Annotated in this window: 47 protein-coding genes (2 of these 47 only partly in view); 35 read left to right on the top strand and 12 right to left on the bottom strand. The window is 65.2% G+C overall.

Annotation, left to right across the window (positions count from 1 at the left end; all coding sequences use genetic code 11):
- The 14 genes in view from tssE to EJ068_RS21935 are tightly spaced (at most 35 nt apart) and all read left to right on the top strand, a layout consistent with a single transcriptional unit that may run on beyond the window.
- Positions 1–210, top strand: partial view of a type VI secretion system baseplate subunit TssE gene (gene tssE / locus EJ068_RS22000; RefSeq protein ID WP_129554860.1) — the final stretch only. It extends 543 nt beyond the left edge of the window; the window shows 210 of its 753 coding nt (coding positions 544–753); its start codon lies beyond the left edge, outside the window; the stop codon is at positions 208–210.
- 1 nt (position 211) lies between these two features.
- Positions 212–2,086, top strand: coding sequence for a type VI secretion system baseplate subunit TssF (tssF, locus tag EJ068_RS21995; protein WP_128314977.1), 1,875 nt, complete (start codon positions 212–214; stop codon positions 2,084–2,086).
- Positions 2,050–3,117: a type VI secretion system baseplate subunit TssG gene (gene tssG / locus EJ068_RS21990; RefSeq protein ID WP_127250912.1), complete on the top strand. Its 1,068-nt coding sequence runs from the start codon at positions 2,050–2,052 to the stop codon at positions 3,115–3,117. The genes tssF and tssG overlap by 37 nt, the downstream gene beginning before the upstream one ends.
- Positions 3,114–4,568, top strand: coding sequence for a type VI secretion system-associated FHA domain protein TagH (tagH, locus tag EJ068_RS21985; RefSeq protein WP_129554859.1), 1,455 nt, complete (start codon positions 3,114–3,116; stop codon positions 4,566–4,568). Before tssG ends, tagH (EJ068_RS21985) begins: the two co-directional genes overlap by 4 nt.
- Positions 4,569–4,572: 4 nt before the next feature.
- A complete protein-coding gene (gene tssJ, locus EJ068_RS21980) occupies positions 4,573–5,025 on the top strand; it encodes a type VI secretion system lipoprotein TssJ (protein ID WP_040985738.1) in 453 nt (150 codons plus the stop codon).
- A 35-nt stretch (positions 5,026–5,060) separates the two neighbouring features.
- Positions 5,061–6,395, top strand: coding sequence for a type VI secretion system baseplate subunit TssK (gene tssK / locus EJ068_RS21975; RefSeq protein WP_127386073.1), 1,335 nt, complete (start codon positions 5,061–5,063; stop codon positions 6,393–6,395).
- A gap of 4 nt (positions 6,396–6,399) precedes the next feature.
- Positions 6,400–7,728, top strand: a complete 1,329-nt coding sequence (tssL, locus tag EJ068_RS21970) for a type VI secretion system protein TssL, long form (RefSeq protein WP_127251781.1) — start codon at positions 6,400–6,402, stop codon at positions 7,726–7,728.
- Position 7,729: 1 nt separating this feature from the next.
- Positions 7,730–11,272, top strand: a complete 3,543-nt coding sequence (gene tssM / locus EJ068_RS21965; protein WP_127251782.1) for a type VI secretion system membrane subunit TssM — start codon at positions 7,730–7,732, stop codon at positions 11,270–11,272.
- On the top strand, positions 11,254–11,793 hold the full coding sequence (tagF, locus tag EJ068_RS21960) for a type VI secretion system-associated protein TagF (RefSeq protein ID WP_127251783.1): 540 nt from the start codon (positions 11,254–11,256) through the stop codon (positions 11,791–11,793). The genes tssM (EJ068_RS21965) and tagF overlap by 19 nt, the downstream gene beginning before the upstream one ends.
- A 3-nt stretch (positions 11,794–11,796) precedes the next feature.
- Complete coding sequence (locus EJ068_RS21955; RefSeq protein ID WP_127251784.1) at positions 11,797–12,696, top strand: DUF4150 domain-containing protein; 900 nt, start codon at positions 11,797–11,799, stop codon at positions 12,694–12,696.
- Positions 12,697–12,718: 22 nt separating this feature from the next.
- Positions 12,719–13,147: a hypothetical protein gene (locus EJ068_RS21950; RefSeq protein ID WP_127251785.1), complete on the top strand. Its 429-nt coding sequence runs from the start codon at positions 12,719–12,721 to the stop codon at positions 13,145–13,147.
- The gene (locus tag EJ068_RS21945; protein ID WP_127251786.1) at positions 13,148–13,639 is read left to right on the top strand and encodes a hypothetical protein; all 492 of its coding nucleotides are present in this window, start codon (positions 13,148–13,150) and stop codon (positions 13,637–13,639) included.
- A gap of 3 nt (positions 13,640–13,642) precedes the next feature.
- Entirely contained in the window at positions 13,643–14,734 is a 1,092-nt protein-coding gene (locus EJ068_RS21940; protein WP_127251787.1) for a DUF2169 domain-containing protein, read from the top strand.
- A complete protein-coding gene (locus tag EJ068_RS21935) occupies positions 14,731–15,774 on the top strand; it encodes a hypothetical protein (protein ID WP_127251788.1) in 1,044 nt (347 codons plus the stop codon). The genes EJ068_RS21940 and EJ068_RS21935 overlap by 4 nt, the downstream gene beginning before the upstream one ends.
- Before the next feature lie 5 nt (positions 15,775–15,779).
- On the opposite strand, the gene EJ068_RS21930 is transcribed toward EJ068_RS21935, so the two are convergent.
- The 3 genes from EJ068_RS21930 to tssI are packed head-to-tail and all read right to left on the bottom strand — an operon-like array spanning position 15,780 to position 19,711.
- Entirely contained in the window at positions 15,780–16,943 is a 1,164-nt protein-coding gene (locus EJ068_RS21930) for a hypothetical protein (protein WP_129554858.1), read from the bottom strand.
- A gap of 10 nt (positions 16,944–16,953) precedes the next feature.
- Entirely contained in the window at positions 16,954–17,379 is a 426-nt protein-coding gene (locus EJ068_RS21925; RefSeq protein WP_127251790.1) for a DUF6484 domain-containing protein, read from the bottom strand.
- Positions 17,380–17,386: 7 nt separating this feature from the next.
- Positions 17,387–19,711 carry a type VI secretion system tip protein TssI/VgrG gene (gene tssI / locus EJ068_RS21920; RefSeq protein ID WP_127251791.1) on the bottom strand — a complete coding sequence of 775 codons (2,325 nt, stop codon included), beginning with the start codon at positions 19,709–19,711 and terminating at the stop codon, positions 17,387–17,389.
- A 308-nt stretch (positions 19,712–20,019) separates the two neighbouring features.
- Between tssI and tagH (EJ068_RS21915) the strand changes: the two genes are divergently transcribed.
- From tagH (EJ068_RS21915) to EJ068_RS21880, 8 genes are all read left to right on the top strand, one after another.
- A complete protein-coding gene (tagH, locus tag EJ068_RS21915; protein WP_127251792.1) occupies positions 20,020–21,099 on the top strand; it encodes a type VI secretion system-associated FHA domain protein TagH in 1,080 nt (359 codons plus the stop codon).
- A gap of 396 nt (positions 21,100–21,495) precedes the next feature.
- Positions 21,496–23,028: a type VI secretion system protein TssL, long form gene (gene tssL / locus EJ068_RS21910; RefSeq protein WP_127251793.1), complete on the top strand. Its 1,533-nt coding sequence runs from the start codon at positions 21,496–21,498 to the stop codon at positions 23,026–23,028.
- Entirely contained in the window at positions 23,028–26,558 is a 3,531-nt protein-coding gene (gene tssM, locus EJ068_RS21905; RefSeq protein WP_189342595.1) for a type VI secretion system membrane subunit TssM, read from the top strand. Before tssL (EJ068_RS21910) ends, tssM (EJ068_RS21905) begins: the two co-directional genes overlap by 1 nt.
- Before the next feature lie 117 nt (positions 26,559–26,675).
- Entirely contained in the window at positions 26,676–27,449 is a 774-nt protein-coding gene (locus EJ068_RS21900; protein WP_127251795.1) for a PP2C family serine/threonine-protein phosphatase, read from the top strand.
- Positions 27,446–29,938 carry a protein kinase gene (locus EJ068_RS21895; protein WP_129554857.1) on the top strand — a complete coding sequence of 831 codons (2,493 nt, stop codon included), beginning with the start codon at positions 27,446–27,448 and terminating at the stop codon, positions 29,936–29,938. The genes EJ068_RS21900 and EJ068_RS21895 overlap by 4 nt, the downstream gene beginning before the upstream one ends.
- 68 nt (positions 29,939–30,006) lie before the next feature.
- Entirely contained in the window at positions 30,007–30,435 is a 429-nt protein-coding gene (locus EJ068_RS21890) for a DUF1036 domain-containing protein (RefSeq protein WP_245463185.1), read from the top strand.
- The gene (locus EJ068_RS21885) at positions 30,432–32,873 is read left to right on the top strand and encodes a M23 family metallopeptidase (protein ID WP_127252227.1); all 2,442 of its coding nucleotides are present in this window, start codon (positions 30,432–30,434) and stop codon (positions 32,871–32,873) included. Before EJ068_RS21890 ends, EJ068_RS21885 begins: the two co-directional genes overlap by 4 nt.
- Positions 32,874–33,316: 443 nt before the next feature.
- A complete protein-coding gene (locus tag EJ068_RS21880) occupies positions 33,317–34,936 on the top strand; it encodes a caspase family protein (protein ID WP_127252228.1) in 1,620 nt (539 codons plus the stop codon).
- A gap of 145 nt (positions 34,937–35,081) precedes the next feature.
- On the opposite strand, the gene EJ068_RS21875 is transcribed toward EJ068_RS21880, so the two are convergent.
- A complete protein-coding gene (locus EJ068_RS21875; RefSeq protein ID WP_189341908.1) occupies positions 35,082–35,618 on the bottom strand; it encodes an OmpA family protein in 537 nt (178 codons plus the stop codon).
- 188 nt (positions 35,619–35,806) lie between these two features.
- On the opposite strand from EJ068_RS21875, the gene EJ068_RS21870 reads away from it, so the two are divergent.
- On the top strand, positions 35,807–36,367 hold the full coding sequence (locus EJ068_RS21870; protein ID WP_245463184.1) for a hypothetical protein: 561 nt from the start codon (positions 35,807–35,809) through the stop codon (positions 36,365–36,367).
- 199 nt (positions 36,368–36,566) lie between these two features.
- Here EJ068_RS21870 and EJ068_RS21865 read toward each other — a convergent pair whose 3' ends face one another.
- The 5 genes from EJ068_RS21865 to EJ068_RS21845 all read right to left on the bottom strand — a co-directional run bounded on the left by EJ068_RS21865 (position 36,567) and on the right by EJ068_RS21845 (position 43,761).
- Entirely contained in the window at positions 36,567–36,836 is a 270-nt protein-coding gene (locus tag EJ068_RS21865) for a hypothetical protein (protein ID WP_127252230.1), read from the bottom strand.
- Positions 36,837–36,853: 17 nt separating this feature from the next.
- Positions 36,854–39,403, bottom strand: coding sequence for a caspase family protein (locus EJ068_RS21860; RefSeq protein ID WP_127252231.1), 2,550 nt, complete (start codon positions 39,401–39,403; stop codon positions 36,854–36,856).
- Between the two features lie 342 nt (positions 39,404–39,745).
- Positions 39,746–40,843, bottom strand: a complete 1,098-nt coding sequence (locus EJ068_RS21855) for an alcohol dehydrogenase family protein (protein WP_127252232.1) — start codon at positions 40,841–40,843, stop codon at positions 39,746–39,748.
- 8 nt (positions 40,844–40,851) lie between these two features.
- Positions 40,852–42,231 (bottom strand): aspartate aminotransferase family protein, encoded by a 1,380-nt coding sequence (locus tag EJ068_RS21850; RefSeq protein ID WP_127252233.1) that lies wholly within the window; start codon positions 42,229–42,231, stop codon positions 40,852–40,854.
- Positions 42,232–42,267: 36 nt separating this feature from the next.
- A complete protein-coding gene (locus tag EJ068_RS21845; protein WP_129554856.1) occupies positions 42,268–43,761 on the bottom strand; it encodes an NAD-dependent succinate-semialdehyde dehydrogenase in 1,494 nt (497 codons plus the stop codon).
- Between the two features lie 411 nt (positions 43,762–44,172).
- Here EJ068_RS21845 and EJ068_RS21840 point away from each other — a divergent pair, with 411 nt between their 5' ends.
- Positions 44,173–45,240 carry an IS4 family transposase gene (locus tag EJ068_RS21840; RefSeq protein WP_189341909.1) on the top strand — a complete coding sequence of 356 codons (1,068 nt, stop codon included), beginning with the start codon at positions 44,173–44,175 and terminating at the stop codon, positions 45,238–45,240.
- Complete coding sequence (locus EJ068_RS21835; RefSeq protein ID WP_127386128.1) at positions 45,188–45,493, top strand: hypothetical protein; 306 nt, start codon at positions 45,188–45,190, stop codon at positions 45,491–45,493. Before EJ068_RS21840 ends, EJ068_RS21835 begins: the two co-directional genes overlap by 53 nt.
- Positions 45,494–45,595: 102 nt before the next feature.
- Here the strand turns inward: EJ068_RS21835 and EJ068_RS21830 are convergent, their stop codons facing one another.
- A complete protein-coding gene (locus EJ068_RS21830; protein WP_127252236.1) occupies positions 45,596–46,087 on the bottom strand; it encodes an Lrp/AsnC family transcriptional regulator in 492 nt (163 codons plus the stop codon).
- An 83-nt stretch (positions 46,088–46,170) separates the two neighbouring features.
- Between EJ068_RS21830 and EJ068_RS21825 the strand changes: the two genes are divergently transcribed.
- From EJ068_RS21825 to doeB, 10 genes are all read left to right on the top strand, one after another.
- On the top strand, positions 46,171–47,556 hold the full coding sequence (locus EJ068_RS21825) for a PLP-dependent aminotransferase family protein (protein ID WP_127386127.1): 1,386 nt from the start codon (positions 46,171–46,173) through the stop codon (positions 47,554–47,556).
- Between the two features lie 137 nt (positions 47,557–47,693).
- On the top strand, positions 47,694–48,479 hold the full coding sequence (gene ehuA, locus EJ068_RS21820) for an ectoine/hydroxyectoine ABC transporter ATP-binding protein EhuA (RefSeq protein ID WP_127253340.1): 786 nt from the start codon (positions 47,694–47,696) through the stop codon (positions 48,477–48,479).
- A 94-nt stretch (positions 48,480–48,573) separates the two neighbouring features.
- Positions 48,574–49,425 (top strand): ectoine/hydroxyectoine ABC transporter substrate-binding protein EhuB, encoded by an 852-nt coding sequence (gene ehuB, locus EJ068_RS21815; RefSeq protein ID WP_126079298.1) that lies wholly within the window; start codon positions 48,574–48,576, stop codon positions 49,423–49,425.
- A gap of 220 nt (positions 49,426–49,645) precedes the next feature.
- Positions 49,646–50,305, top strand: a complete 660-nt coding sequence (ehuC, locus tag EJ068_RS21810; protein WP_127253344.1) for an ectoine/hydroxyectoine ABC transporter permease subunit EhuC — start codon at positions 49,646–49,648, stop codon at positions 50,303–50,305.
- A gap of 16 nt (positions 50,306–50,321) precedes the next feature.
- Complete coding sequence (gene ehuD, locus EJ068_RS21805) at positions 50,322–50,981, top strand: ectoine/hydroxyectoine ABC transporter permease subunit EhuD (RefSeq protein ID WP_127253346.1); 660 nt, start codon at positions 50,322–50,324, stop codon at positions 50,979–50,981.
- A gap of 5 nt (positions 50,982–50,986) precedes the next feature.
- Positions 50,987–51,763: an ectoine utilization protein EutA gene (eutA, locus tag EJ068_RS21800; protein WP_127253352.1), complete on the top strand. Its 777-nt coding sequence runs from the start codon at positions 50,987–50,989 to the stop codon at positions 51,761–51,763.
- Between the two features lie 20 nt (positions 51,764–51,783).
- Positions 51,784–52,770, top strand: a complete 987-nt coding sequence (gene eutB, locus EJ068_RS21795) for a hydroxyectoine utilization dehydratase EutB (RefSeq protein WP_189341910.1) — start codon at positions 51,784–51,786, stop codon at positions 52,768–52,770.
- On the top strand, positions 52,767–53,759 hold the full coding sequence (locus EJ068_RS21790) for a cyclodeaminase (protein WP_127253348.1): 993 nt from the start codon (positions 52,767–52,769) through the stop codon (positions 53,757–53,759). The genes eutB and EJ068_RS21790 overlap by 4 nt, the downstream gene beginning before the upstream one ends.
- A 39-nt stretch (positions 53,760–53,798) precedes the next feature.
- On the top strand, positions 53,799–54,977 hold the full coding sequence (gene doeA, locus EJ068_RS21785) for an ectoine hydrolase DoeA (protein WP_127253350.1): 1,179 nt from the start codon (positions 53,799–53,801) through the stop codon (positions 54,975–54,977).
- 5 nt (positions 54,978–54,982) lie between these two features.
- Entirely contained in the window at positions 54,983–55,984 is a 1,002-nt protein-coding gene (gene doeB / locus EJ068_RS21780; RefSeq protein ID WP_129554855.1) for a N(2)-acetyl-L-2,4-diaminobutanoate deacetylase DoeB, read from the top strand.
- On the opposite strand, the gene EJ068_RS21775 is transcribed toward doeB, so the two are convergent.
- Together EJ068_RS21775 and EJ068_RS21770 are read right to left on the bottom strand one after the other, a co-directional pair.
- Positions 55,985–56,518 (bottom strand): response regulator transcription factor, encoded by a 534-nt coding sequence (locus EJ068_RS21775; RefSeq protein ID WP_189341911.1) that lies wholly within the window; start codon positions 56,516–56,518, stop codon positions 55,985–55,987. It lies immediately after the preceding gene.
- Positions 56,508–57,671, bottom strand: partial view of an ATP-binding protein gene (locus EJ068_RS21770; RefSeq protein ID WP_127251955.1) — the 3' portion only. Its footprint extends 189 nt past the window's final position; the window shows 1,164 of its 1,353 coding nt (coding positions 190–1,353); its start codon lies off the right edge, out of view — the gene reads right to left on this strand; it ends in the stop codon at positions 56,508–56,510. Before EJ068_RS21770 ends, EJ068_RS21775 begins: the two co-directional genes overlap by 11 nt.

The following is a 57,671-nucleotide window of genomic DNA, read 5'->3' as shown; positions in this document are numbered from 1 at the left end:
CGCGAGATCCGCGCGGTGCTCGCCACCTTCGAGCCGCGTCTCAAGGAAAGCGCGACGACCGTCAATGTCACGCTCGGCGACAAAAGCGTCGGCCTCAAGATCGAGATCCACGCCGTGCTGATCATGACGCCGACGCCGGAACGCATGCGGCTGCGCACCACGATCAATCTCGACAACGGCCTGGCGCGAACCGAATTCCGGGAGACCTGAGATGGATCGGGTCTTCGTAGAGTATTACGAAGAGGAACTAACCCATATCCGGGCGCTGGCCGCGGAATTCGCCGACATGCATCCGGCGGTCGCGCGCAACCTTTCCCTCGATACCGTCCCCTGCCCCGACCCCTATGTCGAAAGGCTGCTCGACGGCGTTGCCTTCCTTGCGGCGCGCACGCGGCTCAAGGTCGACGCGGAGCGCTCGCGCTTCTCGCGAGCCGTGCTCGACGTGCTTTACCCGGACCTGGTGACGCCGGCGCCTGCGACGGCGATGGCCGTGCTGAAACCTGGACAGCAAGTGCAGTCGATGATCGCCGGCCATGCCGTCGCGCGCGGCACGCGGCTGGTCTCTGGCCTGCATCCGGGGCTCTCGACGCGCTCGACCTTCACCACCGCGCAGGAGGTCACGCTGTGGCCGGTCGCGATCAATTCGGTGGGCTATTTCCAGGACCGCAGCGCGCTTGCCGCCGCAGGTATCACGCCGGTCGGCGGCGTGCGCGGCGAGGCGGCGTTCCGCATCACGCTGGCGCGGACCGGAAAGGGCAAGCTCAGCGAGTTGTCGCTCGACCGCCTCGACCTCTATTTCGCCGGGCGCGCCAAGGCGCCGCTCATCTTCGACGCGATCTTCGGCGCCTGCTCGGCCGTCGGCGCGCGGGCGGAAGGCAAGACCAATCCGCTCACCGCCCTGCCCGAGCCCGAGATGATCGGCATCCACGACGACGAAGCGCTGATGCCGCGCACCCGCCCGACTTTCGAGGGGTACCGGCTGCTGCGCGAATATTTCATGATCCCGGAGCGCTTCCACTATGTGCGGGTCGCCGGCCTGCAGCCGGTGATCCGCAAGTGCGACGGGGGAATGGAGATCATCTTCCTGTTCCGGCGTCCGGTGCCGGAGCTCGCCGATGTGACGGCGGCCGATTTCGAGCTGTTCGCGACGCCGATCATCAATCTCTTCGAACGCGAATGCAACGTCATCGAGATCGATCCGCGCCGGACGCGCCAGGTGCTGCATGCCGACCGCACCCGGGCGCGCGACTTCGAGATCTTCCGCGTCACCCGGGTTGAGGACGCCGACGCCGAAGGTAGCGAAGCGGTCATTCCAGAACTGTTCAGCCTTGGGCAGAACCGTGGCAGCGGCTGGGTCTATTCGACCGAGCGGCGGCCGCGCCGGGCGACCGAGGACGAGCGGCGCGGAGGCCTGACCCGTACCTCCTATACCGGCGACGATGTCTTCATCGCGGTCTCGCGCCCGGCGGGAAGCCCGGCGAACCGGCCGCTCAAGCGGCTCGACGTGATGGCGCTCTGCACCAATCGCGACCTGCCGATCCTGGACGACACGCCGACGCTGACGCTGGAGACCGCCGATCCGGTGGAAGCGGTGCGGCTGCTCGGCGCGCTGCGGCCGCCGCAGCCGGCGATCCCGGCAGCGTTGCCGGCCGGCGCCGAAGGCGAATCCCGCGCTGACAATCTCGCCTGGCGGCTGGTGGCGCAGCTCTCGCTCAATTTCCTCAGCCTCGCCAAGGAGGGCCGCGGCGTCGACCCGTTGCACGCGCTGCTCGACCTCTACGCCGATCGCGGCGATCCGAGCCTTGCCCGCAACGTGCATTCGATCACCCGCATCGACTCGCGCCCGGTGATCGAGCGGCTGCAGATCGACGGGCCGATGTGTTTCGGCCGCGGCACCGAGGTGACGCTGCATGTCGACCAGTCGGTGCTGGCGGGTCAGAGCACATTGCTGCTTTCGGCCCTGCTGGCGCGGCTGTTCGCCCGCCATGCGGGGATAAATGGTTTCGTGCGGACCCGCACGCGGTTGCTGCAGAAGCAGGAGGATGTGCCATGGCCGATGACGCCCGGCAATCGCTACCTGATCTAGCGCGACCGGCCCCGACCGAAGCGGAGCCGCTGTCGGAGGGATACGACTTCTTCGAGCTGCTGCGCCGGCTGGAGCAGCGGCGCGGCCTATTCGGCCATTCCGGAACCGCGGAGCGCGAGCCGGCAAGGCTCGGCCAGCATGTGCGCCTGAGCTTCTCGGCCAGGGACGTGGTCAAATTCCAGGATGCGGGCGAAAAGGCTACGGCGCGGGTGACCCTCGCCAATCTCGGCCTGCTCGGGCCGGAAGGGCCGATGCCGCTGCATCTGACCCGCTGGGTGCTCGACCGGCTGTCGCAGCGCTGGTTCACCGGAGCCGACGCCGAGCAGACCAGCGACACGACCTTCGTCGACTTCGTCAACATCCTGCAGCACCGCATGATCGCGCTCTACTATCGCGCCTGGGCGGACGCGCATCCGGCGGTGCAGATCGAACGTTCGGTCGGCGGTCGTGTCCGCGCCATGCTGGAAGCCATGGCCGGCATCGGCCTTCCCGGCACGCAGGACCCCGAGCTCGACACGGTTCGGCTGCGCCAGGCCGGATCGCTGGCGAACCAGGTCGACGGCGCGGAGCGGCTGACGCTGTTCCTCGCCACCGCCTTCAAGGTGCCGGTTGAGATCAAGGAATTCGTCGCCGCCTGGATCGCCATTCCGAAGGCGCTGCAGAGCCAAGTCGGCAAGGCCTATGCGGCGCTGGGGCGCGGGGCCACGATCGGCCCGCGCGTCTTCAGCCGGCAGAGCCGCATCGAATTGCGCGTCGGCCCGCTCAGTCTCGACGATTTCAAGTCGTTCCTGCCTGGAGAACGGAGGCTTGTCCTGTTCAAGAAGGCGGTGCGCGACATGATCGGCGAAGCCCTTGATGTCGACCTCAGGATCGTGCTCGCGCGCGACGCCGTGCCGGCGCCGAAGATGGGAACCATTCAGCTCGGTCGAACCTCCTGGCTCTCACGTCCAGCCGAAAAGGGCGACGCCGACGATCTCAGGCTGCGCACCATTGTCGGCTGGCGGCCGGACATGGCGGAGGCAGCCGCATGAGCCTGCTTCTGACCCTGGAACAAGGTCCGCGCTCGCAGCTCGTCAGGCAGAGCCGGCTGGACGAGGGCGAGTTGGTGATCGGCCGCAGCGCCGATGCCGGCTGGCAGATCGACGACCCGGACATGTTCGTCTCACGCGCCCATTGCAAGATAAGCGGCGGCCGCGACGGCTATTTTGTCACCGACACGTCGAGCAGTGGATTGTTCATCGACGACTCCGACAGCCCGCTCGGAACCGGCAGGTCGACCCGCCTGCAAAGCGGCATGCGGCTGCGCATGGGCGACTATGTGCTCCATGTCGAGATCCAGCCGGGCGCCGGCCACACCTCGATCGGCCAGGCGCCGATCGCCAACGCCGCGCCGGCGTGGCCGTCGCCACAGGCGCGGACGCCTGCCAGCATCGGCGGCGACGATTTCTTCTCGGCCAAGGCCGAGGAGGAGCCGCAGCGGCCGCGCCCGGCCGGGCTGCCCGATCCGTTCGAGCAGCCTGTGCCCGGGGCTTACGATCGCGCTTCGAACCAGCGCAGCTCGCCGGCCTTCGACGATCCGTTCAGCCTCGATCCGGTGGCGACGCCGACCTCGAACGACGAGCCCGCCACCGGCCGAGCGGACCCGTTCGGCTTTGGCGACATGCCAGCGCGCAACGACATGCCCGAGCCCCCGCCCAAAGCCGCCGGCTTCGACGATTTCAGCTTCGGGCCAGCCGCGACGCCTGCTTCCGGCCACGGTGCCGATCCAGCCGATCGCAGCGAGCGGCCGGCCGAGAAGCCGAAGGCCGCCCGTCCCTGGGAAATACCGGCGAATGCACCCGAACCGCCTGCCCCGCCGCCTCGCGCTGCTCCCGCGCCGCGGCCGTCGCGTGCAGCGCAGCCTGCGCCGAGCGACATGGCGCTGCGCGCGGCTTTCCTGCGCGGCATGGGCGTCGAGGAGGCCGACTTTCCCGGGCGTGACGCGATCGCCGAAATGGAGAAATTCGGGCGCGAATACAGGCTGATGCTCGACGGCCTGATGCAGCTCTTGCGCAAGCGCGCCGAAGAGAAGGGGAGCGCGCGTGTCCCGCAGACGGTGGTCGGTTCTTCGGAAGTCAACCCGCTCAAATTCCTGCCGACGGTCGAGGATGTCATCGTCACCATCGTCGCCGAGCGCAGCCCTGGCTTTCTCTCCGGCGAGGCGGCGATCAGCGACGCCGTCAAGGATCTCGCTCAGCATCACGTGCGCGCCTGGCGCGGCGTTCAGGCCGCGCTTCGGCGCATGATCGACCGTTTCGATCCGGCCGCGATCGAGGAAGAGCTCAAGTCCAATTCCGCGATCGGCAATCTGCTCGCCGGCGGGCGCAATGCCAAGCTGTGGGAGCTTTACCAGAAACGCCATCGCGACATCGCCCAGAGCGCGGAATCGAGCTTCCTGGGCGAGATCGGCGCAGACTTCAGGGACGCTTACGAAGAGGAGTAGGGACATGATCGACAGACGCGAATTCATCGTTGCTCTCGGCGCGACGGGGCTGCTTGCGGCTTGCCAGAGCGGCCCGCCGAAACCATCGGTGATCTCGGTCAACGTGACCGGCGGCGCCGGCATGAATCCGGGACCGGGCGGCGGCGACCGGCCGGTGACGGTTCTGGTGATGCGGCTTGCCAGCACCGGCAAGTTCAACTCGGCCGATTACTTCGCGCTGCAAGGTGATGCCGGCTCGGCGCTGGGCGCCGACCTCATCGGCTCGGACGCGATCTCGGTCGCGCCCGGCAAGACGGCGGCCAAGACCATCACGGTCGAGCCGAACGCCACGGCGCTCGGCTTCGTCGCGCTGATCCGGGAACCCGGCGGACGCAACTGGCGCACGACCAAGTCGGTTTCGCCGGGGTCGAAATTCACCATCAATGTCAGCCTCGGCAAAGGCGGCATATCCGCCTAGCGAAGCGTCAACAGGGCAGTGCAGAGAGTGGCAGCATGAGCGACGCAAACAGGGTGCTGTGGTCCGAGGGACTCTTCTTGAGGACCCAGCATTTCCAGCAGCAGGACCGGTTCTTCGAGGGGTTGGTGCGCGGCGCCTTGCAGGCGGGCCAGCTCCATACGTTCGGCTTCCAGCAGCTGACGCTCGACCAGTCGCTGCTCGACGCCGGCCAAGTGTCGATCGTATCCGCCCGGGGCATCTTCCCGGACGGCACGCCCTTCTCCATCCCGGAGCTGATGGATGCGCCGAAGCCGCTGCCGGTCACGGCCGACACCGGCGCCGGGCCGGTGCTGGTGGCGCTGCCGCTGGAACCGCCCGGCGGCGTCGGCTTCGATCCGGCGCATGCTCAATCGACGGGCGCGCGCTACCACGGCAAGATCGTCCCGGTGCGCGACGCCGTGCAGGGCGGCGCCGATCCGGAAGAAATCGAGATCGCCCGGCCGCAAGCGGTGCTGCTGGCGCCCGGCAAATCGGTCGGCGGCTATACCGCCTTGCCGATCGCCGATATCACGGGCGTGCGCGCCGATGGCGGCGTCTCGCTCGACCAGTCCTTCCTGCCGCCGACGCTGATCACCGGCGCCGTGCACTGGTACCGGCAATTGCTGCAGGAGGTCGTCACCGGCCTCGACCAGATCGCCGAGGCGCATGGCAAGATGGTGATGGGCGGGGCCGGCCGCAGCGTCGAGGACCTTTTGATGCTGCACCTCGCCAATGCCGCGCGGCCGCGGCTGGCGCATATGCTGGCGCAGGACGTCTTCCATCCGGCCGAGCTCTATCTCGAACTTGCCGGCCTCGCCGGCGAGATGGCCACCTACGGCTCGAGCTCGCGGCGGCTCGGCGAGTTGCCGGCCTACGACCACATGGCGCCCGGCCCCGCCTATATGGCGCTGGCCGACGCCTTGCGTTCGCTGATCCTCAGCCTGCGCTACATCGAGCCGAAATCGCGCGCGCTTCCAGTCATGCGGCACGCGACCAATGTCTGGAAGGTGCGCATCGACAACCCGAAGCTGCTGGTCGCCAGCCGCATCGTCATCCGCGTCGGCTCCGAACTATCGGAAGACGCGCTGCGCAAGATCTTCGTCAACCAGGCGACGGTCGGCTCGGCCGACCAGTTCGAGGGCCTGTGGAAATCGCGCCTGCCCGGCATTCCGCTGAAACCGCTTCATTCGCAGCCGCGCGAGATCCCCTATGACGGCGACCGGCTGTGCCTGGAGCTGGACCAGAAGAGCGAGCATTGGGCCTCGCTGCTTGACGCTCCGGGCTTCGTCATCGGCGTTTCCGGCGTGCTGCCGAGCGAGCCGCAGGTCGACTGCTATTCGGTGAACAGGTGAGGCCATGAGCCGGGATGATCCCTTCGGACTGTCGGAGGATCGCGAGCGCACACGCATCCGGCTGACCGGTGCGGCGCCCCGGCCGATGGCGCCGCTGGCGCCGGGCGCGCCGGTCAAGCGGGCGCGCGCCCATCCCAACACGCTGATCAACATCTTCGCGCCGCTGCTCGAATTCGCGCCGGAGCTCGAAAGCGCGCTGGCGCCGGAGAACCCGGAAGTGATGCGCACGCGCCTGCTCGACGAGCTGGTGCGGGCGCGCGACGCCGCTGTTGCCTCGGGCTCCTCGCTGGAGCGCGCCGACCAAGCGGCCTGGGCCGTGGCGGCGCTGCTCGATGATCTCGCACTCAACACGCCATGGGGCGGCGCCAGCGCCTGGCCGCGCCAGCCGCTTGTGGTCATGCTGCGCGGCGACGTCGATGCCGGCACCCAGTTCTTCACGCGGCTCGACGAGCTGGAGCGGCATCCCAACCGCGACCGCGAGATGCTGGAGCTGCAATATTACTGCCTGGCGCTCGGCTTCCGCGGCAAGTACCGGGTGCCCGGCCGCGCCGGCGACCGTTCGCTCAACGCCGTGCGGGTAGCCGCGGCGCGCTTCTTGCGCAATGCGGATGCCGAGGATTCGCCGCTGTCGCCGAACTGGAAAGGCGTGATCGCGTCCGATGAGCCGCAGCGTTTCATCGTGCCGATCTGGGTGATGGCGCTTGCCGCGATTGTCGTCGCCGCTGCTGCCTATGTCGGCCTGTCGATGGGCTTGAGCAGCCAGGCGGTCGAGCTTTCCGCGCTGGTGCGCACGCTGCCGCCGGCCTCGCGCGGCGACGTCACCCGCGCCGCGCCCAAGCAGGATGCTCCCGAACCCGAAGCGCCGCAGCCGGTCGATTTCGCGCTGCTGCCCGAGTTCAAGGCCGAAGCGCCGGACGACCTCAAGGGCGCGCTCAGCGGCACCGAGAGCGTCTCGCTGGCCAAGCTCATCATCCAGTCCTCCAATCCCGAGCTGTTCCAGTCGTCGCGGCCGACGCTGACCGAGGGTTACGAGCCGCTGATTGCGTCGATCGCCAAGGTGATCCTCGACAACAAGGAGCTGATCGGAAAGATCACGGTCGTCGGCCATACCGACAATGTGCGCCTGCAGAAATCCAACCCGCTTGCCAGCAACCAGCGCCTTTCGGAAGCGCGCGCCGAGACCATAGCCAAGCTTCTGGCGCAGGCAGGCGTGCCGCCGGAAAGCATCTCGTCCGAAGGCCGCGCCGAAACCGATCCGGTGGCCGACAATTCCACTCGGGAAGGCCGCGCGCTCAACCGGCGCGTCGAGGTCCTGGTCGAGAAGAGGCTCTGAGATGTTCATCCTGCGCTTCCTCTGGGCTGTCATCACATCGCGTTTCTTGTGGACGCTGATCGGCATCGCGCTGCTTTCACTGCTGATCTGGGTGTTCGGGCCGATCGTGCAGGTCGGCCCTTACGCGCCGTTCGAGTCCGAGAATGTGCGCATCGCCATCATCGCCGGGCTGATCATCCTGTGGCTGATCTGGCTGATCATCGCGCAGCGCCGCGCGATCCGCGCCAACCGCATGTTCGTCGCCGAGATCGCGGCGCCTGTTCAGGAAAAGCAGCTCACGCCTGGAGAGGAGAGCGTCGCGGCCGTCGGCGCCAAGTTCGGCGAGGTGATGGCCGAGCTCAAGCGGCGCAAGCTCGGCGGCCGGAAATTTCTGCGCGAGATGCCCTGGTATGTGATCGTCGGTCCGCCGGCCACCGGCAAGACCACGGCCTTGCGCCAGTCGGGACTCAATTTCCCGATCGACCTCACCGACGATCTGCAGGGCGTCGGCGGCACGCGCAATTGCGACTGGTTCTTTTCCGAGAACGCGGTGCTGATCGACACCGCCGGCCGCTATGTCCAGCAGGAGAGCCAGCCGGATGTCGACGCGACGGAATGGCTGGGCTTCCTCGACCTGTTGAAGAAGCACCGGGGCCGCCGCGCGCTGAACGGCGTCATCGTCGCACTGTCGATCGACGCGCTGTCGGAGGGCGACGAGGCGATCAAGGCGCATGGCCGCAAAATCCGCCGCCGGCTGGCGGAGCTGAACGACCGGCTGGAGATCCGCCTGCCCGTCTACCTGATGCTGACCAAGGCCGACCTGATCAAAGGCTTCGAAGCCTTCTTCGGCGGTCTGTCGACGACGGCGCGCGAGCAGGTGTGGGGGACGACTTTTCCGCTCGACGCCCGCGTCAACGCTGGCACCATCCAGACGGAGCTCGCCAGGCTCGCCGCCGAGCTGGAGCGGCGGCTGGTGCCGCGGCTGGAAGACGAGGACAAGCTTGGCCAGCGCGCCGAGATCTTCCGTTTCCCGGCGCAGCTGGCGAGCCTGTCCGAGCCGATCCAGGTGCTGGTCGAGGCGATGTTCGGCGAGAGCCGCTACGAGGAAGCCGCCTGGCTGCGCGGCCTCTATCTGACCTCGGCGACACAGGAAGGCGCGCCGATCGACCGGTTGACCGCGGCGCTGTCGTCATCCTTCGGACTGCCGCCGCGTCGCGCCATGGCGGCGGCGCGCGTCGAGAAGCGCAGCTTCTTCCTGCGCAATCTGCTCACCGAAGTGATCTTCAAGGAGGCCGGCCTCGGCACGTTCGATCCGCTGGCGCAGCGTCGCCGCGCCTGGATCTGGCGCGGCGCGGCAGCGGCCTGCGCGCTCGCGGCGCTGCTCGCCGGCGGGCTGTTCACCTGGTCCTATCTCGACAACCGCAATGCGATCACCGAACAGGCGGGCCAGTTCGAGGCTTTGCAGCAGCCGCTGACCGACGTCGCCGCCATGCCGGCCGCGGTCGAGCAGCCGACCATGGACGGCGCGCTGGCGGCGATGGACGCGGTGGCGGCGGCGAGAGCCGCGCCGCCGGATGCCGTCCACAATCTGCTCGGCCCAACCGCTTCGGCTGAGCTGGTGCGGGCGCAGACCGACACTTACGACCATGCGCTGCGCAACGTGCTGGAGCCGCATATGGTCGCGCTGCTCGAAGCCACGATGTGGCGGCAGATCCGCGACCCGGATTTCATGCTCGGCGCGCTGAAGACCTACCGCATGATGACCGGCCTGTCGCAGATGGACACCGATTTCGTGCAGAACTGGTGGGTGAACAGCCTGCCGCAATTCGCGCCCGCGCCGCCCTTCCCCACCGCGGACGCCGAAGAGCACCAGCTTGCCGCGATCCGCCGCATGGCGGTCGACGACAGCTATATCGCCCCGGACAAGGAACTGGTCGCCGAGGCGCTGAAGACGGTGTGCACGATCTCGCTGCCGGAGCGCGCCTATAAGCAGCTTCTGGCCGACCCGGAAGTGGCGGCGGTCAAGGAATGGGTGCCGGCCAATTTCGCCGGACCGAACGGCGCCAAGGTGTTCGCGCGCCGCTCCGACAAGACGCTGCGCGTCGGCGTTCCAGGCCCCTATACCTATGCCGGTTTCCATGACGCCGTTCTCGACCGGGTCGAGGATGTCGCCGGCCAGGCAGCGCTCGACCGCGCCGTGTTTGCCGGCGGCTGTTCGGAGAATTCGGAGACGTCGGTGTCGGCGCTGTCGGAAGACATATTGAAGCTCTATTACGACGACTATATCGCGCAGTGGGATTCCTTCCTGCGCGACATGCGGCTTGCGCCGCTGACCGACCTCAATGTCGCCAGCGAGAACCTCAAGGATCTGTCCAGCGCCGACTCGGCATTGAAGCGCCTGTTGACGGCCGTGGTGCAGGAGACGGACCTCACCCGCTCCGACGACGCGGCGGCCGACGACAAGAGCGGCGGCGCCGCCAAGACCGGCTCGAAGCTTTTGAGCAAGCTCGGCAAACTGGGCAAGGTGGTGAAGACGGGAGCGAAACTGCTGCCGCGCGCGGGCTCGGCCGATCAGGTCGACATGACCGGCAGCCTGGTGGCCGAGCATTTCAAGCCGCTCAAGGGCACGATCGCGCAGGTCGACGGCCAGCCGCCGGCGCTCGACGCCGCCGTCGTGGCGCTGACGGCGCTGTCCAATGTGCTGCAGACCGTGACCGCCAACCCCGATCCGCAGGATGCGATCAAGAAGCAGGGCGGGCTGGCCGAACTGACGGGCGCGGTCGCGAGACAAGCGCAAATCCTGCCCTCGCCGATCAACGACTGGCTGGGCGGCATTGCCGGCGACACCAGCGGCCTGTCGCAGAAGGCCGTCACCAACGAGCTCAACGCCATCTGGCGCGCCGACATCCTGCCCTTCTGCCAGGCGGCGCTCAACAACCGCTATCCGTTCAGCCCGGAGAGCGCCGTCGACGTCAATGTGCGCGACTTCCAGCGCCTGTTCGGGCCGACCGGGCTGATCGACGCCTTCACCAACGACCATCTGATCAACTATGTCGACACCGCCAGCGAGCCGTGGAAATGGCGCGCCGATTTCGGCCTCTATCCGGCGGCGCTGGCAGCCTTCGAGCAGGCGCGTCACATCCGCGACGACCTGTTCCCCGGCGGCACCGGACCGGTAATGAATTTTACCCTCGAGCCGAAGGACCTGTCGCCAAACGTGGCGCGGGTGACGCTCAACCTCGATGGCCAGAACCTCGTCTACTACAACAACGCGACCAGGCCGCAGCCGATGACATGGCCGGGCAAGGACGGTACCGGCGTAATCTCGCTCGCCTTCCAGCCGGTCGACGGCTCGCCCGAAGTGATGCTTAACGAGACCGGCAGCTGGGCGTGGCTCAGAATGCTGCGCGGCGGCCGCTTCAACGCGACCAAGCTCACCGACGTCTACAGCCTGCGGCTCGGCACCAAGGGGATGTGGGCCGATTTCGAGCTCAAGGCGGCCAGCGTCGAGAACCCGTACACCCTCGAGATGTTCAAGAAGTTCACATGTCCGCCGCAGATCTGAACACTGGCTTCTTCGGCAAGATACCAGCGACGGGAGATTTCGTCTCCGCAAACCTGCCGCGGACGTTCATCGACCGCTGGGACCGGTGGATGTCGATGGAACTGCGCGCGCGGCCGGACGAGGGCGAGTTGGACTCGCGCGTCTGGCGCTTCATCGTCCAGGCAGCGATTTTCGGCGACCAGCCCTGTGCCGGGGTCTGGCGAATGAGCGAGGACCGCGTCGGCCGTCGCTATCCATTCACGATCGTTCGGCTCGGCCCGTTACCCGATCCCGGCGATGCGTGGTTCGATGCCATCGCCAACCTTGTCAACGGCAGCGTTGAGAAATTCTGGCCCCAGGCCCGTCTGATCGAGCGGCTTGCCGACGTGCCGCAGCCGCTCCCCGGGCTTAACACAAATGCGATCATGTTCTGGTGCGACGACTGGGAGGTCCATGAATTCAGGTTTACGGACATTCATGATCTGGCGTCGGCCGGGCTGCCCGCGATGCGTGCCCCCAGAGGCAGGGCGGAGGCGCTGTAGGCTATGGGCAACAGCGTCTATGCGGAGGGCATGGGATTTTTCCACAAAGGCAGTGGCGGCCAGGGCGTTGCGCCCGGAGATGTTTGCCTCAGCCCGCCACCGCCGCCAACCGGGCCTTTGCCCGTGCCCTATGTCAACATGCTCTCCGCAAGCGACCTGACCAAGGGAAGCAAGAGCGTCAAGATACAAGGCAACCCGACCGCTCTAGAGAATGCCTCGGAAGTTGCCACAAGCACGGGCGATGAGGCAGGCACTCAAGGTGGCGGGGTCGTCACACACAAAACGAAGGGCAAGGGTACATTCAAGCTCTGGTCGTTCACGGTGAAGGTGGAGGGCAAGGGTGTCGATCGTCACGGCGACCCCATGGGCCAGAACGAGATGAGCGATCCGCCGAATTGTATCGACGCCCAGGCGATGGTGGACTTCAAAAAGGTGCTCGGAGACAACGCCGGAAAGCCTTGCACGGTGCCCTATGACCAGGAAAAGCATCGCGCGCCGCTGAACAAGCCCCACTACGACAAGACCATGGGCGGACCCTGCTGGGAGTGCGCCAAACTTCCGAACGATCCAGGTGTCTGGGACACACTGATCTCGAAGGTAAATGGCCAGAACCAGTATTCCAACGGCACGTTGATTGTCGTTGACCGGAAGCGCGGCCGAGTACACCAGGAATCCAAACTCGCAGAGGACGGCAGCGTGGAGCAGGAAGCTTTCACGCCCGACCATCAACCTCCCTTGTCAGTCGCTTGGGCGATGGGAGGCTGCCATATGGAAAAATCGCCGGATGCGTTCCTGAAGTACATGGGCGACACAGACCGGGTCAAACCGCATTGCCGCAAACATGCGCAGAGCCAAGGCAGCCAAGCCGATGCTTATGCCAGGGCAAAGTATCCCGGCGCTTGAAGCTTGTTGAAGGAGAGGTGCCATGCGAACGTTCGAGGAAGTCCAGCAGGCTTACATCGACGAGTTACGACTTCTGCAGCCCGAACTTATCGCGTGGTGGAAGAACCTTGCCGGCCTCGACAAGCTGAGCGATCCGGTGCCGCCCGAAATAGCCAACCGGTGGCCGACCGGCTATTCGGGCCATCCGCGGGTCCTTGCGGTCTTTCGAAAATATTATCTGGAAATCGACGACCTGAACCAGGATGCGCTCGAAGCTGCGCAAAAACCGCCGCCTGACAAACATCCCGAAGAGCTCTGGGGCACAAACGACAATGGCGACCCAGTGGGCTATCGCCGCCCGATTGATCTATTGATCCTCGACATCAAAACGGCAGCTCCCGACCTGCACAAGTTGGTCGCGGGTATCGTGTACATCCCCATTGGCCTCAACCAGTTCGAGGAGGCTGTCTAGATGGCTCTGCTCACGCTCTACGACACCCAGGATGGCATCAAGCGCCTGCTCAACTGCATGTTCGACCTTGACGCATATTCCAGTTGGTACACCACGGACAAGCCGCGCAAAAAGGCAGCGGCCGACTACCAGCAGCTGTTCGACGCCTATGTTCAGCTGATCCAGCAAGCTTACAACGAGGCGGCTCCCTGGTGGGACGGCACGGTCGAGGCCGAACGGAACAAGGGGCTATCAGACAAAGACGCCCTGGAAGCGGCCTTCAACAATCGAATGGCGGGCCCCGCTTCCGACCCGCGTGTCGTCTGGATCGTCCGCGTCATCTGGCTGGAATGCGCCAACCGCAATGCGATGATGGCCGACTCGGAAAAAATTCGGCCTGAATATCTTCTGCTCCAATGGCTGATCGATGCAGAAGAGACCGAGCTTGTGCGTTTGATTGCCTGCATACCTTACTGGCCCGTTGGACTGGACGAGAATGGCAACTGGTGCTGAGCAATGGCGTTCGCTGTCGAGCTTGTTAACCGAACCCCTTTCGCCGCCGCCACCCACGTGCAACCCGACGCGGATGGCCAGGAGGTCTTGGTGGCCATGTTCTCGGCCAGCTTCGAAGCCCCCTCTCAAGACGCCGAGTTGAAACCCGCGGAGATACAGCTGCCGGTAAATTTTGGCGATGTGCCGTTCGGCAACCCGGTTTTGTCCTCCACCCGTTATGAGGCGGATATCGCCCCAGTCAAACCGTCCGCCGAAGTAATCGTCAACGGTACGGCATACGCCCCCAACGGCAAGCCGGTAAAGGAAATGCAGGTTGGTCTGCGGATTGGCGATACCCGCAAAGTTCTCAACGTCGTTGGCGATCGGGTATACGATTCCGGCAACTACAGCGCTCCGCATCCGTTCAGGACGATGCCGATCGTCTATGAGCGCGCCTATGGCGGCAGCGCACCCGACGGAAGTGTCGTCGATCGGCACAACCCGGTCGGGGTGGGCTTTCATCACTTTCCATCCGCTGACCATGCCGTGAAGACGCAGGCACCCAACATCACCTACCCGGGCGAGCCGTTTCTCAGCCCCTCCGACCGGCCAAGGCCTGCGGGGTTTGGCGCGCTCGGTCGGGGCTGGCAGCCGCGCATCGGCTATGCAGGCACCTACGATCAAGCCTGGATCGACACACAATGGCCATTGCCGCCGAAGGATTTTGATGCTCGGTACAATCTCTGCGCACCGGCAGACCAACAATTGCAGCGGTTCAGTGGGCGCGAGGACGTGTCCTTGATAGGCCTCACTTCAACCGGGCGCTGGGATTTTAGACTTCCGGCCGTCGTCGCGCCCCTGCGGCTGATCTATAGTGATCGCGTCGAGGATCATCCCTTCCGCGCAGATACGGTGATTATCGAGCCTGATATCTGGCGGATAACTCTTAAGGCGCGCCTCGCAGTTTTGACCAGACGCCAGGCACCACCGCTGCGCGAGATTGTTTTTGGACATGTTTCGCCGGCGCTTTTGGCCGCACGGCGCAAACGCAAGGCCTACTTCAGTCAAAGAGGCGGTGACGGGACGCTGCTCAATCAGCCTGTGTGGCAGCCATGAAACAGCCGCTTTATGTCAGCGGAGCCGGGGCTGTCACAGCCGCTGGCCTCGACGCGCGCCAGACGATGGCGGCAATCCGAGCCAGCCTGTCCGCCTTTGAGGAAAAGATACTGAGCGAACCCTTCGGCGCCGTTCAGATCGTCGCGCGCATCCCAACCCACTACCAGTTGCGCCAAACCGATGGCCAGTGGCTGGTCAACATGGCAGCCCGGGCCATTCGCGAAGCTTTGCGAAGCGGAACGCGCCCAGCCGGGGCGACGGCGGTCCTCGTTGCGCCACCGGAGGGTTTTCGCAACCATCCTGCCTATGGCGACATTGCTCCGCAGAGTTTTCTCGCGGCAGTAGCGTCGGCAACCGGCGAGAAATTTCACGCTGCCTCTCGGGCTATCGACGGCGGCGCTGCGGCAAGCGTCGGACTGTTGGAGCGTGCCGCTGAACTGATGGAACAAAACGGCGTCCAACAGGTGATACTCGGCGGCGTCGACAGCCTCGTCAACGATACGGACCTTGGTCGCCTGGGACGGGCCGGCCGCCTCAAGGGAGCGGACAACGCACAGGGCTTGGTGCCAGGCGAAGCGGCGGCATTTGTCCGATTGACCCGTGCGCCGGAAGAGTCGGCGCGCTTCCACGCAGTCATCCAAAGCGTTGGGCTGGCTCAAGAGAAGGATAACGTTCTCTCCGACCGTTATAGCCAGGGGCGCGCCTTGCTCAGTGCCCTGCGTGACGCCGTGAACGATTCAGGCCTGTCCGAAGGACATATCAACTTCGTCGTCAGCAACAGCAACGGCGAGCGCTACAGCGGCTGGGAGCAGTTGATCGCCCGACCTCGTTTCTACCGCACGCGGCGTGAGGTTCTGCCTGTTGCCTATCCAGCCATGACTATTGGCGACATAGGAACCGCGGGGGGAGCGCTCGCATTGATGCTTGCTGCCGACAGTCTGCTCAATGATTACGCGCCAGGGCCAACCGCCATCTGCGAAGTCGCGTCCGAAAAGGGCTTACGAGCAGCTGCTGTGGTGGCGCGGGTGACCCAGCACTGAGAACGTTATATCCAGGCCGGAAAACTGCGGGTGCCGCGCCAATCAGCAAGAGGGGTCTCGGGTGCCGCGAAGGCGGCACGCAACGCGCCAAGCCGCAACCGGCGCATAGACCGGAACAGCCGGTGATTGCGCCCGCCACGCCCCTCGTCCCACCACGCTTCGACACGGTCCGCCGCCGGCAGCAGCCCGTCATCCAGATCGGCGAAGTCCTTACCCAGGAGCGATGTATCTGCGACAAACAGATCGGTGTCGCCGAAATCAACCTCGAACAGGTCACGGAGCGAGGCGCCGGCAGCGCCGGCGAGGTCAGGCTCACGCATCTTTTCGATCAGCCACGGCATCACTTTGTGATCGCCGAACAGGCCAATCGACGCCGTCGCCGCGACACGACGCGCTGGCTGCGCTAGGTGTTTTCGCAGCCACTGCTTGCCGGCCTTCGTCGGCGTCGTCAGCAGGCGTATTTCGATCGCAGCCTCGGCGAGCCCCGGTTCCGTCATCACGATCTGATCGATCACCCGGTGGGCGGAGCGAGTCTCGCCGAGCATACAGGCGGCGACAGCAGCCGTCAGTCGCTCCCCGGGCGTCTCTGCATCAAGGCCGGCCAGCACCATCGGAAGCAAATCGCGCCGTTTGACCGCACCCGCAAGTCTGAGGGCGTGGCCGCGCACAACAGCATCGGAATGACCCGCCAGATCGAACAATCGCGACCCGGGATCGACGCGATGATGCCAAAGCGCCGATAGACCGAGTGCACGCGGCCACGCGTCCCGCGCATCAAGCCACTTCGCCACGAACGGCCGCAAATTGTCGCGTGGCGCACGCGCAATCGCTGCGGACAGGGGCGACAATCCGGTCTTACCCACGCCGATGGCGGCCTCGATCGCCGAGGCGACCAGGGCGGCCTCACCCCAACGCAGCGCGAGGGCCCCCAATACGAAAAGCTCACCAGGCTCGGGATAGTCGCCAAACCTGGCGAGAGCGGCTTCCCAGCCAGCCTTGCCTGCAGCCATCAATCCCTCGATATTCGCTTCGAGACGTTGATCGATGCGACCTATCTCGGTCTCATCAAGGAGCGGACCATCTATCTCCCGCCTGCGGCGAAGCCAGAGGAAGGCCGCGTCTTCGGCATGCTGATCCACTATGGCGGCGATGGTCGCAACGTGAAGCATCGGCAAACCCTCAATTGAGATGCACGGCTCCGCCGCGAATACGGTTGGTGCCGCTCGCCTGGCTGGTCAATTGAGTGCCACGGACAGTGATCCGGCCGTCCTTCTCCAAAATGATCGACGCCAGGCCGCAGCGCAGTTCTATGCGCTCTTCGCCCGTGATCACGATACGGCTGCCGTCGCGAACGACTTGCAGTTCCGGCTTTTTATTGGCTGGATCGACAATTCGCCCGACGACCAGCGGGCGCATCGGATCGCCCCCCTCGAAAAGCAATGCCAGTTCCGAGCCAATCGAGGATGTGTCGAGTTCGGTCAGACTGCGGGCTGCAATCGCCGTCTCGCTTGGGTTGCCTACGAAAACCACCAGCGGCGCCCCGTCCTCGAACCCGATCAGCAGGCCGATCACGACACCGTCGATGCGATTGAGCACTTCCATGATCGCGACCTCAATTGTTGTTGATGGTGCTTCCTTTCACGATCACATCGCCGTCCGCCTTGACGGTGATCTTGCCGCTGCCTTTGATCGTGATGTCCTTGCCGCTCGCGACGATTGTGCCGTCCTTCTTCATGGTGATGGAGGCATCGCCGCATTTCAGCGTGATTTCGTCGCCGGCATCGATCATCAGCTTCTTGCCGACTTTGATCGTGCTGTCTTCGGCAACCTGGATACCGCTGCCCTTGCCTACCTTAAGCGCATGCGCGCCACCGACATCGGTCGCATCGTCCGCACCGATCTTGGCCGTCCTTGCCTTCCCGATTTGAGACGATTGTGCGCCGCCGACCGCCAGGCTCTGGTCGGCGCCGATCTGGATGTTCTGACTTGCTCCGACGTTCCAGCTGTCGCCTGCGCCGATATCATGACTTTGGCTGATACCCACGCTGACCGAACGCACGGCACCGATTGTGTTCATCTGTGCCGCGCCTACGGTTCTCGTTTCAGCGGCCCCCACCGTGTCGACGCGCGCGACACCCACTGTGACTGTCTGATTGAGCCCCACCGTCTGCGAGTGGTTCGCGTCGATGTTTTCCGTCGAGTTCGCAACGACATGGATCGTCTCGTTCGCCATCACCGTCAGCTTGCGGTTCGCGCCCACCGTTTCGGTGTCGTTCGAGCCGATGTTGGTGGTCTGGTCGACGCCGATCTTGACCGTCTTGTTGTTGCCGACGTCCTCGTCGAGGTTGTGGCCGACGGAGTGTTTGGCGTCGTGGTCGATGCGGTCGGACTGGTCGTGCTGGACCGTCTTGTTGCGGTCGTGCTTGATCAGCAAATGGTGGTCTTTCTGCGCCTGGAAATTGACCAGCTCGGAGCCTGCCTTGTCCTCGAACATCAACTCGTTGTACCCGCCGCCGCCCTTCGAGGAATTCGACTTCCAGCCCGACTGCGTGGCGTTGCCCGGCAGTCCGTAGGGCGGCATCTGCGAGGCGTTATAGACGCGGCCGGTGATGATCGGCAGGTCCGGGTCGCCCTCGATGAAATCGACGATGACCTCCTGGCCGATGCGCGGGATCTGGATGAAGCCCCAGTTGCTGCCGGCCCAGGTCTGCGAGACGCGCACGAAGCAGGATGAGTTCTGATCCTTCTTGCCGAGCCGGTCCCAATGGAACTGCACCTTCACGCGGGCATATTTGTCGGTGAATATCTCCTCGCCCGAAGGACCTACCACCGTTGCCGTCTGCGGGCCGCGCATGATCGGCCGCGGCGTGATGCGCGGTGGGCGGTAGGGCAGTTTGGTGGGCGCCACGCCCAGCACGACTTTGAAATTCTCGTTGTGGGCCTCGTTCTGGGTCCGGTAGCCGGGATCGAACAGCCGGTATTCGGCGCTGACCACAAGATAGTCCTGGTTCTGGTCGTCACGCGGAAAGCTCTCCAGCGTGAACTTGCAGCCGGAAAAAAGGCCGCGCACCGTGCCAACCGCGGTGCTGTGCTGGTGCACGGCCTGAAGCTCCTCGCGGCGGATCCCGGCGATCTTGTCGCCGCGCCCGACATCGAGATGCGCGCCTGGCTGGCGATAGTTTTCGCCGGAGGCTTCCTTATGAGCGAAAGGCTGGGCGGATTTCGCCATCAGATCGGCGCCGGGCTTCTCGAAATCATAATCGGTGTGGGCATAGGCGCCCGGCCGCACCGCGCTGCCAGGTATCCATTCGGTGATGTATTCGACATCGCGCCGCGAGGCCTGGCCCTCGAAATTGTAAAGCACCTTCTCGTAACCGGGCGCCGGCTTCAGCTTGCTCATCGCGTCGCAGAGGATGAGCGTGTGCTTGCCCTCGTCATGCTCGAAGAAATAGAAGATGCCTTCGTGCTCGAGCAGCCGCTGTACGAAATCGAGATCGCTCTCGTCATACTGCACGCAATATTCGCGCTGGGGATAGGAGCCCTGCAGCCGCTTCTCGAATTTGGCGATGCCATATTTCGAGAAGATCTTCTCGACGATCTCCACCGCCGTCATGTTCTGGAAGATGCGGCAATCGGTGGTGTTGCCGAGGAACCAGAGCCACGGCCTGACGGTCGCCTCGTAGAAGGCCAGCCGGTCCTCGATGCGGGTCAGCTTGAAATCCGACACGAGGCCACTGAACCAGCGCTTCGGATCGGACTCGCCCTCGACCGAAACGACGCCGCCCAGCATCTTCAGCGGGTCGACGTCGCGGTTCTTCGAGACGAAGCCGACGGTATAGGCGAAGCAGCGACTGATCTCATCGCGGCCGATGAGATGGGTGAAGGTCAGGTCGGCGCCAGCCGGCGTCTGTACAACCGTGGCACGTTCGTTCGGCATGGGTCGTGCCCCTCCTCGACGCGGCCGTCAGTGTGATGGTTTGAAGCCCCCGCTCTATTAACTGGATCACGTTCGGGAGCGTTCGAGTTCACCGCACCGTATCCGCGTCAGCCTAGCACATGTTTGAGGGAGGCCAAATAATAGCGATGGCTAAAGCGCGCCCATGCGCCGATGTGAAACGCTCCTCTCCCGCTCGGCTTCCAAGCTGCTAGAATAGCAGAGCAATTCCGGAAGGGCGCTCAATGGTTTTCCGCCCGGAATTGCGCGACAGATAAGCATTTGTTGACCAAGTTCGGCGACGCTTCCGGATGTTCATCTCTCTCCAGATCAGCAATGTCGACAGCCTGCCGGCCGGCACCGCCGCCAGCTATGCCGCCCGCGATCGCAGCTTCGAGATCGGCCGCGAGAATTGCGACTGGACATTGTCCGATCCGGACAAGTTCATTTCGGGCCGGCATTGCGAGGTCCGCTACCAGGCGGGTTCGTTCTGGCTCTACGACCTCTCGCGCAACGGCACCTTCGTCAATGGTTCGGGCCAGCGCATGGCCGGGCCGCATCGGCTGGCACAGGGCGACCGGCTGCTGATCGGCCGCTACGTCGTCGGCGTTTCGATCGAAGACGAACGGGCCGCGACCGGATATCCGCAGACCAGGACCGGATCGACTCAGCGCGAGCTGCCGCCCTCGACCGGCCGGCCGCTGGATCCCGGCCATGAACCGTTCTTCAGTCCGGCGGATCAGCGCCCGGCCGAGGCGGCGCCCGTCTCGACATCCTCGGCGCTGCAGCCAGGTCCGGCGGCCCCGGCCAACCGGCCCGCGGAAGTGGATGCGATGTTGCGGGAAATCGCCAGGGCGGCGGGCATCGCTCCCGACTTGCTGCAGTCGCGCGATCCTCACGACGTCGCGGCCGAGATCGGCGCGGTGCTGAGAACCACGGTCGAGCAACTGTCCCTGCTGCTCAAGGCGCGCGCGGCGGCGAAGGTGCTCGCCAAGAGCGCGAACCGCACGATGATCGGCGCCGAGGACAACAACCCGCTGAAATTCGTGCCGGGCACCGACGACATATTGGAGATCATGTTCGCCAAGCGCAGGGCGGGCTATCTCGATGCCAGGCGCAGCATCGAGGATGCGTTCCGCGACCTGAAGGCCCATGAGATCGCAACCTATGCCGCCATGCAGGCGGCGCTGTCGCGGCTGCTCGACGACCTGTCGCCGGAGGCGATCGCGAAGAAAATTCCGCCTGCGTCCTTCTCGTCCAGGAAGAGCCAGGCCTGGGATGCGCTCGTCGCGACATGGCGGACGATGGAAGATAAGCATGAGAACGGCATGCTGGATGTCTTCCTCACCTATTTCGCCGAAGCTTACGCCAAGGCCGACAAGAAGAAATAGACGCACGGGCACTAGCGCATTTCACCGTTTCACGGAAACGGTGAAATGCCCCATCTTCTTGTTTTCACGCAATTCCGGACGGAAAACCGCTCACACTTTTCCTGGAATTGCTCTAACCGCTGGCCGTATGTGACGGGTCTCATAGAAGAAGCCGCCGCTTCGAGCATCTTGCTTCCGGATTTCAATCGGCGGCCCGTTTCAATTGGGTATCCGGGCGACTAGAATGCACAGGGACGCTAGCCCGGCGGGCAAGGCGGCGAGGCTTGGGGCGTGTGCAGCAATGTCATGTTTCGGCGAGATGAGCCTTTCCAAGCGGCCCGCCGCCGAGGCTCAGCCTGAAACGCGGTCCCCCGATCGAAAACATGCCCTTTGCAGCTTGAAGGCGGGGCGCCGCCGATGAGCTCGAAGGACGATCCGTCTAGGCCGGCGGACAAGACCGTCATCCGCGCGCCGCGACCGAAGCAGAAGCCACTCGCGGCTGCCGAGAGGTCCGGTCCGGAAAGCGTGCGGCCAGCCCCATCGCCTTCCCGCGAAGCGACGGTGTTCGATCCCGGTGGCGGCCGGCAGATGCCTACCGGCTGGTCGTCCGGAACCGTGCTCTTCCAAGGGCCAACTCCGGGAACCGCCGCGAATGCGGCGCCGGGCGTGCAGCAGGATGCCCTGCTCGACGCCGCCTCCGGCGTGAGATACGCTGCAGCCAATCCGATCCTTGCCGCCTCCGCGCCGCTGTTGATGCTTCTCGGTCAATTGCGACTGATGCCGGTCGACCGGCAAGCCGCGCCCTTGGCGGAACATATCGCCGACGCGATCGAGACCTTCGACCTTGAAATCGCGAAGGCAGGCGTGGCCGAGGAAGACGCACGCATCGCCAAATTCGCGCTTTGCGAAACCGCCGACGACCTTGTCGGCAATCTGCCCTGGCCAAGCAAGGACAGCTGGCTTCAGCACAGCCTGGTGGCGCGGTTCTTTCACACCCAACCTACCGGCGCCGGTTTCTACGGAGCGCTCAACAACATCCTCGCCACGCCGGAAGCGCATTACGACCTGCTCGAACTGATGCATGCCTGCCTGTCGCTGGGCTTCGAGGGCCAGTATCGCGGGCTGGCCAAGGAACGAGATACGCTCGAACGCGTCCGGCGCGACGTCTACGACACGCTGCGCTACTTCAAGCCGCGCGCCGGCGAAGACATCTCGCCCCACTGGCAAGGCATGGCGGCGGCGCTGCCGAAGCCGAGGGCGCGGCTGCCGCTCTGGGCGGTCGCGGCCGCCGCGGCGACGCTGGTCACGGCGGCCTTCTTCGGGCTGCGGGTGCTGATCACCGATGAAGGCGACGCGACGGCGGGAGAGTTGCTGGCGCTCAACCCCTCGACGCCCGTCACCATCGAGCGCGCCAGCGTGGCGGCGCCCACTGAGCCGGCGCAAGCCGCCCCGCCGCCGCCAGCGGTTCCGGACACCGCCCAGATCGACCGTGTCCGCGCCGCCCTTGCCAAGGAGATCGCCGGCGGCGGACTGAGCGTCGGCGAGAAGGGCGCGTTCATCGTCATCGAGATCAACAACCAGCTTCTGTTCGCGCCCGGCCAGGCGGAGCCGAAGCCGCAGTTCCAGCCGGTCGCGGCCGATATCGCCACCGTGCTCGATGCTGAGCCTGGACCGATCAACATCATTGGACACACCGACAATGTGAAACCGAAGAAGTCCAGCACGTTCAAATCGAATTTCGACCTCTCGGTCGCTCGCGCCAAGGCCGTGCAGGCGATGATGGCCAAGCAGGTGAAGGATCCGTCGCGGCTCAGTGCCGACGGCAAGGGCGAGGACGAACCGATCGCCGACAATGGCACGGCGGACGGCCGTGCCAAGAACCGCCGCGTCGACGTGATGATCCCGAAACAGGAGATTTTGCAGACCAGCGCGGCGGAGAACGGCGGCTGATGCGCTGGATGCGGCGGATCTTCAGCCTGGCTGCGCTCGCCGGTTTCTCGGCGGCGATCTGGTATGCCGGACCGCTGATCCGCTTCGCCGATACGCGCCCGCTTGGTCCAGTGTGGCTGAGGGCCACGATCATCGGCGTCACCGTTGCGGCGCTCGCGCTGTTCTACGGGATCCGCTTCTGGCAGCGGCGGAAGGCGCAGAAGGCGCTCGAAGCGGCCATCGCGCGCAGCGATGAACGCAACGACGATTCCCAGGTGCTCGAAGCACGCATGAGCGAAGCCATCGCGACGCTGAAGCGGACGAGCGGCAAGCGCAATATCCTCTATGACATTCCCTGGTACATCATCATCGGCCCGCCCGGTGCCGGCAAGACGACGGCGCTGGTCAATTCCGGGCTGAAATTCCCGCTTGCCGGCTCTGGCAGCGCGCAGCCGGTGGCCGGCGTCGGCGGCACGCGGTCCTGCGACTGGTGGTTCACCGACGAGGCGGTGCTGATCGACACGGCCGGCCGCTACACGACGCAGGAGGCGGACCGCGAGCGCGACAGAGCGAGCTGGCTCTCCTTCCTGGGACTGCTGAAGAAGCACCGCACCAGGCAGCCGATCAACGGCGTCATCCTGGCCATCAGCCTGTCGGATCTCATCGGCTTCGACGACCGGCAGCTCGACGAGCATGTCACCGAAATCAGGAGCCGCCTGCGCGAATTGCACCAGACGCTGAAGATCCAGTTCCCGGTCTATCTGCTGTTCACCAAGGCCGATCTCGTCGCCGGCTTCATGGATTATTTCGGCGATTTCGACGAGGCGCGCCGGCGCAAGGTGTGGGGCGCGACGTTCCAGACCGCGGACCGCACCAAAAACATGGCCGGCGAGGCGCCCGGATCCTTCGACGAGTTGGCCAAGCGGCTCGCCGAAGAGGTCGCCGACCGCCTGCAGGAAGAGACCGACCCCGTGGCGCGGATTGCGCTGTTCGGCTTTCCGGCGCAGTTCGGCGCGCTGAAGAACCGGATAACGCAGTTCATCGGCAGCCTGTTCGACACATCGCGCAGCCAGGTTAACGTCAGCCTGCGCGGGCTCTATTTCTCGTCGGGCACGCAGGAAGGAACGCCCTTCGACCAGGTGCTGGGCGCGATCGGCCGCAGTTTCGGCAGCGCTTCGCAGGCGCATCTTTCGGGCGCCGGCAAAAGCTTCTTCCTACACGATCTGCTGACCAAGGTGATCTTCCCGGAATCCGGCTGGGTATCGTTCGACCGGGCGGCCGAGCGCCGCATCCGGCTCGCCAGGTTCGGCGGACTGGCGGCGATCGCGCTGGCAGCCTTGGCGGCGCTCGGCGTGCTGGGCCTCAGCTTCTTCGCCAACAGAGAGCTGATCGCCTCCACAAGGCAAGCCATTGCGCATTATCGCGACAGCGCCGACAGCCTGTTGAAGAGCACCACGGTGACCGACGTCGACCTCGAAAACGTCATCGGCCCGCTCGACCAGCTGCGCAACCTGCCGGCCGGCTTCGAAAATGGCGACCAGGGCAGGCCGATCGAGGAGACGTTCGGGCTCAGCCAGCGCGAGAGGCTGCTGTCGGCCTCCAAGACCGCCTACCGGCAGGCACTGGAGCGCAGCTTCCAATCGCGGCTGCTGGTGCAGGCCGAGCGGACGATCCAAGCCAGGATGGCCGATCCGATCGCGCTTTACGAGCCGCTCAAGATCTACCTGATGCTGGGCGGCAAGGCGCCCAAGGTCGACGACGAGCTGATCGTCTCGTGGATGAAGCAGGACTGGGAGGAAAACCGCTACCCCGGCGAGAACAACCGCGAGGGACGCGCGCAGCTTGAAAAGCATCTGCGCGCCATGCTTGCGCTCGACGACGCCTACGATCCAACCTTCGCGCTCAACCAGCCGCTGGTCGAGGCCGCGCAGCGCTCGCTCGGCCGCATGAGCCTCGCCGACCGCGCCTTTGCGCAGATCAAGTCGGCGGTCTACGCGGCGAGGCTGCAGGATTTCTCCGTCGCCGCGAAAGCCGGTCCGGAAGCGCAGCTGTTGTTCGAGCGCATCGACGGCAGCGAGCTCGCCGATCTCCACGTCCCCGGCCTTTACACGCGTGCCGGGTTCAACCGCTTCTTCCTGCCGCAGCTGTCGCGCATCGCGCAGATGCTCGTCGACGACCGGTGGGTGCTCGGCGGCGGCGGCGAACAGGGCGGTATCGACCAGGACCTGCCCAAGCTCGGTCCCGAACTCATCGACCGCTACGGCAAGGAATTCGCCGCCGCCTGGAACGGCGTGCTCGACCAGCTGAAGCTCAAGGCGATGCTGAAGGACAAGCCGCAATATCTCGCGCTTTCCGCCCTCGCCGCGGCGGACTCGCCTCTCGACCAGCTGTTCACGGCGATCGCCGACGAGACCGCGTTGACCAAGGACGCTGCCGCTGCCGAGGGCGATACCGGGACGGCTGAGCCGGATCTCGCCAGCATGGCCAAGGGCCTCTCCCGCATCGGCCTGCAGATCGCCGGCGGCAAGTCCCAGAGCCGGGCCGGCGCAAGCTCGGCCCTTGCGCAGAACGCCGGCGCGAGCGTCGAGGCGCAGTTCCGCTCGTTCCAGGCATTGGTCAGCGGCAACCCCGGGCGCCGGCCGCTCGATGCGCTGACGCAGAACTTCCACGACATTTTTCAGAGCCTGAAGCTCGCGGCCGATGTCCCCACGCAGACCGAACGCGTCAACGCCAATCTGCAGCTGCAGATCTCGACCTTGCGCGCCAATGTCTCGCGCCTTCCCAAGCCGCTGGCGCGCATGGTCAACGCGGCGGCGGACGAATTCGAGGGCAATGTCGCGGAGACCTCGATCGCCAATCTCAACCAGACCCTCGACCAGACGGTGACGCGCCCTTGCGAGGAGGCTGTCAACGGCCACTATCCGTTCGCCCGCGACAGCAGCGAGGACATCTCGATGGCGGATTTCGCCAAGCTGTTCGCGCCTGGCGGCCTGATGGACCGTTTCTTCGCGCAAAACCTTGCGCCGCTGATCGACATGACCGGCCAGGAATGGAGCTGGAAGCAGAATGCGCGCTACAGCAAGGATCTTGCGAAATCGACCCTGAAGGCGTTCCAGGCGGCGGCGGAAATCCGCGCCGCCTTCTTCCCGTCGGGCGGGTCGACGCCGTTGGTGTCGATCACCTTCACACCCACCTCGCTGAACAGCGAAGCCGACAGCGCGGTGCTCAACGTGGACGGGCAGACAGTGCAGAGCGCCCAGGCCGGCAACGCACCGAGCATCGTGACATGGCCGAGCGGCGCCGCGTCCGGATCGGCGAGCCTCAGCCTCCTACCGGAAATGCCGGGACGCGAGTCCGCGCTCAAATTCGAGGGGCCGTGGGCGTTGAAGCGACTGTTCGACAAGGCGACCACCACCGGCGACGGCGCCAGCACCGAGGCGCGTTTCGTGATCGGTGGACGCGATGTCGCCTACACGATCCAGGCGGGCTCTGGGGCCAACCCCCTCGTCCTGCCAGCCTTGTCAGGCTTCAGCTGTCCGAAGGCGTTTTGAGATGGCCAGATCGGGGCTTTATTTCGATACTCTAATGTACCCGCTTGTGGCAGAGTGGCGTGGGCACGCGGCCCATGGCTGGTCACAGAGGACGCTCGCTGAGCGCTTGGTGGCAAATTGAGCACTGTCGCCCTTCCCATCGACAGCTTCGGCGTGAGCCACAAGGGCTGCGTGCGCGACCACAATGAGGACAATTACCTCATCGAGCCGCAGACCGGGCTCTGGGTGGTGGCCGACGGCATGGGCGGGCATGAGGCCGGCGAGGTCGCCTCGGCCAGTATCGTCGACCATCTGGCGACGATCGGCATTGCGAGCTCGGCCCCGGACCTTCGCGCCCGCTTCGAGGACAGGCTCAGCCGCGCCAATGCCGAGATCCGGGGCATATCGCGATCGCGCGGCATCACCATCGGCTCCACTTTCGCCGCCCTGCTTGCCATGGATGGACGCTTCGCCTGCCTGTGGGCCGGCGACAGCCGCATCTATCTCGTGCGCAACGGCTCGATCGTCCAGGTCTCGAAGGATCACACCGAGGTGCAGGAACTGCTCGACCGCGGCATGATCAGCGCGGAGGAGGCGCGCACCTGGCCGCGACGCAACGTGATCACGCATGCGGTCGGCGTCAGCGACGAGCTCGAGATCGATTTCCAGCAGGGCGAATTGATGCCGGGCGACGTTTTCGTCCTCGGCACCGACGGGCTGACGGCGCATGTCAGCGACGCCGAGATCGAGGCCGCGGCCAGATCCGCCACGCCGCGGGCGGCATGCCAGGCCCTCCTGGATACGGTGCTGGCGCGCGGCGGTACCGACAATGTGACCATCGTACTTGTGAAGATCGGCGGCAACGGCGCGCCCCATCCGGATCGGTCCGCAGCGGAGGGCCTGGCCAGATGAGCGACGACGACAAGACCCGGATCTCGCCGAACGTGACCTATGCCGGCGTCGGCACGCAGCTCAGCGGCATTTACGAGCTCGACGAGCGGATCGCCTCGGGCGGCATGGGCGAAGTCTATCGCGGCCACAACATCCAGACCGGCGATCATGTGGCGATCAAGATCGTGCTGCCCGAATTCGCGCGCGACCAGACGATCCTGTCGCTGTTCCGCAAGGAAGCGTCGATCCTCAACCATCTCTCGCATGACGCGGTGGTGCGCTACCACGTGTTCACCATCGACCCGGGGATCGGCCGCCCCTATCTCGCGATGGAGTTCGTGGACGGCCAATCGCTGTTCGACATGATGCGGCGCGGGCCGATGCCAAGCGACGATGTGCGCCGGCTTTGCCACCGCCTCGCCTCTGGCTTGAGCGCCGTGCATCAGGCCGGCGCGGTGCACCGCGACCTCTCGCCTGACAACATCATCCTGCCCGGCGGCCGGGTCGAGCGCGCCAAGATCATCGATTTCGGCATCGCGCGCTCGGCGACCGTCGGCGGCGAAACGCTGATCGGCGGCAAATTCGCCGGAAAATACAATTATGTTTCGCCGGAACAACTCGGCCTCTATGGCGGCGAGGTCAGCGAGCAATCGGATATCTACAGCCTCGGCCTGGTGCTGGCGGCGGCGCTGCGCGGCAAGCCGCTCGACATGAGCGGCTCGCAATATGAGGTCATCGAGAAACGCCGGACCGTGCCGGACCTGTCGGATATCGATCCCGATTTCCGCGAACTCATCGAAGCCATGCTGCAACCGGATCCGCGCGACCGGCCGGCGAGCATGGCTGAGATCGCCCGAGCAACGCGCGGTGAGGATCTCGAGCCGACATTGCCGCCGCCGGTGTCGTTCGGCGCGCGCGAACGCTCGGGCCTGCCGCGCGCCGGCTGGACGGCGCCGCCGGACTCCAAGCCCCAGACACCACCTTCCGGCGAGCCGCGTTTCGTCGAGCATGTGCGCCCCGCCTACCTGTCGGAGCCAAGGCCCGCGCCGGCCGCCACCCCGGCCAGCGCGCCCGCGCCGGCCGCGCCCAAAAAGCCTTCGCGCATGCCTGTCATCGCCGGCGGCGCCGCGGCGACCGCCGTCCTGGCGGTGGCGGGCCTCTATTTCAGTGGCGTCCTGGCGCCCATGCCGGTGGCGGAGACACCCAAGCCGCTGACTCCGAAGCCGGCCATCGAGACCGCCAAACCAGTGGCCGAGGCGCAGCAAGCGGAGACGCCGAAAGCTCAGCCGCAGGCGCCGGCCGCGGCTCAGCCGGAAGCACCGAAACCTGACACGGCGAAGCCATCCGCCCAACCTGAGGCGGAGGCCAGGACGCCCGTCGAGCAGCCAGCCACGCAGCCGGAGAGCGAGGCCAAAAGCCAGACGCCTCAGGTCGAGACCAAGCCGGTGCAGCCCTCAGCGCAACAGTCGCCCGCGCCGGCTCCCGGGCCAACGGCCGCCGAAGGCGAGAAACCGACGCGGCCGGCAAGCGAGCCGGCGATCAAGACGCCGGAACCGAGCCAGGCGGCTGAGAACAAGCCGGCGCAAGAGGCAAATCCGCCGGCAGCCAAGCCCAGCGTGAAAGACCTCGTGGATAAGCTTTCCAAGTTGCCTAAGCCGGCCCCATCCCTGCCCCCAACTTCGCAAAGACAGGCATCGACGGAGCCGACCCCCTCGCCGGCCGAGCCGAAGGTCCCGACAGCCAGCCAGCCGGCAACGCCGACCGCGCCAACCCAGCCGGCGCAGCAGCCGGGGACGCCGGCAACCAAGCAGCCCGAGACCGACGTCGCCGTCAATGTGCCAAAGCCGGCGCTTCCGTCAGCGGAAGACGACATGGCCAAGTGGAACGAGCAGCGCTCCTGGGTGCGCGATTTCAGCGGCGGCAATTGCTTCTACGCCAACGTGACATCCGGACCCGGCGGCGCCCCCACGATCGAGGGTTACGGAACGGCGGTCCAGCCCTTCGAACAATTGCTCAACGATTTCCAGTCCAGGTTCCATATCGAGCCGGACATCAGCGTGCGCCTCATCACGCTCTCCCAGTGCGGCGTGCCGACTTTCCTTCGCTTTCTCGACCGGAGTTCGGCCGCGAAGCCGCAGCTTGTCCTCGACAAGACATCGATACCGGACGGCGCGCCGGTCAGCGGCGCGCTCTATACGGGCGGCGGGCTCGTCTCCAACATCATGCTGATCGACCACAAGGGCGTCGCCTTCAACCTGGACGACCGCATGGTGGCGCAAACCGACAAGGTGACCTTCAACATCCCGATCGGTCTTGCCGCCGCGGACAAGGCGGCCGCCAAGGCGGTGCCGCAGATCATGCTGGTGATCACCGGCCCCAAGGACATCCAGGCCGCCATGTTCTCAAGGCCGACGCCGGCTTCGGAGCTGTTGCCCAAGATCCTCGAGGAGATCGAGGCCGGCGGGTCGCAGTTCTCGGCCACGGCCAGCTATTTCCGGCTTGGCGGATAGCATGAACGCCGATGGACCCTCGCACCTTGCGTTCTTTGCAACAGCCCCCGCCACGCAAGCTGCGTAGCTTGCTGTTTCCGGGCCGCATAACGCTTGCCGCTTTGCTCGGCGCGGCGCTGTTCTCGATGCTTTCGCCCGGCAAGGCGCATGCCGAATTCACCGTCTGCAACCAGACGCTCGACGTCGTCAATCTCGCGGTCGGACAGAAGGTCGACAATGCCGACCAGACGGACGGCTGGTGGACGATCGGCGCCAACCAGTGCGTCAATGTCATCCGCGAGGAGCTGACCAACCGCTACATCTATCTCTACGCCACGGACGTCTTCGGCCACGCGATCCTCAACGGGTCGACCGAAATGTGCATCGACCGGCGGCGCTTTTCGATCCGCGGCATCGAGGAGTGCTGGCAGCGCGGCCATATCGCGGCGCGCTTCGTCGAGGTCGATACGCAGGAGCAGGTGCGCTGGACCTATTTCCTGACCGGAAACAGCCCGTGACGCACGCGATCGACACGAGCTTCAAACAGAAGAAGCTGGCGCGGCTGGCCGAGCGGCGGCGCAAACTCTGGCGCCGGGCTCTTGCCGGCTTTGCCACGCTCGCCGTCGTTGCCGTCGCCACCGGCTTCTACCTGACCAAGGACTATTGGTCGTTCGGCGACGAGGACGAAGAGTTGCATCCCGTCGAGGGCATGGAAGACGTGCCGCCCGACGCCTCGGTCTATGTGCCGGCGATCATCGATCTGGCCGGCGATCCGATGTGGATCACATTGGCGCCCGATGCCGACACCGCGACGAAGGGCAAGACCGTCGCGCGCCCGGCTGAGCTCGACAGTTCGGGGGCTTCGCCGCAGATCGAAATCATGTCCGACGTGATGCTGAGCGCCAGCGAAAAGTTCATGACGACGATCCCCTCGACGCAAGAGGATTTCGCCTTCTTTCAGGCGCAGCGGCAGGTCGCTCCCAAGCCTTCGGCAACCGCGCCCGACGACCAGCAACCGGCTCCGCCCGCGCCAGCCGCAGCGCCAGACGACCAACCGGGCGATCCGCAAGGCGACCTGCAGAATGATCTCCAAGCGGCACCGGACGACAGCGACGCCGGCTCGGCGCCCAAGGCGGACGCCGACGACCCCGAGGCCGGCTGGGGCGAGACCATCGACCAGGGCGAGGCAGCACTCCCCGCCTTCAAGAAAACCGCGATCGAGAACAACACGACCGTCGCGACCGTCACCAGCGAGTATCAGCGCTTCGAGGCCACCGAAGACACGTTCGTGAAGATCCTCAACGACCGCAGCCTCGACAGCGTGGTGCTCGACGCGCATTTCTCCGCCGACGACGCCAAGCTCGCCGGCGAAGCGCTGAAGGCGCTGTTCAACCGCGACGGGCTGGAGGCCGGCTTCGTCGTGGCCATGCGCGGGTTCCGGCCGAGCCGCGAGACGACGACCATGTCGCTGATGCAGGTCTCCATCTATGCCAAGAACGTCTATGTCGGCACGCTGACACGCAATGCGGCCGGCGCCTTCGTGTCGGGTGTCGACCCCTGGGTCCGCGAGGATCTGTTCAACTATTCCGGCACCTCCGACCAGGGTGGGCCCAAGCGGCAGTACCGCCTGCTCGACGCGATCTATTCGACGGCGGCGCGCAACAAGGTGCCGACCAGCGTCATCGGCGAGGCGATCATGTATCTGTCGCGCGGGCAGGACCTCGACGCCTTCGCCAGCGAGGACCAGCGCCTGGTGCTGATCTATTCGCAGACGCCGCGCGGCCAAAGCGAGATCTCGGGACGGGTGCTCTATGTCGGCGTCCAGGGCGCGGACAGGAGCCTCGACTGTTTCGTCTTCCAGCAGAGCGACGGCCAATATGCCTGCGTGACCGGCAACGATCAGGTGCGCTCGCTGACCGTCACCAACGGCATGGTCACGCCGGTCGCCGGGGTGATGACCTCGACCTTCGGCCCGCGCAAGCATCCGATCCTGGGCACAGTTCGCATCCACAAGGGCGTCGACTGGGCGGCGCCGGTCGGCACGCCGATCATGGCCGCCTTCGACGGCGATATCTCCTTCCAAGGCGATGGCGGCGGCTATGGCAATCTGGTGAAGATCACGCATGCCAATGGCCGCGAGACGCGTTACGCGCATATGCAGAAATTCGCCATCGCGAGCGGCGTCGGCACCAAAGTGAAGGCCGGCGACGTCATCGGCTATATCGGCACGACAGGGCTTTCGACCGGCCCGCATCTGCATTTCGAACTCTACCAGAACGGCGAGGCGATCGACCCGCTGGGGACGGTCACCACGGTGGCTACCGCCGTTGCCGTCAGTTACGGCGGGTCCGGCGATACCGCCGTCGAAACGCTGACGGAGCGGATCGTGCATGTCGAAAGCGGCGGCAGCGCGCGGGCCAAGAACCCGCTTTCCTCGGCGACCGGTGCCGGCCAGTTCATCTCCAAGACCTGGATCCGGATGATGAACACCTATCGGCCCGACCTTGCCCGCTCGCTGTCGACCGCCGACCTGCTTGCGCTTCGCTACGACGCGACACTGTCACGCGAAATGGTGCGCAACCTGGCGCGCGAGGGCGAGGCCTATCTGCGCGCGCGCGGCCACCAGATCACCGCCGGCCGCCTCTATCTGTGCCATTTCCTCGGCATGGAAGGCGCGGCCCAGGTTCTGGCGGCGCCCGGCTCGACGCAGTTGAGCGCTGTGCTCGGGTCGGCTGTCATTCAGGCCAACCCGTTCCTCACCGGCAAGACCGCGAGCTACGTCGTGGACTGGGCCGAGCGGAAGATGGGGCAGAAAGTGCCGCGCGTGGCGACCGACCAGGGCCAGCCGACGACGACCACGACACAAGTGCGGCAGACGTCGCCGGAATTCGAAAAATACAAGCAGGCGATCACCGCGCTGATAGACTCCCTCCAGGAGACGCTGGAGCCCGGTTAGGTCCTTAACCCAGAAGTTTTGACCGGTTGGCTATGTGTGCGTTGGCATGCCTTGGCGATTGGCCGGGACGCCTATCGCGGTCGTCATCCACGGGCGGAGCAAGGAGCGAAGCGACGCGCGCAGACCCTAGAATGACGAGGTTCAGGAGCCTTCAGCTCATCGCCAGCGTTTTGCGCTGGCTACCCCAACATTGATGGCCTTGCCCGACAAGTCTGCGATCTTTCACTGTGTTGAGGGACTAGCCGGTTCACCAAACCTCGCGTTTTGATCGGCCGATTGGTTTTAGATACTCACCGAGGAAATTTCGAGCCCCTCGCGAACCAAATCTGTGGTCGAGATCACAGACGCTCAAGGACGATTTTGGCAGAAGCGACGTTGTCGCTCACGACATTCAGCATGCGCAGACATCGGTAACGCGCCCCAAGGGGCGGAGGGCTGATCCCATGAAAGCGTTCGCCATCCTTTTGGGCGGGTTGATCCTGCTGTTCCACGCCGCGTTCGGCGCACAGGCCGCCACGCCCGACAGCAAGCGCGTCGCGCTGGTCATCGGCAACAGCAAATATGTCAATGCCGTCGCTTTGCCCAACCCGGCGAACGATGCCCGCCTTATCGCGTCCACGCTGCGCAACGCCGGCTTCCAGGTGATCGAAGGCGTCGACCAGGACAATGCCGGCATGCACAGCCTGATCAGCAAATTCACCGAAGAGTCCTACAATGCCGACCTCGCCGTCATCTACTATGCCGGGCACGGCATGCAGGTCGACGGCAGGAACTACCTCATTCCGGTCGATGCCGAGCTGACGTCGCCGGCCTATCTCAAGACCCGCACGGTCCAGATCGACGAGTTCATGGCGGCGCTGCCGGCCGATCCCGCCGTCGGCATCATCATCCTCGACGCCTGCCGCGACAATCCGCTGGCGCGCACGCTGGCAGCGGCGCTGCCGAAGAGCCGCTCGCTCGGCGCGGGCCTGGCGCCGGTCGACGCAAAGGCCGACGGCATGGGCACGGGCGGCGTCCTGATCGCCTATGCGACCGACCCCGGCGCTATCGCCTTCGACGGCAACGGCGTCGACAGCCCCTATTCGCTGGCTCTGGCCAAGCACCTGACCGAGCCGGGCGTCGAGATCCAGAGCGCCTTGACGCGTGTGCGCGGCGAGGTGACGGAAGCCACGCAAGGCCGGCAGCGGCCATGGCACAATGCCTCGCTCGGACGAGAAGTGTTCCTCGGCAAGCCCGTGGCAGAAACAGCTTCGCCCCCCGCGACGGCGGCGGCAGACGCGGCCAAGGCGACGGCAACCCCTGCCCTCGCGGCGAGCGAGCCGCCGTCCTGGGAAGTCGAGCAGCGGCTTTGGGACGAGGCTTCGAAGAAGAACGCCATCCCCTATTACGAGGCCTATCTCGACCAGTTCCCGAACGGCCGTTTCGCCACGGTGGCGAAGCTCAACATCGACCAGCTGAAGGATCCGGCGACGGGCAAGCAGGTGGCGGCGCTCGGCGCGGACGATGCCAGTGCCAATCCCGGCTCGGCCGTCCGCACCTCGGTCGGCATCACCGACGAGATGAGAAAGACGCAAGGCACCGAGCTGACGGAAAGCGCCATCGGGCTCGACCGCAACAGCCGCATCGACCTGCAATTGCGCATCGAAGCGCTGGGCAACGAGCTCGGCCAGGTCGACGGCAATATCGGCCCGAGGACGCGCCAAGCGATCGGCGTCTGGCAAGGCAAGAACAGCCTCCCGCCAACCACCTATCTGACGCGCGAACAGCTGGCTCTGCTGGTGATCCAGACCGACCCGATGATGGATGCCGTGCGCGCCAGGAACGCCGCAGACCAGGCGCGCGCCGCGCCGACCAGGAAGCAGGTCGTGCAGAAGACCCGCACGTTGGACCCGACGGCGCAGCAAAAGCCGCGCCGGAAACAGACGCAGGTCGTTCAGCGCCGCCGCAACAGCGACACCGTGGTTCGCGAGGACGCGCCGCCGCCGAGAGAAAACAACGACTTCCTGACCAAGGCGCTGATCTTCGGCAGCGGCGTTGTGATCGGCAACGCGATCAAGAATTGATCGTTGAGCAATTCCAGGAATAGTGTGAAGCGGTTTTCCGCCTGGAATTGCGTCGACACAGACAGCAACAAAAGGGGAGCCGGCGCTTGGCCGAGCTCCCCTTGACCTGTTTCGCTGTTGACGGGTCGGCTTGCCTGCGGCCCGTCTATTCCGTCCTGATCCGCATTTCCACGCGGCGGTTGACCGGATCGTATGGATTGGCGACACGCGGATGCGACTTGCCGAGACCGATCGCTTCGAGCCGCGCCGATTCAACGCCGTTGGCTTCGAGGAAGGCCGCCACCGATTGCGCTCTCCGCTGCGACAGGCCCTGGTTGTAGCTGTCCGTGCCGGTCGCGTCGGTGTGACCCTCGACGACGAAGCTGAACGTGCTCAGCCTGTTGTCCTTCAGCGCCTTGGCGAACTCGTCCAGCTCCGCGCGCGCGGTCTGGTCGAGCTGGGCCGAATCCAGGGCGAAGTTGATCATCATGTCGAGGCCAGCCTTCTGGGGCGGCGCCTCGTTCTTCTCAGCCTTGCTCTTGCACTCTTCCTCGGTGCCGACGCAGATACCGCGTGAGGCGCCAAGATTACCCTGGCCGGCGAAGAACTTTACGATGTCTTCCGATTTCTGAAGCGGATCGGCGTAGACGTGCGTTGAAAAAAGCACGGCCGCCAATGCCAAGGCTGAGCTGCCCCACCGCATGACCGTCACTCCTGTTTTGACCTGTTTCGAGCGGGTTTTCGCTGGCGCGGACTATATCAAATCCTGAAACGATTGTCTGTGAACAAGCGCACGTTGCCGATGGCCGGCGCCTGATAAGGTTGAGGCTTGACCGGCGCTTGGCGGCGGGTTTCAGTGCTATTTGTGCCGATGCTCGGGGTGTGGCAGCGATGGCCAATGAACTCGGATACAGAACGGCAAGGGATCTGTTTCTTGCCTGTCCCGCGATCGCCCGGGATATGAAGTCGCCGGCCGCCGCCCAACCTCCGCTGGAATTCTGCCGCGCGCTGCTCGCCGGGCGCGTGCCGGAGGAAGCCGTGACGTTTTGCGCCTATCTCCTGCCCGAGCGCGCCGCGGTCTGGTGGGGGCATGAATGCCTGAGCCATCTCGCCGAGCTCCTTGCCGAAAGGGATCTCGAATTGCTGGCGCTTGTCAGCGATTGGGTGGGCGAGCCCGGCAATCCTCGCCATCGGGCGGCGCTCAGCAGCGCTGTCGATCCGTCGCCGGCGACGCCGGCTGCCTGGATCGCCTTGTCGGCGGCGTGGCGCGACCCGGCCTTCGATATGCTGTCGACCGGATTCCCCGCCGCCCACGCCGTCAACGCAGGGATCCTGGCGGGGCTGGCGCGCGTCTCGACCGCGGACCGCTTCGCCGTGCTTTCCGCCTTTGTCGAGATGGGCATCCAGATGGTGGAGATGGAAGCGCAACGACCATCGGTCGACGCGTATTAGGGCTTTCCGTCGGAGAATACCCATGAAGCCGCAGTTGCGGACGGAACCGCCGCATGCTTTCCCGCAATTCTCTGGTGCGTTTCACCGTCTCACGGAGACGGCGAAACACCCTGTCTCTTTGTTTCTACGCAATTCCGGACGAAAACCGCTTCACACTTTTTCTGGAATTGCCTAAGAAGCACGCGTGTCATGAACGTTGTCACCACCCGCCGCCACCGCCGCCACCGCTACCACCGCCGCCACCCAGAGGCGCGATGACAGGCGCGGGTTCGCTCGTCACCGGCTTGATCGGCTTCCTGGCGGTCGCCTTCTTTTGCTTGACCACCGTCGGCGTCGTCGTCACGCGAACTTGCTTGGTCGGCTGTTTCACTGTCGGCGCCGGCTCGAACCTGGGCGCCAGGGTCGTGCATCCCGCGACCGCAAGGGATAAAAATGTTGCAATGACCGCTTGCTTCAATGCCCCGCCCACCGTTGCCTCCTTGTTGATCAGAATAGGTCCCGACGCGGATTGGCTTGCTCCCAGACGGCTCTGGCCGTCTTGATCAATTGGTCGTCTACCGACTCGCCGGCGGAAATTTTCGATTTGAGCTCCGAACGCAATTGCTTCAACGCAGCCGTCTTCGGCTTCGTGCCGAACTGCGCGAGGGTCGTCCGAGCGCCCGGTAACTCGTTACGAAGATCAAGTCCTGCCGCGAACGCCAGATAGCGAACGGCGATGACCTGGTCGGACTTCTCGCCCTTCTGCATCTCGATGGCCGCGCGATCATAGGCCGCCGAGTAGTCGCCGCGGTCTGTCGCAAGCTCGAACAGCCTCTGCGCTTCGGCAAGGTTCTTGTCGACGCCGTCACCATCCCGGTACATGCGCGCAAGACTGCCGGGCGCATAGGGCTGGCCGAGATCCATCGCCTTCTGGAAAAGCGTCTGCGCCTGCTTCGTATCCTTCTGGACGCCTCGCCCGCTGAGATAATTGCGGCCGAGAATGTTCATCGAATACATGTCCTGGCGCTCGACGCCCGCCTTGAGGAAGGCAACGGCGCGAGCCGGGTCGGCGGGCACGCCATTGCGGCCTTCGGTGAAGATCGCGGCGAGATCGTTCATGGCATAGGTGTGGCCCATGGCCGCCGCCTTGAGCAGCAGATCCAGCCCCCTGCCGGTGTCGCGCTGGACGCCAAGACCATTGAACAGCGCGCGTCCCCAGGCCGTCATTCCATAGGGATCGCCTTTGTCAGACGCCTTGGCATAGAAGCTATTCGCCTTCGCGGGATCCACGGCCGTTCCTATACCGGACGAAGCGATATAGCCGAGCTCGAACACAGCGCGGACATGTCCCTTGTCGGCGGCGTCCTGGATCACCTTCTTCGCCTCGTCGACCTTGCCGGCGGCGAGCAGCGCGCGGCCGAGTTCGTAGTGGAATCGCGCGACATCGGGATAGGCCTTCACCGCCGCCTGGCAGGCGTCCACCGCGCCGGCGCCGATCTCATTCGGCAACAGGCCGGGGACGACGCCCTGCAGGTCCAAAGGCTCGCCTGCCTTCTGGTCGCACGGATCGACGCTGGGCGACAGCTTCATCGTCGCCGGCTTTGACGGTGTGTTGTCGGCCGTGATTTCGACGCCGACTATCAATGGCTGGACAGTGCCTATCTGCGGCTCGTAGCGCAGTTTATCGACTTCATCGGCCGTCAGGCTCGACTGCGGCGACAGGGTCCGATCCGGCAGGGACAGCGTCCCGGTTGCCGGATAGCTCGCGAGCTTCACGCTGACCGCCGGATCCTTGGTCGGCAAATCCAGCTTCAGCGGAACCGGACCGACACCGACCGGAACGTTCACATCGTGGTTCTCGATCGCTTCAGCGGCGCCGGCGATGTGGATGCCGCGCTCCACCACCTGCTGCTTCTGCTCGGACTCCAGCGAGGCCACGAGCTGCTTGCCGGCGGTGCTGTCGCCGTTCTTGACCCGGAACACGAGGATGCCTTGCGATCCGCCGCCCCATTCGTCATGCGTGGCATAGGCCAGCATATCGACCTGGTCCTCGGCATCGGCGCCCTTCGGCACGTCAATCTGGAGCCGCGGCAGGTCCTTGCCCTCTATCGGCTGGCCCGTTGCGACCGGCTTCCCGTCCAGCATCAGACGCCCCAGCGCCGGCGGCCTTTCGATGCTGATGGTGACCGCGCCGCCATCGACATCGACCGGCACAGGCAGGTCGAGCGCGACCGGTCCGACGCCCGACGGCACGGTCTTTTCCAGCACCGGCGGCAAAGCCGGCCGGCTGGCTCGGCGCATCAGCACCACCTCGTCGATCAGCGAGGAATTTTCCCACGGAACCTGCGCCCCCTTGGTGGCCTCGACCACGTCGCGGCGCACGGCCGCCATGACGGAGCGTATCTCCTGGTTCGGCGCCAGCGCGCGGCGGGAGAAGGCGGATGAGAAGGGGCTGAGATCGCCGGAGCCGTCATAGGCGACGGCGCCCGGCTCGGTGGCGAAGGCGATAAGGGTATTCAGTGAGCTTTTCACCTGCGCAAGGCCGGTGCCGCCAGCCGCGATCAACTGGTCGCGCAGCCAGTAGTCCTTGCGCGGGAAAGGATTGTTGCGGCAGGCATCGAGGATGATCACCTGGATCCTCGATTTGGCGCGCAATTGCTGCAGGACATCGTCGAGCTTGACCGCCTGGACCTCGATGTCGGCTGCAGCCTTGAGCGACGCATCGACCGGGATCAAGAAGTTCTCGCCGCCGATCTGAAAGCCGTGGCCCGAATAATAGACGACGGCCAGATCCGCGCCGTCCGCCGCGGCGAGGTAATTGCGGAACTCCTTCTCGAACTGGAGCTTGGTGAGGTCCTTGGCGACGAAGACATCGAACCCGGCCAGACGGAAGGTGTTCGAGACGTCCTCGGCATCTTTGTCGGGATTCTTCAGCGCCGGGATTTCGCGGTATTGCGAATTGCCGATGACAAGCGCAACCCTTCGATCGGCCTGGGCCTGCACCGTCGTGAGGCCCACGACGATCAAGGCCGCAATCAGCGCGTAGCGTCGCAGCATGGCAAAATCCCCAACCGCTATGACCTGTCAGCCACAAGAATTCAGCTTGCAGCATCGCGGTCTGTTAAAGACTTCACAATCTGCCAAGGCGGCAAGGAACGCGCCCGCGATGGCAGGCAGGCGTATCCAATAAACTGCTAAAATAGCTCAGAGGCCCGGACGCCGCAATGACCTGGGCAAGCGCATCGCCGGCCGCGAGGCGAGGACGCCCCGGTTTGTCCGGGCGTCCTCGAATACGCACGCCCGCAAGGCGTTTACTTCCCGGCGTATTTCGGCTTGCCGTCCGCAGTCGCCGCGCTGGATATAGCGGCGGGTGAAGCCGCCCGGGCGCTCCCTTCAGGATCAGGCCCCGCTCCACATCGCATCGGGCACCACCACCAGCTTGCCGACGAAGTCCTTGCCCATGAAGTCGGTCTGGGCGCGGTGGAAGTCCGACAATTTGTAGACGCCGCCGACCAGCGGCTTGATCTTCTTTTCCTCGATGTAGCGGACGATGCGGCTGAAGTCGGCGCGCGTGCCCTGGCTGGAGCCGTGGAGCTGAAGCTGCTTCAGATACATGGTCCGCAAATCGAGCTGCACGACCGGCCCGGCAATGGCGCCCGCCGTGGTGTAGCGGCCCTCGGGCCGCAGGATGCGCAGCAGGTCGTTGAAGATGGTCCCGCCGACGAGATCGGCGACCACGTCGATGGGCTGGCCGCCGGTCGCTTCGTTGACGGCGGCGGGCAGATCGGCCACGCCGCGCGTGATCACCTTCTCGGCGCCGATGTCGAGCACGGCCTGCTCCTTGCCCTTGCCGACGACGGCATAGGGGATGGCGCCGCGCGCCCTGGCCAGTTGCACGATACCTGAGCCGACGCCGCCGGAGGCGCCGGTGACCAGCACACGCTCGCCGGCCCGCAGCGCGGCACGCTCCAGCATCTGCTCGCCGGTAAGATAGGCGCAGCAGAAAGTGGCGAGCTCGACATCGCTCAAGTCGGTGTCGACGACATGCGCGTTCTCCGCCGGCAGCGCCTGGTATTCGGCGTAACCGCCGTCGCGGCCATGGCCCATATAGTCGATGTCGGCCAGCGAATCGTCGTCGCGGTTGTAGATCGAGAAGTCGACCATCACGCGCTCGCCGATGCGGCTCGCCGGCACGCCGTCGCCGACGGCGACGATGGTGCCCACCGTGTCGGTGCCCTGGATGCGCGGGAAGGTGAGCGTGTTGCCTTGCCGGCGCCAGGTCGATACCGCGGCCGCATCCTCCTCCGTGCCATAGGCGCCCTGGCGCACCCAGACATCGGTGTTGTTCATGCCGCAGGCGCTGACCTTGACCAGCACTTCGCCGGCGGCAGGTGCCGGCACCTTCACATCGGTGCGGTAGACAAGCTTTTCGAGGCCGCCATGGCCGGTAAGCTGCACGGCGGCCATGGTGGGAACGGTTCTGGTCATGGCATTCATGTCGTTTCTCAGAGGCTCACAAAAACGCTGTTCACCGCGTCGGCGGTCTTGGCGACGACGATGTCGGCTTCCTCGCGCGTGAGGCAGAGTGGCGGCGCGAAGCCGAGGATGTCGCCCTGCGGCATAGCGCGACCGATGACGCCACTGGCGGCCAGCGCCGTGGCGATCTGCGGCCCGACCTTCAGCGCCGGATCGAAGAAGACGCGGTCGTCGCGGTCCTTGACGAACTCGACCGCGGCCAGCATGCCATCGCCGCGCACCTCGCCGACATTCCTGTGGTCGCCGACAGCCTTGGCGAGCTCGGCGCGGAAGTAGGCGCCCGTCTCGCCGGCATTCCGCACCAGGTCCATCTCGTCGATCAGTTCTAGATTGGCGACGCCCGCGGCAACGCAGATCGGGTGCGCCGAATAGGTCCAGCCATGGCCGAGCGAGCCAAGCTTGTCGGAGCCCTTGACCAGCACCTGCCAGATCTTGTCGGAAACGATGACGCCAGAGAGCGGCGCATAGGCCGAGGTCAGGCCCTTGGCGATGGTGATCAGGTCCGGCTTGATGCCGTAATGGTCGGAGCCGAACATCGTGCCGAGACGACCGAAGCCGGTCACCACCTCGTCGGCGACGAGCAGCACGTCGTATTTGTCCAGCACGGCCTGGATCTTCTGCCAGTAACCGGCCGGCGGCGGCACGATGCCGCCGGTGCCGAGGATCGGCTCACCGATGAAAGCGGCGACCGTGTCCGGTCCTTCGGCGAGGATCATCTCCTCGAGCTTGTCGGCGCAATGTTGCGAGAACTGTTCCTCGCTCATCGAACGGTCGGCGCGGCGGAAATAATAGGGCGCCTCGGTGTGCAGGATCGGCGCGCGCGGCAGGTCGAAGGCGTTGTGGAACAGCTCCAGCCCGGTCAGCGAGCCGGTCATCACGCCCGAGCCATGGTAGCCGCGCCAGCGCGAGATGATCTTCTTCTTTTCCGGCCGGCCGAGCACGTTGTTGTAGTACCAGATCAGCTTGATGTTGGTCTCGTTTGCGTCGGAGCCGGACAAGCCGAAATAGACTCGGCTCATGCCCTTCGGCGCACGGTCGATGATCATCTTGGCAAGCGTGATCGATGCCTCGGTGCCGTGGCCGACATAGGCGTGGTAGTAGGCGAGGTTCTTCGCTTGGCTTGCGATGGCGTCGGCGATCTTCTGGCGGCCATAGCCGACATTGACGCAGTAGAGGCCGGCGAAGGCATCGATGCTCTTCTTGCCGGTGTTGTCCCACACGGTGACGCCTTCGCCGCCGGCCATGATGCGCGCCGGCGACTCGCCGCGCGCGTGCGTGCCCATATGCGTCGAGGGATGAAAGAAGTGGTCGCGATCCCAGGCGGAGAGTTCGTTGGACTGTTCGAGCATTTTTTGACTCCTGACGAGAATGAGGGCCTGCGCAGCTTAGGCTACGTCGAGGCAGAGGTATTTGAGGTCGGTAAAGGCTTCGAGGCCGTGGCGCGAGCCTTCGCGGCCGACCCCGGATTGCTTGACGCCGCCGAAAGGGATCGGCGCGCCGGTGATCTTGACGCGGTTGATCGCAACCATGCCGTAGTCCAGCGCACGCCCCATGCGCGCCTGCTGAGCGCCGTTCTCGGTGACGACATAGGCGACGAGGCCGTATTCGGTGGCATTGGCGCGGGCGACGACTTCGGCCTCGTCGTCGAACGGCGTCACAGCGGCCACGGGCCCAAACGTCTCCTCACGCATGATCAGCGCTTCGTCCGGCACATCGACAAGCAGCGTCGGCTGGTAAAACAGCGGGCCGGCAGCGTGGCGCTTGCCGCCGGTCAGGCAGCGCGCGCCACGGGTGAGCGCATCGGCCACCTGCTCCTCGACCTTCTTGACCGCGCGCTCATGCATCAACGGCCCGATCTCGGCGTCCGCGGACAGCCCATTGCCAACGCGAAGCTTCTCGATGCGGCGCTCGAAAGCGGCGCAGAAGCGGTCATAGATCGGCCGCCGCACATAGATGCGGTTGGCGGCGAGGCAATCCTGGCCGGAGGTGGCGAATTTGGCGTCGAGCGCGATTGCCACGGCCTTCTCGACGTTGGCGTCGTCGAAGACGATCAGCGGCGCGTGGCCGCCGAGCTCCATGACCAGGCGCTTCATCGTAGCGGCACTCTGCGCGGCGATCAGCCGGCCGACGTCGGTCGATCCGGTGAAGCTCATCGCGCGGACCCTGGCGTCGGCGCACATGGCGCCAACGATGGTGCGCGCATCACCCGTGATGACGTTGAAGACGCCGGCCGGCAGCCCGGCGCGCTCGCCAAGCTCGGCCAGCGCCAGGGCCGACAGCGGCGTATCGGAGGACGGATGCGCCACCACCGTGCAGCCGGCGGCAAGCGCGGCCGCGGCCTTGCGGGTGAGCATGGCCGACGGGAAATTCCACGGCGTGACCACGCCGACCACGCCGAGCGGCTCGCGGCGTATCGACATTTCGGCATTCGGCAGATGGCTGGTGACGCTCTCGGCGTTGAGGCGTTTCGCTTCCTCGGCATACCACTCGACGAAGGAAGCGGCGTAGTCGATCTCGCCCAGCGATTCCTTCAGCGGCTTGCCCTGCTCGAGCGTCATCAGCAGCGCCAGGTCGTCCTTGGCGGCGATGATCAGGTCGAACCATTTTCGCAAGATTTTCGAGCGTTCCTGCGGCAACAGCGCCCGCCAGCCGGGAAACGCACGAGACGCAGCGTTGATCGCCGTCGTCGTCTGGGCGGCATCGAGTGCCGCCACAAAGGCGACGGTAGCGCCGGTCGCCGGATCGATGACTTCAAAACTTGCCGCCGCCTCGCTTGCCGTCCAGTGGCCGTCGACATAGGCGAGCCCGCGCAGCAGGCGGCGATCGGCGAGGCGGTCGAGCGCTTCATGGCGGTTGGTGCGGGCAAAATGCGCGGACATCAGTCAGGTCTCCCGGTGTCGAGGCGATAGGGAGAGACTAGTCGCGCGATCGAGACAAAGAGGCTGTTTCGGCGGTCCGATGTAGAGAGATTGTCTCTGTTGGCCGGCGAACGTAGACGATCTGTCTAGATGCGGCTGAGTAGGATTCCCCCTCACCCGGATTGCCAACCGAATTGCGAAGGGCAATTCGGGGCAATCCGACCTCTCCCCAAGGGGCTAGCGTGCGCACACATTTGCTTCGTTGTGTGGTCAAGTGTGAAGAAGCGGCGTCGGAAAAAGGCTTGAAGCGTTTGAATCGTATGTGATTCTGTAGCTGCCATTGTTGATTCAGGAGGTTTCGACGATGGCTTCGTTGCTTGGCTACTTCGGCGACCTGCGCTTGCAAAAAAGGGGAGCATGGTTCTGGAGCGCATGTTTGCGCGTGTCAGCACGGGCATGCGCCGGCTGGTCGACACGCGCGCCGAGAAGGTCGCGTTCACGCGCCTGTTCCGCAATCGCCACGTGAGCACGCAAGAGATCGTCCGCACGGCTGCGGCCCGAACCGCCGAACTGGCCGCCGGGCGCCACGTGCTGATCATCGAGGACAGCAGCGAGATCAACTATGAAGCCAAGGCTTCACGCAAGCGCGGCCTCGGTCGTGTCGGCAATGGCACGGATATCGGGCTGTTCGTGCATCCGGCGCTGGCCGTGGATGCCGTGGACGGCTCTGTCCTTGGCCTTGCAGGCGCCACGATCTGGCGGCGGCGCGAGGCCAAGAAGGCGGATGACTACCAGGCGCTGCCGATCGAAGCCAAGGAAAGCCACAAATGGATCGGCACCGCCAAGGCGGCATGCCAGGCGCTGACCGACACGCCGCAGATGACGGTGATCGGCGACCGCGAGGCCGACATCTACGAAGTGTTTGCAAGGCTGCCCGACGAGCGCACCCATGTGCTCATCCGTGCTGTGCGGGATCGGGCCTTGGGCACGCGGGGCGAGCGCCTGTTCGGCGCGATCGCCAAGACGCCGGAAGCCGGCCGCGTTGCCTTCGAGCTGCAGGCCCGACCCGGCCGGCCGGCTCGCATCGTCGAACTGGCCGTTCGCTTCACCGCGGTGAGCTTGCGTCAGCCCCGCCTTGGCGCCGACAGCCGCGATCCGCGCAAACTCTCGCTCAACATGGTGGAAGTGCGTGAGATCGATCCACCTTCGGCCAAGGACGCGGTGATCTGGCGGCTGTTGACCACCCACAGCGTCGAAACGCTTGCCGATGCCTGCCGCATCGTCGACCTCTATCGCTCGCGCTGGAGCGTCGAGCAGCTGTTCCGGACTGTGAAGTCGCAGGCCATCGATCTGGAGGAAAGTCTCATCGCCGATGGCGACGCACTCGAACGTCTGGCCGCCGCCGCTCTGGTCGTCGCCACCAGGGTCATGCAGCTCGTACACGGGCGTGGTTTCGCCGGGCCAGACCTTCCAGGCCGCGCGGCTCTTCGACCCCTCTGAGATCACCGTCCTGCAAGCGCTCATCGCCAAGCTCGAAGGCAAGACCCAAAAGCAGAAGAACCCGCACCCCACGCACACGCTCGCCTGGGCCGCCTGGTGTATCGCCAGGCTCGGAGGCTGGAACGGCTACGAAAAGGAACGCCCGCCAGGGCCCATCACCTTCACCCACGGCCTCAGACGCTTCAACGCCATCACAGACGGCTTCCTTCTAGCCTCACAAAATCAACCCGAAGCAAATGTGTGCGCACGCTAGCCCCAAGGGGAGAGGAGCAGGTAAGCGCCCGGCGCCAACCTCTTCTCCCCTTGGGGAGAAGGTGGCCGCGAAGTGGCCGGATGAGGGGGCTTCGCTGAGCCCTCACCCTTGCTCCGGCAGCAGGTCGGCCACCGGCAGCACGGTCTCATCCTTGACCGTCTTGGTGACGATGTAGGTGAAGTAGCGGTCGATGCCGATCTCGCGTTCGAGCAGGCTGTCGACCAGCCGCTGATAGGCATCGATGTCGCGCGCCATGACCTTCAGCACGTAATCGACGCCGCCGCCCACAGACCAGCAGGCGACGATCTCCGGAACATCGCGCACCACGCGCTCGAAGCGATCGAAGTCGGCCTGGCGATGGTTGGCCAGGGTCACCTCCATCAGCACCGTCGCCACCGGCGCGATGACGCGCATGGCGACCGCGGCGTGATAGCCGGAGACGATGCCGACTTTCTCCAGCTTGCGCAGCCGCATCCAGCACGGCGTCGGCGACAGGCCGACCTTCTCGGCCAGCGCCAGCTTGGTGATGCGCCCGTCACGCTGGATGGCGTCGAGAATCCTGAGGTCGATCGGGTCGAGCTTCGCTGCCGCCATGCGGTATCCGCCTTTCGTTCAGGACAACATGACGATGCATTATTTCGATTGTCAATTGCACTGATTTCGATCTCTAATAAGTCATGACATTATGGCAGCCTGACCCTGCTCTCATCCGCCGCCCGGCCTATCTCTCGCTGGCCGATCAGTTCGCGCGCGCGATCCATGACGGGCGGCTGGCCAATGGCACGCGGCTGCCGACGCACCGCCGCCTGGCCGACGACCTGAAACTCTCGGTTCAGACGGTCAGCCGCGCCTATGAGGAACTGATCCGCCGCGGCCTGATTTCCGGCGAGGTCGGCCGCGGCAGCTTCGTGCAGACGCAGCGCCGGGAACCGGAGCCGCCCTACATCCCGGAACGGCTGGGCGAGGTCATCGACCTTTCCATCCTGAAGCCGGTCTGCGAGCCGATGCATCTGGAAAAACTGAAGCAGGCGCTGGGCTGGCTCGCCGAGAACCTGCCGTCAAGCTCGGCCCTGTCGTTCCGGCCGAACATGGTTTTCCCGCGCCACCGCGCGGTGGCTGTCGAGTGGTTGAAGCTTTGCGGGCTGGAGGCGTCGCCGCAGAACATCAGCCTCACAAACGGCGCCACCGCCGGCATGACTGTGGCGCTGATGAGCGTGGCGCCACCCGGCTCGACGGTCGCGACGGAGGCGATCGGCCACCACACGCTGGTGCCACTTGCGCGCTATCTTGGCTTCAACCTGGAAGGGCTACCGATCGACGGCAACGGGCTGATCCCCGAGGCGCTCGACGAGGCCTGCCGTCTCTCCGACATTCGCGCCGTCTTCGTGCAGCCCTCGGTGATAAACCCCACGGCGACCCTGATGGACGCCGCCCGCCGCGAGCAGATCGCCGCGGTCGCGCGCAAGCACGACATCGCCATCATCGAGAACGACGTGCTGGGGCCGCTGGTCGAAGGCCGGCCGCCGGCGGTCGCCGCGTTTGCGCCGGAGCGGACGCTCTACGTCACCTCCTTCACCAAGATCACCGTGCCCGGCCTGCGCATCGGTTATCTGGCGGTGCCGGACCGCTATGTCGCCGCCGTCGCCAACCGCCACCTCGTCTCGAACTGGATGGCGACCCCGATGGTGGCGGAGATCGCGACGCGCTGGGTGAACGACGGCACGGCGATGGAACTGGTCAACTGGCAGCGCGCGGCGCTGAGGCGACGCCAGGAGATTGCCGCCGAAATGCTGGTGGGCGTCGATTACCGCGTCCATCGCGACGGGCTGCATCTGTGGCTGGAGCTGCCGGGCGACCGCGCCGAGGAAAGCTTTGTCTCTCAAGCGCGCCTGCGCGGCGTGGCGATCGCGCCGGGCACTTCGTTCCGCATCGCTGACACGCCATGGCATCCGGCCGTGCGCATCTCGCTCGGATCGACCACAGAGGGGGAACTGCGGGTGGGCCTGAGCGTTGTCGCCAAGCTGCTGCTCGGCGATCCGGAGCATCTCCTGCTCGCCATCTGATGCACAAAAGGAGTCCAGATTGCCCTGAAATTGTGCCGCGCCGGAAATATTGTCATGATATTATTTTCCTAATTGACATGATTTGGTACGTTTCGCATCGTTAAGGGCATAGGCTTCTCCAGCAACGGGGAAATGGATTGCCCGCGCCCATCATCAAGGTCGATGCGATTTCGAAGAGCTTCGGCACCTTCAAGGTGCTGGACGGTTTGTCGATGCAGGTGATGCCCGGCGAGAAGCTGGCGCTGATCGGTCCGTCCGGCTCCGGCAAGACGACGATCCTGCGCATCCTGATGACCTTGGAGAAGATCGACGGCGGCCACATCCAGGTCGATGGCAAGCAGCTCTACCACATGGAGCGCAACGGCCAGCTGCTGCCGGCCGACGAGCGCCACCTGGCCAGGATGCGCCAGAAGATCGGCATGGTCTTCCAGCTCTTCAATCTCTTTCCGCACAAATGCGTCATGGACAACGTGACGCTGGCGCCGATGCTGACCAAGGGCGTCGCGCGCGCCGCCGCCGAGAAACGGGCGATGGAACTGCTCGACATGGTGGGCCTCGCCGACAAGGCGAAAGCGATGCCGGCGCAGCTTTCCGGCGGCCAGAAGCAGCGCGTGGCGATCGCGCGCGCGTTGGCGCTGTCACCCAAGATCATGCTGTTCGACGAAGTGACCTCGGCGCTCGATCCTGAGCTCGTCGAGGAAGTTCTCAACGTCATGCGCAAGCTCGCGGCCGAGACCGACATGACGATGCTTCTGGTTACCCACGAGATGGGCTTCGCCCACGACTTCGCCGACCGCGTGCTGTTCTTCGACCGCGGCAGGATCGTCGAGGAAGGCAAGCCCGATGAGATTTTCCGCCATCCCAAACAGGAAAGAACGCAGAGCTTCCTGAAGAAGATCATCGCGGCCGGACATCGCGTCTGACCGCTATGCAGACGGGCGGCGCAAGCCGTCCACGGGCGGCCCAAGGCCGTCCCGAACCGAGCAAACCAATAACAGAAACAAGGAGTTGGGAACGATGAAGAAACTTGGCATTCTGGCTGGCGTCGCCGGCCTCGCAGTGAGTACGATGCTGCTCGCCTCCGGCGCGCGTTCGGCCGACGATGCAAAGCTGGAGCAGCTCAAGCAGCAAGGCTTTGCCCGCGTCGCCATCGCCAACGAGCCGCCCTATACGGCGGTGGCCGCGGACGGCAAGGTCTCGGGCGCGGCGCCGGACGTGGCGCGCGAGATCTTCAAGCGTCTCGGCGTCAACGACATCGTTGCCTCCATCTCCGAATATGGCGCCATGATCCCCGGCCTGCAGGCTGGACGCTTCGACGTCGTCACCGCCGGCCTGTTCATGAAGCCGGAGCGTTGCGCGGCGGTCGCCTATTCCGAACCGGTGCTGTGCGACGCCGAGGCGATGCTGGTGAAGAAGGGCAATCCGAAAGGCTTCAAGAGCTATGAGGATATCGCCAAGGACAGCTCCGCCACCGTCGGCGCGCCCGGCGGCGGCACCGAGGAGAAGCTGGCGCTCAATGCCGGCGTGCCGCGCGATCGCGTGGTCGTCGTGCCGGACGGCCAGAGCGGCCTGAAGATGGTGCAGGACGGCCGCATCGACGCCTATTCGCTGCCGGTTCTGTCGATCAACGACCTGATGAAGAAGGCCAATGATCCGAACCTCGAAGTGATCGCGCCGGTGCAGGGCGCTCCGGTCTATTGCGACGGCGCCGCTTTCAAGAAGGGCGACGAGGCGCTGCGCGACGCCTATGACGTCGAGCTCGCCAAGCTGAAGAAGTCCGGCGAGTTCGCCAAGATCATCGAGCCCTACGGCTTCTCCGCCAAGGCGGCGATGTCGACGACCCGCGAGAAGCTCTGCGCGGCGAAGTAAGTGCGCACCCTTCCTTCTCCCCGTTCACGGGGAGAAGGTGTCACGAAGTGACGGATGAGGGGCGGCGCCGTACTTTCGCAAGTTTGCGCTGCCCCTCATCTGCCTGCCGGCTTTCGTCGCTCGAAAAGCCAAGCAATTGGCTTTTCGTTCGCTGCGCGAACCGCTCCTCAACTCCCCGTAAACGGGGAGAAGGGGCCAAGAACGCAAACGTTGGAACCCTATGACCCAGTGGTCCGGCTATCTCGGCCTGATATTGCAGGGAGCGCTTGTCACCATCGAGCTGACGCTGATGGGGTCAGTGCTTGCGCTCATCATGGCTTTCCTTGCCGGCATGGGGCGCGTATCGCGCTTCTTCCTCCTGCGCGCGATCGCCACGGCCTATATCGAATTCTTCCGCGGCACCTCGATTTTCGTGCAGCTGTTCTGGGCCTATTTCGTGCTGCCCTTCGCCGGCCTGTCGCTGACGCCGCTGCAGGCCGGCGTCCTGGCGCTGGGCTTGAATGTCGGCGCCTATGCGGCGGAAGTTGTGCGCGGCGCCATCCTGTCAGTCGGCCGCGAGCAATATGAGGCCTGCACGGCGCTCAATCTCGGCCGCTGGCAGGGCATGCGGCACGTGATCCTGCCGCAGGCGCTGCTCGTCATGCTGCCGACTTTCGGCAACAACGCGATCGAGCTCCTCAAGGCGACCTCGGTCGTCTCGCTGATCTCGCTCGCCGACCTGACCTTCCAGGCGCAGGTGGTGCGTTCGCAGACCGGCAGCACGCTGATGCCGTTCCTATCCGTGCTGATCATCTATTTCGCGCTGGCGCTGATCATCTCCTGGGGCGTGCGCACGCTTGAACGCCGCATGGCGCGCGGCCTTGATGGAGTGCGCATCTGATGGACTGGGCCAAATAATGGACTGGGATTGGAACTTCGTCTGGGAGATCATGCCGACTCTGATCCAGGGCGTGAAGATCACCATATTGGCGACCATTCTGGGCTCGGTCCTGGCGGCGATCGTGGGGCTCGGGATCGCGCTGGCGCGGCGCTCGGAGAACCGCATCGTCGCGCGCAGCGTCGGCTGGTTCGCCGAGTTTATCCGCGGCACGCCGCTACTGGTGCAGCTCTATTTCATCTTCTACGTGCTGCCCGACATCGGCATCCTGCTGCCGCCGCTGGTGGCCGGCGTGATCGGGCTTGGCCTGCACTACGGCACCTACACGGCCGAGGTCTATCGCGCCGGCATCGACAATGTTCCGCGCGGCCAGTGGGAGGCGGCCAAGGCCTGCAATCTCAACGGACGCCACACCTGGATGCATATCATCCTGCCGCAGGCGATCCCGCCGATGATCCCGGCCCTGGCCAATTACTTCATCGCCATGTTCAAGGAGACGCCGCTGCTCTCGGCGATCACCGTGCTTGAGCTGATGAACCAGGCCAAGAGCGTCGCCAACACCTATTACCGCTATATCGAGCCGATGACGCTGGTCGGCGCCTTCTTCCTCGTCATCAGCCTCTGCTCCGTCGTGCTGTTGCGCTGGCTGGAGCATCGCTACGGCAGGATCGAAAGATGAAAGTCATGAAAGCATTGCCCGAGATCCGGCTCGAAACGGCGCGCCCCGCGCTTGACGCACGTCCGCTGGAAAAGCGCGTCGGCCTGATCGCCTTGGCCACCGACCACACCAGCGAGGTGGATTTCCGCCGCATGGTGGCGAGCGAGCGGATCGGCGTCTATGTCGCACGCATTCCCTACGCCAATCCAACGACGCCGGAGAATTTGCGCAAGATGCAGCCTTCGCTTTCGGCGGGCGCGGCGCTGATCCTGCCGGACGAGACGCTCGATGCCGTCTGCTACTCCTGCACCTCCGCTTCCGTGGTGATCGGCGATGCCGAGATTGAAGCTGCGATCCAGGCGGCCAAGCCCGGCGTGCCCGTGGTCACGCCGCCGATGGCCGGTATGCGCGGGCTGAGCGCCTTCGGCGTGAAGCGCATCAGCATCCTGACCCCCTACACCGTCGAGACCAGCCGGCCGATGGCCGCCTATTTCGCCGCGCATGGCTTCGACATCCAGAGCTTCACCTGCCTCGGCTTCGAGGATGACCGCGAGATGGCGCGCATCAGGCCGGCTTCCCTCATCGAGATGGCGCGCAAGGTCACGCATCCGCAGGCCGATGCGCTGTTCGTCTCCTGCACCGCGCTGCGCGCCGCGCTCGCGGTGCCGGGTATGGAAGAGGCGATCGGGCGTCCGGTCGTCACCAGCAACCAGGCCAGCGCCTGGAACTGCCTGCGGCTTTGCGGCGACGACACGCCGCGACCGGAGTTCGGCCGCTTGTGGACTAAGCCGCTGGCCCAGTGATCGTAATGCCCGTGATCGAAATGCCAGTTACGCTTCAGCATATTCGCGCCGCGCGCGAACGCATTGCCGGCAAGGTCGAGCGGACACCCGTCGTGTTGTCGCAAAGCCTGTCGGAGCGCACCGGCAGCCCGGTTCATCTCAAGCTGGAGCACCACCAGACCACCGGCGCCTTCAAGCTGCGCGGCGCTTCCAATGCCATCGCCGCCCTGAGCCCGGAAGAAAAATCGCGCGGCGTCGTCGCCGCCTCGACCGGCAATCACGGCCGCGCGCTGGCGCATGCGGCCAAGCTCGAAGGCATGCGCGCGGTGATCTGCATGTCGAGGCTGGTGCCCGAGAACAAGCTCGATGCCATCCGCCGCCTCGGCGCCGATGTCCGCATTGTCGGCAACAGCCAGGACGACGCCCAGCAGGAGGTCGACAGGCTGGTGGCGGAGGAAGGGCTGGTCATGCTGCCGCCCTTCGATCATCCCGACATCGTCGCCGGCCAAGGCACGCTTGGGCTGGAAATCATGGAGCAGGTTCCGGACGCAGCATGCGTGCTGGTGCCGCTCTCCGGCGGTGGGCTCGCGGCCGGCGTCGCGGCGGCAGTCAAAGGCGTGAGCCCGGGCACGAAAGTCATCGGCAGCTCGATGGCGCGGGGCGCGGCAATGAAAGCCAGCCTCGACGCAGGTCGGCCGGTGCAGGTCGAGGAACTGCCGACGCTGGCGGACTCGCTCGGCGGCGGCATCGGCCTCGACAACCAGCTGACCTTCGCCATGTGCCGCGACCTGCTCGACGACGTGGTCCTGCTTGCCGAGGACGAGATCGCGGCCGGCATTCGCCATGTCTATGAAGAGGAGCGCGAGATCGTCGAGGGCGCGGGCGCCGTCGGCATCGGCGCGCTGCTAGCCGGCAAGGTCAAAGTGAGCGGCCCGACTGTGCTCATCCTTTCCGGCCGCAACATCGACATGAGCCTGCACCGCCGCATCGTCTGCGGCGAATCCTCCGCAACGGAGCGCGCCGCATGAACCGTATGACAATTCTCACCGAAGCAGAACTGCGCAAGATCGTGACGCTTGATCTCGACGCCGTCGCTTGCGTCGAGAACGCCTTTCGCGCCCTGGCCACGCTGCCGGTGGCGATGCCGCCGATCTTGAGGCTCGACATTCCCGAGCATCGCGGCGAGGTCGACGTGAAGTCCGCCTATGTGCCGGGCATAGACGGCTTGGCCGTCAAGATCAGCTCCGGCTTCTTCGACAATCCGAAGCTCGGCCTGCCGAGCGGCGGCGGCATGATGGTGCTGCTTTCGGCCAAGACCGGCGTGGTCGAGGCGCTGCTGCTCGACAATGGTTATCTGACCGATATCCGCACAGCCGCTGCTGGCGCTGTCGCGGCCAGGCATCTGTCGCGCGAGGACTCCAAGGTCGCGGCGATCTTCGGCGCCGGTTTGCAGGCCGGCCTGCAATTGGAAGCGCTGCGCCTCGTGCGGCCGATCGAGGAAGCGCGTATCTGGGCGCGCGATGCCGCCAAGGCCGAAGCAACCGCCGCCCGCCTGCGCGACAGGCTGGGCATCATGGTTCGCGCCGAGCCGGATGCGGCGAACGCGGCAGCCGGCGCCGACATCATCGTCACCACGACGCCGTCGACCGAACCGCTGATCAAGCCCGGTTTCGTTTCCGACGGACAACACATCACCGCGATGGGCTCGGATGCCGAGCACAAGAACGAGATCGCGCCGGCGATCCTGCGCATGGCCGACCTCTATGTTGCCGACAGCGCCAAGCAGACAAGGCGCCTTGGCGAGCTCCATCACGCGATCGAGGCTGCGGTTTTCGCAGCCGACGCCGAGGTCACCGAACTCGGCCAGATCATTGCCGGCGGCAAGCACGGCCGGCGCGCGGCAAGCGACATCACCATCGCCGACCTCACCGGCACCGGCGTTCAGGATACCGCGATCGCTACTTTGGCCCGAGACCGCGCGCGGGCGGCGAAGGCCGGAACCATTTTCGAAAGCTGATGCCCGGCCGCGAGGCCCAACAAACGAGGACCAAGAACAATGCAACCAAATCTGAAATTCTCGCGGAGCGAATTTGCCGATCGCCTCGCCAAGACGCGGAAGGCCATGGAGGCCAAGGGCGTCGATCTGCTGATCGTCAGCGATCCCTCCAACATGGCCTGGCTGACGGGGTATGACGGCTGGTCCTTCTACGTGCATCAGGCGGTCATCGTGCCGCCTTCCGGCGAGCCGGTCTGGTACGGACGCGGCCAGGATGCCAACGGCGCCAAGCGCACCGCCTATCTCGCGCATGACAACATCATCGGCTACGCCGACCATTATGTGCAGTCGACCGAGCGGCATCCGATGGACTACCTTGCCAGCGTGCTGGCCGAACGCGGCTGGGACAAGCTCTCCATCGGCGTTGAGATGGACAATTACTGGTTCTCGGCCGCCGCCTTCGCGTCGCTGCAGAAGCACTTGCCCAACGCCCGCTTCGCCGACGCCACCGCGCTGGTCAACTGGCAGCGCGCGGTGAAGAGCCCGACCGAGATCGAATACATGCGCAACGCCGCCCGCATCGTCGAGGCGATGCACCAGCGCATTGTCGACAGGATAGAAGTCGGCATGCGCAAATGCGATCTCGTCGCCGAGATCTACGATGCCGGCACGCGCGGCGTCGCCGGCATCGGCGGTGATTATCCGGCGATCGTGCCGCTGCTGCCTTCGGGTGCCGATGCTTCCGCACCGCATCTCACCTGGGACGACAAGCCGATGAAGGCGAATGAAGGCACGTTCTTCGAGATCGCCGGTTGCTACAACCGCTATCATTGCCCGCTGTCGCGCACCGTGTTCCTCGGCAAGCCGACGCAGGCCTTCCTCGACGCCGAGAAGGCGACGCTGGAAGGCATGGAGGCGGGCCTGGCCGCCGCCAAGCCCGGCAACTCCTGCGAGGACATCGCCAATGCCTTCTTCGCCGTCCTGAAGAAATACGGCATCGTCAAGGACAACCGCACCGGCTACCCGATCGGTATCTCCTATCCGCCGGACTGGGGCGAGCGCACCATGAGCCTGCGCCCCGGCGACCGCACCGAGCTCAAGCCCGGCATGACCTTCCACTTCATGACCGGCCTGTGGCTGGAGACGATGGGGCTGGAAATCACAGAGTCGATCCTGATCACCGACACCGGCGTCGAATGCCTGGCCAATGTGCCGCGCAAGCTCTTCGTGAAGGACTGAGGCCGATGTCAGCTCTGCGTCCATCGCCCATGGCGCCGACCGTCGACTTCGAGCGCGACGGCGTCCAGCACGGCTTCCTGCGCCTGCCCTACAGCCGCGACGATTCTGCCTGGGGGTCGGTGATGATCCCGGTCTGCGTCGTACGCAACGGCAAGGGCTCGACGGCGCTGCTGACCGGCGGCAATCACGGCGACGAGTATGAAGGGCCGTTGGCGCTTTACGAGCTCGCCCGCACGCTCGATCCGAAACAAGTCTCCGGCACGATCATCATCGTGCCGGCAATGAACTATCCGGCGTTCCGGGCCGGCACGCGCACCTCGCCGATCGACAAGGGCAATATGAACCGCTCTTTTCCCGGCCGTCCCGACGGCACGGTGACGGAAAAGATCGCCGACTACTTTCAACGCGAATTGCTGCCGCGCGCGGACCTCGTCTTCGACTTCCATTCCGGCGGCAAGACGCTGGATTTCGTGCCCTTCTGCGCCGCGCACACGCTGCCGGACAAGGCGCAGGAGAAAAAAGCCTTCGCCGCCGTCGAAGCCTTCTCGGCGCCGTTCTCGATGCGCATGACCGAGATCGACGCGGTCGGCATGTATGACACGGCCGCCGAGGAAATGGGCAGGGTCTTCGTCACCACCGAGCTCGGCGGCGGCGGAACCTCTCGCGCGGAGACGGTGCGGATTGCCCGGCGCGGCATCCTCAACGTGCTTCGCCATGGCGGCATCGTCGATGGTGCGGTCGAGAAGGGCAGAACCCAGTGGCTCGACATGCCGTCGGGCGATTGCTTCGCCTTCGCCGAGGAGGACGGGATGATCGAGACCACGATCGATCTCGGCGAGCCTGTGGAGGACGGCCACGTCGTCGCTCGTATCCATCCGCTCGGCCGCACCGGCCAGGCGCCGCAGGAGATCAGGGCCCGGATGTCGGGGCTGCTCGCCGCGCGTCACTTTCCAGGTCTGGTCAAGGCGGGCGACTGCGTCTCGGTGCTGGCCGTGGCGGTCGGATAGTTATTGCACCACGCGCTTCTCGAGCTTGCGGGCGAGTGTGCGCCGGTGGAGGCCGAGCCGGCGCGCGGTTTCGGAGATGTTGAAGCCGGTCTCGACCAGCGTCTCGTGGATGCGCTCCCATTCGAGGTTCTTGATCGAGGTGGGACGGCTGGTGAGCGGCACCGACACATCGCCCTCGGCGCGGCCGAAGGCGGCTTCGATGTCGTCGGTGTTGGCGGGCTTGGCCAGATAATGGCAGGCGCCGAGCTTGATCGCCTCGACCGCAGTGGCGATGCTGGCAAACCCCGTCAATACGACGATCCGCGTAGACGGGTTGCGGGCGCCGAGCAGCTTGACGCATTCGAGTCCCGATCCTGCTCCGAGCTTGAGGTCGACGACGGCATAGGCCGGAACGGCCTTTTCCAGCGCGGCCATCACGGCGTCGCGGTCATGGCAGACCACGACGTCGTAGTCGCGCTTCTCAAACGAGCGTTTGAGCGTGCGCGCGAAAGTCGCGTCGTCCTCGACAATGAACAAGGATCGATCAGGTTTCACGATCGTCTCCATCGGTCAGCGCCGCCAGCGGCAGCGAAAGGGTAACGCAGGCGCCCTCCTCCATGTTGCGCGCTGAAACGTCGCCGCCGAGCTTGCGCACGACATTGAACACCAGGAAGAGGCCAAGGCCGCCGCCCGGACGCCCCTTGCTCGACATATAGGGCTGGCCGAGCCCGGCCAGAATATCCTTGTCGAAACCTGGTCCGCGATCCTTGACGGTGAACACCAGCTTCTCATCCTGCCGCTCGGCAGCGATGCCGACCCAATCGTGCGATGCTTCCAGCGCATTGTCGAGCACATTGAAGATCACTTGCCGCAGCGCCGTGTCGGACACGATCGGCTCGTCCGGCTGGAACCCGTTGCTGAAGTCCAGCCTGAAAGGCTGGCGGCTGACACGCCACTCCTGGACGAGGTCGTCGAGGAAGTGGCGGATCGTGGTGCGGATCGTGCCTTCTCCCCGCGCCTGGCCGGAGGACATGAGGATGCCGGTCACGATGCTTTTGCAGCGCTCGATCTGCGCCTGCATCTCGGCCACGTCCTCGGCAAGCTCACGGTTGCGCTTGACGCCCTGCATCTGGCGCCAGTCGGACAGGATGACGGATATGGTCGAGAGCGGGGTGCCCAGTTCATGCGCGGCGCCGGAGGCGAGCAGGCCCATGCGCACGATGTGGTCTTCCTCAGCCGAACGCTGGCGCAGGTCCGCGAGATAGGCATCGCGTTCGCGCAGGTTGCGGTTGATGCGCGTCATGAAGATCACGATCAGGCCGGCCGCCAGCACGAAGCAGATGAACATGCCGCGCAGATGCAGCGCCAGGAGGTCGCTGCCGCCGTGATGCGGGAGCGCGATCGGCTGGAAGACGAAGATGAGGAAGACGAAGCAGGCCGAGGCGGCCACGACCAGGATCCAGGTCGACCATGGCGCCAGCAGCGCTGCGCCGAGCGTGATCTGCAGCAGATAGAGCGACACGAACGGGTTCGAGGCGCCGCCGCTCAGATAGAGCTGCGTGGTCAGCGCCGCCATGTCGAAAATCAGCGCGACGAAAAGCTGGCCGTTGGAGATACGGCGATTGCCGCGCAGGGCGAGCAGGCTGAAGATGTTCAACCCGACGAGGAACAGCACCACGCCAGCCATCCCGGTAAGCGGCAGCGGGAT

The organism is Mesorhizobium sp. M2A.F.Ca.ET.043.02.1.1 (assembly GCF_003952405.1).
In the GTDB taxonomy this organism is placed as follows: Bacteria; Pseudomonadota; Alphaproteobacteria; order Rhizobiales; family Rhizobiaceae; genus Mesorhizobium.
The sequence above is the reverse complement of the archived record's forward strand: the minus strand, read 5'-3'. Positions and strand labels throughout refer to the sequence as shown.

Excerpts from the sequence above, each read along its gene's own strand:
- tssF (WP_128314977.1), top strand. The coding sequence starts at position 212 with ATGGATCGGGTCTTCGTAGAGTATTACGAAGAGGAACTAACCCATATC.
- tssG (WP_127250912.1), top strand. The coding sequence starts at position 2,050 with ATGGCCGATGACGCCCGGCAATCGCTACCTGATCTAGCGCGACCGGCC.
- tagH (WP_129554859.1), top strand. The coding sequence starts at position 3,114 with ATGAGCCTGCTTCTGACCCTGGAACAAGGTCCGCGCTCGCAGCTCGTC.
- tssJ (WP_040985738.1), top strand. The coding sequence starts at position 4,573 with ATGATCGACAGACGCGAATTCATCGTTGCTCTCGGCGCGACGGGGCTG.
- tssK (WP_127386073.1), top strand. The coding sequence starts at position 5,061 with ATGAGCGACGCAAACAGGGTGCTGTGGTCCGAGGGACTCTTCTTGAGG.
- tssL (WP_127251781.1), top strand. The coding sequence starts at position 6,400 with ATGAGCCGGGATGATCCCTTCGGACTGTCGGAGGATCGCGAGCGCACA.
- tssM (WP_127251782.1), top strand. The coding sequence starts at position 7,730 with ATGTTCATCCTGCGCTTCCTCTGGGCTGTCATCACATCGCGTTTCTTG.
- tagF (WP_127251783.1), top strand. The coding sequence starts at position 11,254 with ATGTCCGCCGCAGATCTGAACACTGGCTTCTTCGGCAAGATACCAGCG.
- EJ068_RS21955 (WP_127251784.1), top strand. The coding sequence starts at position 11,797 with ATGGGCAACAGCGTCTATGCGGAGGGCATGGGATTTTTCCACAAAGGC.
- EJ068_RS21950 (WP_127251785.1), top strand. The coding sequence starts at position 12,719 with ATGCGAACGTTCGAGGAAGTCCAGCAGGCTTACATCGACGAGTTACGA.
- EJ068_RS21945 (WP_127251786.1), top strand. The coding sequence starts at position 13,148 with ATGGCTCTGCTCACGCTCTACGACACCCAGGATGGCATCAAGCGCCTG.
- EJ068_RS21940 (WP_127251787.1), top strand. The coding sequence starts at position 13,643 with ATGGCGTTCGCTGTCGAGCTTGTTAACCGAACCCCTTTCGCCGCCGCC.
- EJ068_RS21935 (WP_127251788.1), top strand. The coding sequence starts at position 14,731 with ATGAAACAGCCGCTTTATGTCAGCGGAGCCGGGGCTGTCACAGCCGCT.
- EJ068_RS21930 (WP_129554858.1), bottom strand. The coding sequence starts at position 16,943 with ATGCTTCACGTTGCGACCATCGCCGCCATAGTGGATCAGCATGCCGAA.
- tssI (WP_127251791.1), bottom strand. The coding sequence starts at position 19,711 with ATGCCGAACGAACGTGCCACGGTTGTACAGACGCCGGCTGGCGCCGAC.
- tagH (WP_127251792.1), top strand. The coding sequence starts at position 20,020 with ATGTTCATCTCTCTCCAGATCAGCAATGTCGACAGCCTGCCGGCCGGC.
- tssL (WP_127251793.1), top strand. The coding sequence starts at position 21,496 with ATGAGCTCGAAGGACGATCCGTCTAGGCCGGCGGACAAGACCGTCATC.
- tssM (WP_189342595.1), top strand. The coding sequence starts at position 23,028 with ATGCGCTGGATGCGGCGGATCTTCAGCCTGGCTGCGCTCGCCGGTTTC.
- EJ068_RS21895 (WP_129554857.1), top strand. The coding sequence starts at position 27,446 with ATGAGCGACGACGACAAGACCCGGATCTCGCCGAACGTGACCTATGCC.
- EJ068_RS21880 (WP_127252228.1), top strand. The coding sequence starts at position 33,317 with ATGAAAGCGTTCGCCATCCTTTTGGGCGGGTTGATCCTGCTGTTCCAC.
- EJ068_RS21875 (WP_189341908.1), bottom strand. The coding sequence starts at position 35,618 with ATGCGGTGGGGCAGCTCAGCCTTGGCATTGGCGGCCGTGCTTTTTTCA.
- EJ068_RS21870 (WP_245463184.1), top strand. The coding sequence starts at position 35,807 with ATGGCCAATGAACTCGGATACAGAACGGCAAGGGATCTGTTTCTTGCC.
- EJ068_RS21860 (WP_127252231.1), bottom strand. The coding sequence starts at position 39,403 with ATGCTGCGACGCTACGCGCTGATTGCGGCCTTGATCGTCGTGGGCCTC.
- EJ068_RS21855 (WP_127252232.1), bottom strand. The coding sequence starts at position 40,843 with ATGAATGCCATGACCAGAACCGTTCCCACCATGGCCGCCGTGCAGCTT.
- EJ068_RS21850 (WP_127252233.1), bottom strand. The coding sequence starts at position 42,231 with ATGCTCGAACAGTCCAACGAACTCTCCGCCTGGGATCGCGACCACTTC.
- EJ068_RS21845 (WP_129554856.1), bottom strand. The coding sequence starts at position 43,761 with ATGTCCGCGCATTTTGCCCGCACCAACCGCCATGAAGCGCTCGACCGC.
- EJ068_RS21840 (WP_189341909.1), top strand. The coding sequence starts at position 44,173 with ATGTTTGCGCGTGTCAGCACGGGCATGCGCCGGCTGGTCGACACGCGC.
- EJ068_RS21830 (WP_127252236.1), bottom strand. The coding sequence starts at position 46,087 with ATGGCGGCAGCGAAGCTCGACCCGATCGACCTCAGGATTCTCGACGCC.
- EJ068_RS21825 (WP_127386127.1), top strand. The coding sequence starts at position 46,171 with ATGACATTATGGCAGCCTGACCCTGCTCTCATCCGCCGCCCGGCCTAT.
- ehuB (WP_126079298.1), top strand. The coding sequence starts at position 48,574 with ATGAAGAAACTTGGCATTCTGGCTGGCGTCGCCGGCCTCGCAGTGAGT.
- ehuC (WP_127253344.1), top strand. The coding sequence starts at position 49,646 with ATGACCCAGTGGTCCGGCTATCTCGGCCTGATATTGCAGGGAGCGCTT.
- ehuD (WP_127253346.1), top strand. The coding sequence starts at position 50,322 with ATGGACTGGGATTGGAACTTCGTCTGGGAGATCATGCCGACTCTGATC.
- eutA (WP_127253352.1), top strand. The coding sequence starts at position 50,987 with ATGAAAGCATTGCCCGAGATCCGGCTCGAAACGGCGCGCCCCGCGCTT.
- eutB (WP_189341910.1), top strand. The coding sequence starts at position 51,784 with ATGCCAGTTACGCTTCAGCATATTCGCGCCGCGCGCGAACGCATTGCC.
- EJ068_RS21790 (WP_127253348.1), top strand. The coding sequence starts at position 52,767 with ATGAACCGTATGACAATTCTCACCGAAGCAGAACTGCGCAAGATCGTG.
- doeA (WP_127253350.1), top strand. The coding sequence starts at position 53,799 with ATGCAACCAAATCTGAAATTCTCGCGGAGCGAATTTGCCGATCGCCTC.
- doeB (WP_129554855.1), top strand. The coding sequence starts at position 54,983 with ATGTCAGCTCTGCGTCCATCGCCCATGGCGCCGACCGTCGACTTCGAG.